Below are 57,032 nucleotides of genomic sequence, written 5' to 3'. Positions count from 1 at the left end.
GACGCACCTTGTGCTGCTCGGCATTGTAGCCCATTGCGCCAAGACGCCAGATCTTGCCCACCAGCGGACCAAATGCGGTGCCGATCTCGATCTGGTATTCGTCGCGCATACGGGCCCGCACACGTTCACCATCAATGCCTTCAGGGATATAGACCCCGGTGACATTGCTCATGCGATACGCGTCCTGACCATAGAGCGTCAGGCCAAGACCACGCAGTCCTTCAGACATCGCCTTGCCAGCGGCCACATGACGGGCGAAGCGGTTCTCCAGCCCCTCCTCAAGCACCAGACGGGCACATTCGCGTGCGGCGTAGAGCATCGACGTGGCTTCTGTATGGTGATTCAGGCGCTTTTCCGACCAGTAATCCATGACCATGGCGAGGTCGAAATAGTTCGAGCGGATGAACGGGCGCGTGCCATCGCTGATGTCATCACGACGAATCCCGCTCTCGACCTTGCGGCGTGAGAAAATGAACTCGGCTGCCCGGTCAGAGATCGTGATGGGTGCGCTGCCCGGCGGGCCGCCCATGCATTTCTGCAGGCCAGCCGAGACCACGTCGATCTGCCATTCATCGGTGCGGACCGGCATACCGCCGAGTGTCGCCGTGGCATCGACATAGGAAAGGGCACCATAGCGGCGGCAGAGTGCGCCGACGCCTTCAAGCGGCTGTGCCGTGGTGGTGGAGGTGTCGCCATGAATGGCGGCAAACACGGCGGGACGATGCTCGGCTAGTGCGGCCTCGATCTGATCGAGCGTGGCCACCTGACCCCATTCCAGATCGATCGTGGCAATCTCGGCACCAAGGCGCTCGGCAATCTCGCCCAGCAACATGCCAAAGCGCCCGGAACGGATGAGCAGAACCTTGGCGCCCGGCTCGATCAGTGAGGTCAGGGCGGCCTCGATACCGGCGCGGGCTGAGCCGTCGATGAGGAATGTCCAGCGGTTTTCGGTCATGAACACCCGACGATAAAGCGCCATCGTCTGGTTCATGTAATCGGTCATCTCGGGATCGAACTGGCCGAGCATGTCCGCTCCCATGGCCCGCAGCACGCGCGGATGCACATTGATGGGGCCCGGCCCCATCAGAAGGCGCTGCGGCGGGTTGATCTCACCGAAAAAACTGCTCACATCGTTTCTCCAAGTCGCGTGACGAAGGTCACCAGGGCCTGATGCGCCGCCTCGATATCGGCGTCATCGACAGATTCTGCTGGGTTGTGGCTGATCCCGCCCTTGCAGCGGATGAACAGCATGGTCATGGGGGCGAGATTGGCCATGATCATGGCATCATGCCCGGCCTGGCTGAGCAGCATGGGGGGCGTGTTGCCCTGCCGTTCTTCCACGGCGCGGCCAAGGAGGGATGTCAGGCGTTCATCGCAAAGCGCGCCAGCCAGATCCTGTATGCGCTCGATATCGAGACGGATGCGCCTGCGTGTGCAGATGGCCTGCAGCGTGTCACTGACTTCCTGGGCAGCGCTTTCACGCACACCGGGTGTCACCGCCCTGATATCGATAGTCAGAGCGACCTTGCCCGGCACGATATTAGGGGCGCCGTTCTCGACAGTCAGCCAGCCCACTGTCGTCACCAGATCGACCGGGTCCTGTGCGCCGATGTGCTCGATGGCCGAAATTGCCTCGGCGGCGGCGGCCAGGGCATCGCGACGTTCGTGCATGGCCGTTCCGGCGTGGTCGGCTTCGCCTGTCAGCGTGACGCGGAAGCGATATTGAGAGGCGATGCCTCGCACCAGACCGAGCGGCAGACTGGCGCGCTCCAGATGGGGGGCCTGCTCGATATGCGCTTCGATATAGGCGAAGACGTTCTGCCGTCTGGCGGTATGAAAGCGCGAGACATCCAGCCCCCAGTCCGCAAGGGCCTGACGCAGTGACACGCCATCGCGATCGGTGATGCTGTCATCGATCTGCTGCTTCATGCCGGCAGCAGAGCGCGAGCCCATCATATAGGTGGGAAAACGGGAGCCTTCCTCATCTCCAAAACCGATGACCTCAAGCGCAAAAGGCAGTCTGAGGCCGCGCTCGTTGAAATAGGCCACGGTCTCGATGCCGAGCAACACACCCAGCATGCCGTCATAGCGCCCACCATCACGCACACTGTCCACATGCGAGCCGATCAGCAGAACGGGTGCGTCGGGTGTCACACCCGCATAATGCCCGACGAGGTTTCCCACGGCATCGGTTTCAACACTCATGCCCGCCTGGTCCATCCACTGGGCCAGTCTGCCGATCGTGGCCCTGTGCGCCGGGCCGAGATAGGGGCGAAAGAGTCCGTCACTCTGGTCGCTATAAGGAGCGATACCGAGTTCGTCGCAACGCGCCCGGGCACGGGCGCCGCCTGCCTGAATGTCCATGATCTGGGTCATGTATACAAGCATGTCCCATGCGAAGCCGAAAAACAATGGAAAGCTGTCCCGCAGGAAAGATTCCGTTTCGTCGCGGCCCCATCGGCGCAGCGAGGCGCTTGAATATGGCGGCAATCATGGTGGGGTTATGAGCGCGCTCGACCTTGATGTGGCTTGCGGTCGCCTGAAATCAGATCGGTTCGATACCGTCTTGCTGAAGAGCGCTGGCAAGCCGCTTATCGCCGGTAGAACTGGTCTCCCTCCCGAACCGTATTGGCACGAGCAGGACGCGCCGTTGCCGCGTATCGCGATGGCTGGAACGGGTAGTTGCGAGACTGGGAGAAAAGCCTTCCCCTGCGTAGTGCATCCGACCGGAGAGGGGTAATGCGGCGCTCTGGCGCCAGACTACGAGCCAGAATGATCTGGCCGTAGGGAACCGAACCTGCCTTGCTGAAAAAGGGGCAGGTTCGGGACGTGTTCAGGCGCCCAGTTCGGCCTTGAGCTGGGGCAGGATCTCGAACAGATCGCCCACGAGGCCGTAATCGGCCACGTTGAAGATCGGGGCTTCGGGGTCCATGTTGATCGCCACGATTACCCGGCTGTCCTTCATGCCTGCCAGATGCTGGATGGCGCCTGAAAGACCGACAGCGATATAGAGATCAGGTGCCACGATCTTGCCGGTCTGACCGACCTGCATCTCGTTCGGGGCAAACCCGGCATCCACCGCCGCGCGCGACGCACCAATGGCAGCGCCAAGCTTGTCGGCCACAGGCTCGAGCAGCTTGAAATTGGCTGCATCCTTCAGGCCGCGCCCACCCGAGATCACCACACGAGCCGATTCCAGTTCGGGGCGGTCGGAATGAGTCAGCTCGATCCCGACATATTCGGCGTCCGGCACCTCGACCGCAGCAGAGACGGCTTCGATCGGCGCCGAAGCGTCGCCCAGCTTGGCGGCTTCGAAATTGGCGTTACGCACGGTCAGCACCTTGATCGCATCGCGCGACCGCACGGTGGAAAGTGCGCTACCGGCATAGATCGGACGCACGAAGGTATCGGCGTCGATGATCTCGACCACTTCAGTGATCGGCTGCACATCCAGCAGACCAGCCACGCGGGGCAGGGTGTTCTTGCCATAAGCCGTCGCGGCGGAAACGATATGATCGTAATCCTTGGCGCGATCGGCAATCAGGGCGGCAATGCACTCAGCCAGATGCGGTGTGGAGTCCGCATGAAGAACGCGGGTGATCCCCTCGATCTTCGCGGCTTCCTGGGCACCTTCTGCGCCGATCAGCAGCACATCGACAGCACCGAAATGGCGAGCTGCGGCAACGGCGGAAAGGCTTGCCTTCTTGATGGCGGTGCCTTCGGCTTCGATCAGAACCAGAGTTGTCATGATCAGATCACCTTCGCTTCGTCACGCAGCTTGCCAACCAGCTCGGCAACGCTCGATACCTTTATACCGGCCTGACGCACGGGCGGCTCGACCACCTTCACTGTTTCCAGACGCGGCGTGATGTCCACGCCCAGCGTATCGGCAGCGATGGTCTCGAGCGGCTTTTTCTTGGCCTTCATGATGTTGGGCATGGTGGCGTAGCGCGGCTCGTTTAGGCGCAGATCGGTGGTGACCACGGCCGGGAGTGCAAGACGCACTGTTTCGAGCCCGCCATCGGCCTCACGTACCACGGTGATGCGCCCGTCCTCGACGGCAACCGAACTGGCAAACGTGCCCTGCGGCCAGTTGAGGCGTGCTGCCAGGATCTGGCCGGTCGCATTCATGTCGTCATCAATGGCCTGCTTGCCCATGATGACCAGACCGGGATTTTCGCGATCGACGATGGCCTTGAGCAGCTTCGCGACAGCCAGCGGCTCCAGTTCGGCATCGGTCTGCACCAGAATGGCACGATCGGCACCCATGGCCATGGCCGTACGCAGAACGGGCTGCGCCTCGGCTACGCCGATGGTCACCACCACGATTTCGGAGGCAGCGCCTTTTTCGCGAAGCCTGACGGCTTCTTCGACAGCAATTTCATCGAAGGGATTCATCGACATCTTCACGCCTTGCGTGTCGACGCCGCTGTTATCGGCCTTGACGCGGGGCTTGATGTTGTAATCCACCACCCGCTTGACCGGGACCACTATCTTCATCTGTTTCTCGCCGATCCTGGAATTTGTCGTCAGGGTTCATACCTTATTGCGACTCAAAATCACATACCGACAGGATAATTCGGTCCACCGGCCCCTTCGGGCACACACCAGTCGATATTCTGCGTCGGATCCTTGATGTCGCAGGTCTTGCAGTGCACGCAGTTCTGCGCGTTGATCTGCAGGCGCATGGTGCTGTTTTCCTCTAGCGCCTCATACACACCGGCCGGGCAGTAGCGGCTTTCAGGTGAGCGGAAAATGCCCCAGTTGACCGGCAGCCATTTCGACGGGTCACGCAGTTTCAGGTGGACCGGCTGGTCCTCCTCATGATTGGTGCCCGACAGGAACACCGATGAGGTGAGATCGAAGGTCAGCGTGCCATCCGGCTTCGGATAGGCAATGGGCTTGCACTGCTCGGCAGGCTTGAGCGCTTCATGATCCGTATGACGGAAATGCAGCGTCCAGGGTGCGCGGCCACGGAAAATCAGGCTGTCGATTCCGGCATAGAGCGCGCCGAGGCGATTGCCCCAGCGGGCAAAGGCAGGGCGCACATTGCGGGCCTCGAACAACTCCTTGAACAGCCAGGAACTCTTGAAACGGCGTGTATAGCTTGTGGCCTCGCAGGGGCCTTCACCCCCCAGCGCCTCGGCCACGGCTTCGGCAGCCAGCATGCCGGATTTCATCGCCGTATGCGTGCCCTTGATCTTGGGCATGTTCAGGAAGCCTGCGGAATCACCGGCCAGAACACCACCCGGAAAGGACAGGCGCGGCAGGGATTGGAAGCCGCCTTCGGACAGCGCACGCGCGCCATAGATCAGACGGCGACCGCCTTCGAGATGCTTCGCAAATTCGGGATGGGTCTTGAGGCGCTGCATCTCCTGAAAGGGAGAGAGCCAGGTATTGCTGTAATCCAGCCCGGTGACAAAACCGTAGGAGACGAGGTTTTCGCCAAAATGATAGAGCCAGGCGCCGCCATAGGTGCCGTCATCCATCGGCCAGCCAAAGCTGTGCTGCACGAAGCCGGGCTTGTGCTTTTCAGCGGGGATTTCCCAGACTTCCTTGATGCCCAGCCCATAGGTCTGCGGGTCCACGCCCTGACGCAGATTGAACTGCTTCATCACGCGCTGGCTGATCGAGCCGCGCACGCCCTCGGTCAGGATGGTCTGTTTTGCCCGCAGGATCATGCCGGGTGCGAAGTTCGGCCCCTGCTCGCCCTCACGCGTGATGCCCATATCACCGGTGATGACACCGCACAGGCGGCCATCCTCGATATAGGGTTCGGCGGCGGCAAAGCCGGGATAGATCTCGACGCCCATCTCCTCGGCCTGGGCGCCGAGCCAGCGGCAGACCTCCCCCAGCGACACGACATAATTGCCGTGATTGGCCATGGCAGGCATGAGCTTGTCGATGAAGGGTATGGCGAAGCCGCGCTTTTCGGTCAGGAAAAGCACTTTTTCTTCCGTCACCGGGGTTTTCAGCGGTGCGCCGCGTTCCTGCCAGTCGGGGAAGAGTTCGGCCAGGGCGCGGGGTTCGATCACCGCACCCGAGACGATATGCGCCCCGATTTCGCTGCCTTTTTCAACAAGGCAGATCGTGGCTTCCGGCATGAGTTGACGCAGTCGGATGGCGGCGGAAAGGCCGGCGGGCCCTCCGCCGACGATCACCACGTCGAATTCCATTTCCTCGCGTTCGATTTGCGTGCTCATGCGGTGTTCCGATCCAACTCGGTATCAGGCACCGCGGCGCGTGAACGTCCAGTAGAACGGCACGCGGCCTTCGCGGTAGGCCTTGGCTTCATAGCGTGTGGGTGACCAGCCTTCGGGGCGCTCGCCTTTGGCAGGCGGGGGCGCATCGAACAGATCCTGCGCGCCCATGATCTCGAACACCCAGTCCTGATAGACGGGATGATCGCTCGCAACGCGCCAGACGGCGCCGGGCTTCAGCAGGCGGGCCAGTTCGCGAATATTCTCCGGATGGATGAAGCGACGCTTGGCATGGCGTGCCTTGGGCCACGGATCGGGGAACATCAGATAGGCGCGGTCGAGGCAGCCATCGGGCAGGGATTTCAGCAGCTGACGCGCATCATCGGGCCAGATACGGAAATGATCCGGCGGGGTGATCGTGTCCTCTTCGCCTTCCGGCACGATGCGGGACATGAGCGAGCACAGCCCGTTCTCGAAAACCTCGGCGGCAATATAGCCGACATCCGGATTGCGCTGTGACTGATCGAGCGCATGCTCGCCGCCGCCGAACCCGATTTCAAGCCAGACGCCCTGAACAGGAGCGCCAGTGAAGGCGGCCTGCGGAGCGGCGGCCTGATCGGGGTTCAGACGGAGCCTGGGCAGTGCCTCATCGAGGAGGCGCTGCTGGCGGGCGCGGAGCGGGTGCCCGCGCTGGCGGCCATAAAGCCGCTCAGGCTGGGACTTGAGAGGGGTGTCAGACAGTTGGGGACCTCAGCGGTTGAGGGCACCGCGCAGCGAGCTGACCAGATCGGTCTGCTCCCACGTGAAGTTGTCCAGCACCGGATCGGGCACGCGACCGAAATGGCCATAGGCCGAGGTCGGCACATAGATCGGACGGTTCAGGCGCAGATGCTTGCGGATACCGCGCGGCGAGAGATCGACCATTTCGTTCAGCAGCTTGCCGAGACGGGCTTCGTCGATATCCTTGCCCGTGCCATCGAGATCCACATAGACCGAGAGCGGCTTGGACACGCCAATGGCGTAGCTGAGCTGGATGGTGCAGCGATCGGAAAGACCGGCAGCAACCACGTTCTTGGCCAGGTAGCGCGCGGCATAGGCAGCCGAACGGTCAACCTTGGTGGGGTCCTTGCCCGAGAAGGCGCCGCCGCCATGGGGGGCTGCACCACCGTAGGTGTCGACAATGATCTTGCGACCCGTCAGGCCGGCATCGCCATCGGGACCACCGATCACGAAGTTGCCCGTCGGATTGACGTAGAATTCTTCTTCCGGGCACATCCAGCCTTCCGGCAGGACTTCACGAACCACTTCGCGCAGCATTTCGCGAATGGTGTTCTGGCGCATGCCCTCGATATGCTGCGTCGAGATCACGACCGACGTCGCGCCAACGGGCTTGCCATCGACATAACGCAGCGTGACCTGGCTCTTGGCATCCGGCAGCAGGCCGACGCCCAGAGCATGGCCGCTCTTGCGGTAGTCACGAACCTTCTCGAGGATCGACTGCGCGTAATAGAGCGGGGCCGGCATCAGGTGCTCGGTCTCGCGGGTGGCGAAGCCGAACATGATGCCCTGGTCGCCCGCGCCTTCATCCTTCTCGCCAGCGCTATCGACGCCAACAGCGATGTCGGCGGACTGCGCGTGCAGCAGGGAGGTGATTTCAGCGTTCTTCCAGGAGAAACCTTCCTGGTCGTAACCGATATCCTTGATGGCGTGACGGGCGCGCTCGATCAGCAATTCGCTGGTGATCGAAGCCGGACCACGAACTTCACCGGCCAGAACGACACGGTTGGTGGTGCAGAGGGTTTCACACGCAACGCGGGCTTCCGGGTCTGCTTCCAGATAAGCGTCCAGAACGGTATCGCTGATACGGTCAGAGACCTTGTCCGGATGACCTTCAGAAACGGATTCCGATGTGAAGAGAAATTCGCCGTAGTTACGCACTCAGGGACCTCGCAGGGAATGAGTGAAAGAAAGGAGTACGGACGTGCGACAACCTGCGCCCGACCCGCAAGAGAGGGCTGTCCTTAGAGGCATACAGCCGCAGGGGTCAAGCGTTTGTTATGTTTCAGACGCAAGGCAGGCCCGTTTCAGCCGCCGAATATTTCCGCCATCTCATATAACCCGGCAGGTTTACCTGCCACAAAGCGGGCAGCCTTTACAGCACCCTGGGCAAAGACCCGTCGGTCGAAGGCACGATGCGACAGGGTAATCTGTTCTGTGCCTGAAGTCAGGATCAGGCTGTGCTCGCCCACAATCTGCCCGGCCCGCAGAGAGGCAAAACCAATGGCCTCCTCACCCCGTACGCCTGAGCGATTGACTTCCATGACGTCGTTCAGCGCGACACCACGGCCCTCGGCAAGGCGCTCACCAATGGCGAGGGCTGTGCCGGACGGGGCATCACGCTTCTGACGGTGATGCGTTTCCAGAATTTCAGCATCATATTCATGGGCAGGCAGTCTGGCGCCGAGCTGACGCGCCAGATCGAGCAACATGGTCAGGCCGGGTGCGAAATTGGCAGCCCGTAGCACCGGGATCCGCGTTGCGGCTGCGCGAATGGCCAGTTCTTCCGCCGCGCCGAACCCTGTTGTTCCGATCACCCAGCCGCAGCCGGCCTGCGCAAAGGCTTCGGCGTTGGCCAGTATCGCAGCCGGGCTGCTGACATCGATCACAACATCGCTGCACGCCGCCAGCTGAGCCGGATCTGTCATGATGCGCTTCTGCGGATCGGCCTTGCGTGCCAGCCCACCGGACAGCTCAAGCCCGGATGCCGCCACTTCCTCGACGCAGAGCGCGCCGAGGCGACCGGTGATACCTGCAATGCCGATACGCATGGCTCTTACTTCCCTTCGAAGAAGTCCTTGACCTTGGCGAAGAACCCCGTGTGCTCGGGATTGGCCTTTTCCTGCTCCTGCGCCTCACCAGCCTCTGCCTCGAAAGCCTCGAGAAGTTCCTTCTGGCGGGCGTTGAGGTGATGCGGCGTCTCCACGGCAACCTGGATATACATATCACCCCGTGCGCTGGAACGCAGCACCGAGAAGCCCTTGCCACGCAGGCGGAAATTCTCGCCCGATTGCGTGCCGGCAGGGATTTTCACCTTGGCGCGGCTGCCATCGATGACAGGCACTTCGATTTCCGTACCGAGCGCCGCCTGCGTCATGCGAAGCGGCACGCGGCAATAGATGTTGGCTCCATCGCGTTGGAAGATATCGCTGCCACCCACTGCGACATGAACATAGAGATCGCCCGGCTGGATACCGCTGCCACCGGCTTCGCCCTCGCCCGTCAGGCGGATGCGTGTGCCATCTTCCACGCCGGCGGGAATGGGAACCTCGATCGAACGCGTCTGCTCGGTTGTGCCGCTTCCCTTGCAGCTTTTGCAGGGATTGCGCACGATCTTGCCCGAGCCCTTGCAGGTGGGGCAGGGACGCTCAACCAGAAAAAAGCCCTGCTGTGCACGCACGGCACCAGCGCCATGACAGGTCGGGCAGGTAACATCGCCGGGGTTGCTGTCAGCCGATCCCGTACCATGGCAGCTTTCGCAGGCGACGCGGGTACGGATTTCGACCGGCTTCTTGACGCCTTCATAGGCTTCGGAAAGCGAGATTTCGACCTGAACCTGAATGTCGTTGCCGGTGCGACGACGACCGCCACCACGACGGCCTCCCATCATGTCGCCAAACATCTCGAAGATGTCATCGAGGCCACCGCCGCCGAATCCGCCCCCGAAACCACCGCCGCCCATACCGCCATTTTCAAAGGCAGCATGACCGAAGCGGTCATAGGCAGCGCGCTTCTGTTCGTCTTTCAGAACATCATAGGCTTCGTTGATTTCCTTGAACTTGTGCTCGGCTGTTTCATCGCCCGGATTACGGTCGGGATGAAAGCGCATGGCCTGCTTGCGATAGGCCTTTTTAAGCTCATCGGCAGAGGCTGTGCGGGAGACTTCAAGAACAGCGTAGAAATCGATCTTGGTGGCCATGGGAGTCCTCGTCAGGAGATCCAGGGATCAGAATATGCGGCCTGTAATGACCAGCGGGGGCAATCAAAGCAACGCGGATAAAAACCGCGCTGGGCTGAACGGCGAAACGCCCGCCCTTCCCTCAGGAAGGACGGGCGTCAAAAGCATCGAGCCTCTGGAGGGGCGAACCCCTCCTCGGGGAGATCAGTGCTTCTTGCTGTCGTCCACGTCCTCGAAATCGGCATCGACGACGTTTTCGTCCTTGGCAGCATGGGCTTCGCCACCGGCGGCACCCTCTTCAGCCTGAGACTGGGCATAGACAGCCTGACCGATCTTCATGGCAGCCTGGGTCAGACGCTCAGTCGCCGACTTCAGGGCCTCAAGATCCGTGCCGTTCATGGCTTCGCGGGTCGCAGCCACTGCCGATTCAGCCTCAGCCTTGTCAGCTGCCGGCACCTTGTCGCCAGCTTCGGTCAGCGACTTTTCAGTCTGATGGATCAGGGCCTCGGCGCTGTTGCGCTGCTCGACCATCTCGCGCTTGGCCTTGTCTGCCGTGGCGTTGGCCTCGGCTTCCTTCACCATACGGTCGATATCGGCATCGTTCAGACCACCAGAAGCCTGGATCTTGATCTGCTGTTCCTTGTTGGTCGCCTTGTCCTTGGCCGACACGTTGACGATACCATTGGCATCGATGTCGAACGTGACTTCGATCTGCGGCACGCCACGCGGAGCAGGAGCAATTCCGGTGAGGTCGAAATTACCGAGCAGCTTGTTGTCTGCCGCCATTTCGCGCTCGCCCTGATAGACCTTGATGGTCACGGCGCTCTGGTTGTCATCAGCCGTCGAGAAGGTCTGGCTCTTCTTGGTCGGGATCGTCGTGTTGCGATCGATCAGACGGGTGAAGACACCGCCCAGCGTCTCGATACCCAGCGAAAGCGGGGTCACGTCGAGAAGCAGAACATCCTTCACGTCGCCCTTGAGCACGGCGCCCTGAACTGCGGCACCGATCGCCACCACTTCGTCAGGGTTGACGTTGCGGGCGGGTTCCTTGCCGAAGAACTGCTTAACCGTCTCGATGACCTTCGGCATACGCGTCATGCCACCGACGAGAATGACTTCGTCGATTTCAGCCGGGGTAACCGAGGCATCCTTGAGCGCGGCGCGGCACGGGCCGAGCGTACGCTGAACCAGATCCTCGACCAGGCTTTCCAGCTTGGCGCGGCTCAGCTTGACCACGAGATGCTTCGGGCCCGAGGCATCAGCCGTGATGAAGGGCAGGTTGATCTCGGTTTCCTTGGAGGAGGAAAGCTCGATCTTGGCCTTCTCGGCGGCTTCCTTCAGACGCTGCAGAGCCAGCTTGTCGCCGCGCAGGTCGATGCCCTGGTCGCGCTTGAACTCGTCTGCGAGGTAACCAATGATGCGGTTATCGAAGTCTTCACCACCAAGGAACGTGTCACCGTTGGTGGACTTCACTTCGATCACGCCATCGGAGATCTCGAGGATCGACACGTCGAACGTGCCACCACCAAGGTCATACACGGCCACCGTGCCGGAATCGCGCTTGCCAAGGCCATAAGCCAGAGCCGCAGCGGTCGGCTCGTTGATGATACGCAGCACTTCAAGACCGGCGATACGACCGGCATCGCGCGTTGCCTGACGCTGGGCGTCATTGAAGTAGGCCGGAACCGTGATGACGGCCTGGGAGACGGTCTCACCGAGATAAGCCTCGGCGGTTTCCTTCATCTTGCCCAGCACGAAAGCGGAGATCTGCGACGGGGCGTAGTTCTCGCCACGGGCGCGGACCCATGCATCGCCGTTATCGCCACGTACGATTTCGTACGGGACCATTTCCTTGTCCTTGGCGACGGTCGGGTCGTCATAGCGACGGCCGATCAGACGCTTGACGGCATACAGCGTATCGGAAGGGTTGGTGACAGCCTGGCGCTTGGCAGCCTGTCCAACCAGACGCTCACCGTTGGCGGTGAAAGCGACCATGGACGGCGTGGTGCGTGCGCCTTCGCTGTTCTCGATGACCTTGGTCTCATCGCCTTCGCGGATCGCGACGCAAGAGTTGGTGGTGCCAAGGTCAATACCAATGACTTTGCTCATATTTCAGTCCTCTCAGCGGCGTCATCCGGCCCATTCAGGCACCGGGCAACGCCCTTGTTTTCGTCTCCCTGCCTCGGCAGGGGCGGGTTACAGATAAAATCTAGGAGCGCATGACGAGGGTTTCAAGCCTCATTCTGCGGCTTTGTTGCCGCCCTTCGCCACAACGACCATGGCGGGCTTGAGCAGACGGCCATTAAGCGTCCAGGTGGGGGTCCAGGCCTGCATTACCGTACCATCCGCGTGTTCGTCGCTCGGCTGCTCTGCCATCGCCTGATGCAGATTGGCATCGAATACCTCGCCCACCGGATGCTGGCAGGTAATGCCATTGCGCTCCAGGATACCAAGGAAAGAGCGTTCCGTGCTCTCGAAGCCCTCACGGAGCTTGGCGACGAGCCCTTCTTCACCCTCGGCCTTGGGCGGCAGGGAGGCAAGGCCACGCTGCAGGTTTTCAGCCGCTTCGACCACGTCCTTGGCGAATTTCTGCACCGCATACTGGCGGGCATCTTCCACTTCGCGCTTCGCGCGGGTGCGGTAATTCTGCATTTCGGCTTCGGAGCGCATCCACTTGTCGCGGAATTCCTCAACCTGGGCTTCCAGCTCGGCAATACGGGATTCAGGCGTCTGGCCTGCCGTATCGGTGGTGGCCTCTGCCGCTTCGGCGGTCTCGGGTGCCGGGGCGTCGTTCTGCGCGTCGTGCAGCGTGTTCTCAGTCGTCATCGTGGTCGCAACCTCGAAAAATCGGGCCCGGTCAGGCCGGGCAGCAAAAGGTCGGCTTCAGCGTACTCCCCCGCAACGGGGCGAGCATGACCGCCAGAAGCCACGGAAACACTCGGGTCGACCATCCAGCGATGTCCGACCGTTTTCGGCAGCCCCGTCTTGGGCGCAGCCGCGTGGTAAGATATAGGTGGCTGTGACAAGCCATATGCCAACCCCCCTTGGATTGGCAACAGGCAGAAATTGAAGGCGGATACATCGCGCATGGAGACGACAAAGCACACCATCGCCCTGGTGGATGATGACCGTAACATCCTCACTTCGGTCCAGATGACGCTGGAGGCCGAAGGGTTTGTTGTGCACGCCTATACCGATGGCGAAGCCGCCCTGCAGGGCATATTGGCGCGCCCTGTCAGTCTGGCAGTGCTGGACATCAAGATGCCGCGCATGGATGGTATGGAGCTGCTGCAACGCCTGCGGGCGCGCTCATCCCTGCCGGTCATCTTCCTCTCCTCCAAGGATGAGGAACTGGACCAGCTCATGGGCCTGCGCCTTGGGGCGGATGACTACATCACCAAGCCTTTCTCGCAGCGCCTGCTGCTGGAGCGTATCCGCGCCCTGCTGCGCCGTCAGGATGCCAGCCGCGCCGAGGGCAGCGGTACGTCAGGCGCAGGCGCCGCCATCGTGCGTGGCAGCCTCACCCTTGATGAGACGCGCCATCAGTGCCTCTGGGCGGGGCAGGATATCATGCTGACCGTCACAGAATTCCTGCTGGTCAAGGCGCTGGCTCTTCGTCCGGGCATGGTGAAATCACGCGACCAGCTGATCGATGCGGCTTACGGTGAAAACATCTATGTGGATGACCGCACCATCGACAGCCACATCAAGCGTGTCCGCAAGAAGTTCAGGCAGATCGATGACAACTTCAACCAGATCGAGACCCTGTACGGCATAGGATATCGCTACAAGGAAGACTGAGCCAGAATGCCGCAGCGTGAATCATTCGGCAGGCGGTCGCGGCGCGGTGCGCCGGGCGGCATGTCACAGGCCTTCAAGCGCTTGCGTCGGCGCTCATTTCGCCATGGTGACACGCTGGCGCTGGAGGCCGGACGCGAGAGCCGTCGGACGACACGTCGCTTCCGTCTGCCGCGTTTCGCCTCGCCGCTCATGCGGCGCATCTTCCTGCTCAACACGCTGCCTCTGGCCATTCTGGCCGTCACGCTGCTTTTCCTGAACGACTTCCAGAACAGCCTGCTTGAAACCGATGTGAATGCCCTGCGCGAGCAGGCCCATATCTACGCTGCGGCCATGGGGCAGATTGCCGTGGTGCGCGACCCGGCCCGTCATCCCTTTCCCGGTGCCGAATTCATGCTCGACGGGGCGCAGGCGCGCCCCTTGTTGCTTCGGCTGACCGAACCCAGCCCCAATGTGCGCGCGCGCCTTGTCGGGCCGGATGGCACTCTGGTGGCCGACAGCCTGAACGAAGCCGCCCTTGTGCGCCGCGACCGCAAGGGGCAGTCGGGGGCGGGCGAGCCTGCGCCGCCGCCACGCTGGCAGCCACCACGCAATAACGGCATCGAAATTGCCTATGAATGGCTGCTTTCCCTGCTGCCGCTCTCCTCCCGCGAGGGGATTGTCATGCTGGAAACGCAGGACGCGCCGCCGCCTCTGCGCTCGGCAGGCGAATATCGGGGTGCCGAAGCCGCGCCCTATATCCGGCGCACCCCCGAGCATGAGCTGGTGATCACGGTGGCAGAGCCGGTCATCCATGACGGTCAGACCGTGGGGATCATCCAGCTTACGCGCCAGGCCCAGGAGGTCGATCGTTCGCTGTTTGCCGTCCGGTCCTCCATACTCTCGCTGTTTCTGGCGGCTATGGCCGTGACGGTCCTGCTGTCATGGTATCTCTCGATCACCATCGCCCGCCCGCTGCTGCGTCTTGCGGTGGCGTCGCATGACATGCGCGATGTGGCCGGGCGCGCTGACAGCGTGCCGGAATCCCTGCTGGTACGCCGTGACGAAATTGGCGTGCTTGCGCGAGCCCTGCGTGGCAGCGTGCTGGCACTATGGGCCCGCATGGACGCGATCGAGCGCTTTGCGGCCGATGTGAGCCATGAAATCAAGAACCCGCTTTCATCCATCCGCTCGGCCATCGAGACGTTGCCGCGTATCGAGAACCGTGAACGGCAGACGCGCCTGCTGGCGATCATCAACAACGATGTCCGCCGTCTGGACCGGCTGATTACCGACATTGCGGATGCAAGCCGTATCGACGCCGAGCTGTCACGAACACGCTCTGAGCCCGTGGCGGTCGGTATGCTGCTCTCCATCCTGACGGAGATGCATCAGACAACGCGCAAGCCTGAAGACGCGATCATCATTCTTGATGACTCTCACGACGATGCCAATCATCCGCTGCGTGTACTGGCTGTCGAGGACCGTCTTGTTCAGGTCCTGCGCAATCTCATTGGCAATGCCATTTCATTCTCTCCCCCGCGCGGGCACATAACGCTCTTCATGCGCCCCGAGGACAGGCAGATCCGTATAACGGTGAGTGATGAGGGGCCGGGTATTCCGCCTCTCAAACTCGAGGATATTTTTGACCGCTTCTATTCGGAGCGACCCCAGACCGAGAATTTCGGCCAGCATTCAGGCCTGGGGCTGGCGATCAGCCGCCAGATTATCGAGGCCCTTCACGGGACGCTCCATGCCGAGAACCGTTATGACGAAACGGGTCGGATCATAGGCGCCCGTTTCGTCATCCTGTTGCCACGCGCGCTGTAGCGCCTTTTCGCTCACGAGCGGGCCAGTCGCGTCTGGCCGGCCAGGGTGCGGCGGGCATAGATATTGCGCATCTGCTGTACGCCGTTTTCATAGGCGGCCTGCGTGCATTCCTCGATATCGGCTTCGCGGCGATCGCTGGCGCCTACCGTACGTTCACAGATATCGGCCGCCTTGACACGGATGGTATCGGCAACGCGATTCCAGTCGCGGTCAGATTTCAGGTTGGTGTTGGACACATCAATCTGAGCCGTCTGGTTTGCTGCAGCCTGGACGTTCTCGACTACGATGTCTTTCGCCAGGGCAGGCTGGGCAGCAAGAGCGACGAGGCTGGCAGCGGCGATGAAGGACTTGGTGAATGCGAACATGATTGAAATCCCTATGTGCCTCAGGCCCTTTGCCTGATGGTCTGATTTCTCTCTTGCAAGCATCGTGCCAAACTCGATTTACGGGCGTTATTCCGGAATTTTTTTGTTGTTATGCCGATTTGTGTGCGACAAATTATTACCTAATGGCGGCATGAATCATAATATGGTGAAAAACACCCATTATTCTTGCTACCGCGATTGGAAAATAAGATTCTCACCCGCCTAGGATGAAAATTCTCAGGATAGCGAACATAGACGGCGAGGTGCCAGATGCCTTAGCTCCGATGATCAGGGCGGGGATTGCAGGCGCAGGACCCGCTGCGGACAGAGGTTGGCGCTCTTCTTGCGTGGCCTCGGAACCGGACAATCTCCCGAGCCCTGCCAGCCTCTATCCGTTCCGACGGGGATTGGGCGTCTCAGGCGGAAACCGCTACCGGTTCATCGTGCCGCGTGCCAGCGCCGGGCCTGAAGCACGACGCTATAGCTGACAAGGATGAAAAGCAGCGCGGCAGCAATACCGCCAAGGACCGTCATCGAAACAGGCAGATGAAAGAGATAGGTCGGGTCATCGCAGGGTTTGGCGGGGCGAAGAGGCATACTGGCCATACGCTCGCGAAAGCTGGCACCTGCATGAAATACGGGTGCGTGACAGGCAGGGAGCGGGCTTTCCCACCATTTTTGCTCAACACCATTATGGAGCCCGGCCAGCATGACGGCTGCAGCGAGGGCTGGCAGACTCAGGACCGTGGCCCAGAACCCGACCATACCCGGGATGAGCAGGGCCAGAACGCCAAGAAAGGCGACGATGCGCCACGGCGCACGCTCGATAAGGCAAAGCTCGCACGGGGCATAGCCGAGCACGTGCTCGGCCCACCAGGCGACGCCAATTGCGGCCATACCGGCGAAAAACAGTAATCCACCGGTCAGTCGAGCAATCATTCCTGTCTTTCGGTCTCTCTGAGCATTTCAAGAAAACGATCGGCCCAGTTTGCTGCGGTATTCTGGGTGACGTCGTAATGTAGAGCCTGCCAGCGTCTTTGCCGCTCTTCAAGACTCATTGTGATCCCGGCATGGATCGCATCGGCAATGCCCTCGTGATCATACGGGTTCACCATAAGGGCCTGCTCCATTTCGGGCGCAGCACCGGCGAGCGATGACAGGATGAGGGCGCCCGGATCATCGGCGCTCTGCGCTGCGACAAATTCCTTGGCCACGAGATTCATGCCATCGCGCAACGGGGTGACAAGTGCCACATCGGCAATGCGGTGGAATCCGGCCAGAACCTCGCGCGGGACAGATTGGGTGAGGTAGCGAATGGGTGACCAGTCGAAGTTACCATGCATGGCATTGATATGCCCTGCCATCTCATCAAGCTCACGACGCAGCGCACGATAGCTGGCAACACCGGCGCGTGAGACGGGTGTGATCTGCAGAAGGACCGTCTCACCCTTATGCTCGGGGTAGCGGTTGAGAAAAGTCTCGTAGCCGTGGATGCGCTCCGGGATCCCCTTGGAGTAGTCGAGGCGATCCACGCCAAGGATGAGCTTGCGGCCACGAAGGGACGCCTGGAGGCGCTGAACCTCCTCGGCCATGACATTCTGTTCGGCCTGCTCGTTGAATTCGACCGGGTCGATGCCAATCGGGAAATGAACGGCGCGGTTGGGCAGATTATTGGCTTCGAAGCACCCGTTCATGTTGCGGGCATCTTCCTCGGTCTGCACACCGATGAGGTCATAGGCAGCCATCTCACGCAGCATTTCCTCAGCGCAGGGAAGCACGCGTGTCACGCTCCAGGGCGGGAATGGGATATGCAGGAAAAAGCCGATCTTGGCCTTTATGCCACGCCGACGCAGCTTCGCGCCCAGCGGGAAGAGATGGTAGTCATGGACCCAGAGCGTATCGTCCTCGCGCAAGAGCGGAACGAGCTGATCGGCAAAGAGGGCATTGACCTCGCGATAGACCTGATAATCGATCCGTTTGTAGTCGATGATCCCGATACGATAGTGGCAGAGCGGCCAAAGCAGCCCGTTGGAGAATTTCTCGTAGAAATGCTCGTACTCGCTGCGCGTCAGATCGATCGTGGCATAGGTGCAGCTCTCATGGGTGTCGAGCTTGGCCGTCTGCTCGCGGGATTGCGTGGTGTGGCGGCCTGACCAGCCAAACCAGAGGCTCTCCGTGCCACGCACGGCATCGCGTACGCCCACAGCCAGACCACCTGCAGGCTGGCTGCGTTCACGCGGGGCAGGGACACGATTGGAAACAACGACGAGGCGACCCATCAGGCAGTCTCCACATAACGGGCAAGCCATGCCCTGAATTCATGGGCGGTCGGGAAGTCATCAGGAATGAGATAACCGAACCCGCCAAGGGCCTTGGCGGCCCGAACGCCGTCCATGTCAGTCACATCGTCTCCGACAAAAACCGGCACGCGTCCGGCGAAAGGAGGCTGCGCCATCAGAGCCTCGACGGCATTGCCCTTGTGAATACCGGCGAGGCGGATTTCCCAGGCCATCTTGGACGGATGGATTTCAAAATCATCCTGACCCGCCAGCCATGCGATGATTTCCTGCTCGAAAAGGCTGCCAGCGTCGGGATTGCCGCGATAATGCAGCACGAGCCCCGCCTTCTTGCGTTCGAGCGCCGTATTGGGGAAACGCCCTGTCAGGGCTTCGGCACGGCTTTGCCATTCCGGGGGCAGGGGCGTTGTGACAACAGGTTCTTCCTGTCCATCGAGGCTGCGGCGCAGGGTAAGCCCATGCTCGCCTGCAACAGCGGTCGGGATACCGGGCAGAAAATGGTCGATCTGTTCGATCGGACGCCCGCTAACGATGGCAAGCGCACCGCCGCAACGGTCTCTGAGGCGCAGCAGCGTCTCGATCAGGCCGGGCTCGACCCGAACAGAAGCCGGTGTGGGGGCAATATCGACCAAAGTCCCGTCGAAATCGAGCAGAAAGGCTGCGTGATCCGCAGAGGGCGCGATTGGGCCAGATGACGGAGTCGCCGTGGGAGAGGGGGTTGTCATGGGTTTGATAACTTCCTCATTGATACGCGGTTGCACCGAAATACAGGCACAGCTGCGTTATCAGCCCCAAATCTGATCAGAATATGGTCGTCATGTCATTTTGTTGCTTTGCACCCGATCCGCGACACTGGATCGGTCCTGTCGGACGGCATGGCGACCGGGTGCCACGCCGTCGATGGGCAGGCCCGTGACGTTACTGTCCGTAGGGCTGGGGAGGCGGAAGGGGTTGGCCACTGCCATTCGATGGCGTGCCGTTTGATACCGGCCCGCCTGAAAGGGGCGCCAGTTGCATGGGACCACCCTGATCGGCGCTGGACGAAGGAGACTTGGGGGGGCGAGGGAGCGATTGTCCCTGGCTCGTCTCGTTGCGGGTGGGCTGACTGTAAGCCCCTCCCATGGGGCGTGAGCTGTTTGCAGGGTCACCGAGCGGCGTAAGGCGGGTCGGCCCGGCCGAAGCGCCACTGGCCGGGTTGCCACCATTTGCCGGAAGTGTGCCGGAGCGCACAGGCAACGCGGCGGAACCCTGCGACGGATCGTTCAGATCGCCCGGCTGGCTCTGGGCACTATCAGGCGTATTCGCGCCCAGAACAGGCACGACCGGCTGCGGCAGGGGGGCGAGTGTGGGGTCGGCCTTCGGGCCGGAGCATGCAACCACTGAAATGCCGTAGAGCGCGCTCTTATAGGTGCCGAGTGAAGGTTCCTGCGCCAGAATCCAGCCCGTGTAATGGGCACCGGGGTCCGTGTCGTCACTGGTGGTGATGAGGGCTGCCGCATTGCTCGGCAGGGTTTCGGGGCGTTCGACGCAGCGCGTGACGCCAAGATGCAGGCTGCGATATTGCGCCTGCCCGCCAACCGGAATGGTCATTGTCTCGATATGGGAGTCGGTCCGGTTGAGAACGCGGATCACGGCTTCACCGCGACCTTGCCACAAACCAGCCGGATACATCACCGGAGGCGCGACGGCTTCCGCCGCCAGAGCGGGCATGGAAGGGGCAGTCATCAGGGCAATGACAGCCAGAGGCGCAAGGTTGGACAAACGCAGGACGCGCTTGTGGCCCTGTGTCTGGACAAGAGCGTGTATCCCGGTGCGTTTCATAGGGCGCATTTCATGGATTGAGTTCTTCCAGCGCGTCGATCATGCCAGCCAGATGGCGGCGCATGACATCGGGGGCGACACCCATCAGCAGGGCATCCTCGAACACGTCCTGCAGCGTCTGGCGCAGCTCGGTGTCGTTTTCACGCAGGACCTTGAGTTTCTCCACGCAGGCAATCGGGGTGCCGTTGCGGTCGGTCCAGGGCGTCGCCTCGCTCATGGGGTGGCGGCCTTGCGGCTCTTGTCGAGCGAGTCCGTCACCGAGAAAATGAACTTGCTCAGAAGCTGTTCGAGGCTGATGGCCCCCTGGGTCTGCCCTACGACGGAGCCGGGTGTCAGGTTCTTTTCATCGCCGCCAGGGGAGAGAGCAATATACTTCCCTCCAAGCAGGCTGTCAGACGTCACGATGGCGGCGCTGTCGGTTGGCAGATTGATGCCATTGCGTACCGTGAAGCTGACCTGCGCACGATAGCTTTTCGGATCGACCTGCTCGGAGGTGACATGGCCCACCGTGATGCCGGCCAGACGGACATCCGACCCGACCGAAAGGCCATCGATCTGGTTGAAAACGGCCTTGAGCGTATAGCCGTCGCTGCCACCCTGATGACGGCCCAGAACGGCAAGGGCAAGCAGGGCCGCCAGGATCGCAAGAACCACGAAACCGGTCGTCAGTTCGAGAAGATCGCGACGGGGGCGCACGCCAGACAGTGAACTCATGGGATTTGGCAACTCGCAGGCTTGGACCCCAGAAAGGGTGCGCTGTTGAAAGACAACCCTGCCAGTCCTACAGGCTTCGCTCGCAAGCGTCCATCACCCTGCCCTGGCAGGGGGCGGGAATGTTATCCACCATATCCCCATTTTGCGGACCATTATCCCCTGTGGGCGGTGCCGAAACACCCTTTTCCCGGCCCGAGTCGATGCCTAGATTCAAGGGTATGACAACGCTTCTCCATTGGAACGGGGTGCGTATGCGCACAACGCATGTCGCTGCCGATCCGGACGATCTCGCCCTGCGCGCCGTAACCCTTCCTGCAAGCTGGGAAGACGAAGCGGCGATAGCGCTTTTGCAGCTTTCGGCATCGACTGGCGCCCTGCGCCTTTCGAGCGAGGCCGCACGCTGGCTCGACCGGCTGACCAGCCTGCCTGCGCTGCCGGGTGATTCAGTCGGCAGTGCCGGTCTTGGCGCTGCGCTGGCAGCCGCGTTGCTGGAACGACAGATGGCGCCGATGGCGCCACTCTGGCAGGGGCAGGTCGATCGTCGCAGCGGGTTCGTAGTCAATCTGGCGGCTTTTGTTCAGGAGGGTGATTTCAACGGCGAGGCCTTTGTCACGCTCATTCGCCTGGCCTGTAGCGCCCTGCGCCGCCTCCATGCGGTCAATGGCCCCATGCTCAACGGTGAATTGCCGCTTTTCGATGGTCCTGCCGCCGCGACACCCGAGCAGGAGGCTCAGGGTGGCCCCGCAGGGACGCTGCTTCTGACCAATCTGGATAGCTGTCTCGCCCTTATGGGGCTCGATTATGACAGTGAGACCGGGCGTGATGCCGCCTGCTATCTGTGCTGGCTTGCCACTTCCCTTGCGCGTCAGGGTGCAGGGCCGGTGCCGCTGCCTCCCGTCTCCTGCCCGATCCCGGGACTTGAAGTTACAGGGCGCCAGATACGCGACGAGATGGAGGACACGCTGCCCGATCTGCCCAACAGGGTGCTGATCGAGACCGGCTTTTCCCAGCCCGGCCCTGTCGATGCCCTGTTGGGTGTCGAGGCATGCGGGCTGGCTCCCATCTTCTCACCGTTGCGTGCCGATGGAACGCTGCGTGCAAGTGCCCTGTCACGGCTGGCTCATCGCGGGTTGACGCTGGAAGGCGCGTTCGCCCGTGCGGTACTGGGCGAAAACCCCCTGCCCCAGCCCGGACCCGATGCCCATCTGCTGATGCATCGCGCCCTGACCGGGTTTGTCGATCGTATGCCTGCACGCCCCGATCCGGCGTCGCCCCTGCCTTTGCGTGCGCGTCTGGAGCGCGGTGTGCGTCGCCCCCTGCCGGCACGTCACGGCGGGTTCACGCAGCGCAGTGCGATTGGCGGGCATCGGCTCTATCTGCGGACGGGTGAATATGAGGATGGCTCGCTAGGCGAGATCTCGCTTACGCCCGGTCGTGAGAGCGCGATGGTGCGTGGCCTGCTTGAAAGCGTCGGACAGGCTGTGACCATCGGCCTTCAGCACGGTGCTCCGCTGGCGGCGTATGTTGAGCAGTTTGCCCATACGCGCTTCGGGCCTGCCGGTACGGTCGAGGGCGATCCTGTGGCGGCTTATGCCTCATCGCTGCTTGATTATGCCTTCAGGGCGTTGTCAGATAGTTATCTGGGCAAGCGTCTGCCCGACAGCGCACCCGAAGATCCTCACGTGATCGAGGAGGATCCGATGTTGCCGCTCGATATTCCGGGTGATCTTCCGCCGCGTGAGCGTGGCAGGCTGCGACTGGTCAGCTGAGGGAGGTCCTCTCAGCCCCTCTGCAAGGAGACAAGCCGATGTCACAGACTCCTCACGAAACCCCCACCGCCCGTTTGGCCGCTCTTGGGCTTGAACTGCCCAAGGCCGCAGCCCCGGTGGCAACCTATGTGCCTGTGGCACGCACGGGCTCACTTTTGGTCGTTTCCGGGCAACTGCCGCTTTCAGGCGGTACGCTCAAGGCCACGGGCAAGCTGGGTGAGGATGTTGCGGCCGAGCTGGGGCGTGAATGTGCCGAACTCTGCTTTCTCAACATTCTCGCACAGGTGCAGGCCGAACTGGGCGATCTGGCCCGCGTAAAGCGCATTGTGCGTCTTGGTGGGTTCATTGCCTGCACGCCTGATTTCACGCAGCACGCCACCGTCATGAATGGCGCCTCCGATCTGGCGGTTGCCGTGTTCGGTGACGCCGGGCGCCATGCCCGTTCCACCATCGGCGTACCCTCCCTGCCGCTGGATGCGCCGGTCGAGGTTGAGGCGCTGATCGAAATCGCCTGATCACCCCCCAAAAAAGCCCTGTGGGCGTGGCATTTCTGCTGCCGCGCCTGACAGCGCTTTTCCGGACTGCCCTGCGCTGGTCAATCACCCCTGACAGGCGCGCAGGAAGCGCAACACCACGTTTTGCAGCCTGAAGATGCCGGGCAAGGTTGTTTTGCCTTCAGGCCCGGACCACATGCTGCCCATGACAGACTGGTCCCTGACGCTTCATGCGTCCATTGCCGAAATTGACGCCGCTCTCTGGGATCGCTGTGCCGGGGACGATAACCCCTTTCTGTCCCACGGTTTCTTCCTGACGCTTGAGGAAAGTGGCTCTGTCGGGGTCAGAACAGGGTGGCTGCCGCGTTATGCGGCGCTCAGGAACGGCGAGGCGCTGGTTGCCGTAGCCCCCCTGTTTCTCAAGGGTCACTCCAACGGCGAATATGTTTTCGACCAGAGCTGGGCGCGCGCTTATGAGCAGGCCGGGGGCGATTATTATCCCAAGCTTCAGATCGCCGTCCCGTTTTCTCCTGTCAGCGGGCCGCGTCTGCTCATCGATCCAGTCCGGCTGACCCATGATCACCTGACGGAAGGGACAGTACGCGGGGTCTTTGGCGATGCGCTGCGTCAGGCCTGTCAGGAGCTGGGTCTGTCCTCCATTCACATGACATTCTGCACCGGTCAGGAGCAGGAGGCTCTGGCCTCACATGGCTGGATGGAGCGGCTGGGCCTGCAATATCACTGGCATAACAATGGTTATCAGGATTTCGAGCAGTTTCTCGACGCCCTGGCCTCGCGCAAACGCAAGGCGATCCGTCGTGAGCGGCGTGATGCACAGGGATGCGGGCTGGAATTTCGCACCTTGCGCGGGCCGGAAATCACCGGCCGCGACTGGGATCGGTTCTACGGGTTCTATCAGGCGACTATCGACCGCAAATGGGGACAGGCCTATCTGACCCGCGCTTTCTTTTCGGGTCTGTCAGAGCGTCTGGGTGAGAAAATCGTGCTGATGCAGGCCCTGCACGAGGGCGAGCCCGTGGCAGCAGCGTTGAATCTGGCAGGGCGCGATACGCTCTATGGGCGCAACTGGGGATGCGAGGGCGAGTGGCCCTTCCTGCATTTCGAGCTGTGTTATTACCGTGCCATTGATTTTGCCATCACGCATGGCCTGTCTCGTGTCGAGGCAGGGGCGCAGGGTGAGCACAAGATCCAGCGTGGCTACCTGCCGAGCCTGACCTATTCATCCCACTTTATCCGAGATCCGGCTCTGGCGCGGGCTGTGCGGCCCTATCTTGCCGAGGAGAGACGGGCCATTCTCGAAGAGAAGGACGCACTCGCCGCTCTTTCGCCCTATCGCCATGAAAATAGTTGTTGAGAACGACTCTCACTATCATATAGACTGACCCTGTTTCCGGGGTAATGCGGTTTTTCCCATGCCCCTCCGGCGGATCGAAATCCCGGGAGAGAACCCCCGTGACGACAATCCTTCGGGCCGTTTTTTCCATGCGCCTTTGTCTGGCTGGGGGAAATGCTCCGGTCGGGGGCGCAGTCGCAAGGGTCAGACTGAATGATCAGATATCTTTCGACCGGCGCCGCCGATCTTGCCCGCTTGCTGGCGCAAAGCCATGGCAGCCGGGGCCACGGCCCACAGGGTGCCGCACCCCACGGCCATATGGCCCAATCCTCGCTCGTCTGGGCCGAGGCTCAGATGTTTTTCGGTTTCGACAGTGCTGAGCGCAGCGAGGCATCCGCCACGGGTGGCTCGACCCACTGGAGCGAGCGCACGGAAGGCCTCGCTATCTGAACGCGTTATTCTGGCAGGTACCGGGACGATCGGCCCTGCCAGAATGATGAATTCCCGTCCCTGACTTTCGCATTGGCCTGCCGAAAATCGGCAGTCTGTATTCAGGGACAGGGATGTCAGGGGTGAGCGGGTTCCTGCGGGGCGGTTGTCGTTGTCTGGGGTGACAGGCTCAGGCCGCTGCGATCGGGAATGGGCAGACCCTGATCAGGGTCGAGCGCAATCGTCTTGACTGCACCGTGATCGGGAAAGCTGAGGCTCAGCCGGTCATGAAGCGCCCAGGCCTCTGTCGGGATGAGACGCTCCTGATGCGACCCATCCTGCCAGGTTACACGCAGCAGCACAGGCAGAAGAAGCTTGCCCTCATTGCGCACGCCAATGGCGATGCTGCCGGGTTGCCCTTCCTTTGCGGGCTGGGTGGTCATGCCATCCAGACGGTATTGCGGCCACCAGTTCTCAAAATACCAGCCGCGCCAGAACCAGGTCAGATCCTCCCCCGCTGCGCTGGACATGAAGCGGAAGAAATCCGACGGCGTAGGGTGTTTGAAGGCCCAGGCCCGGATATAGGCCCTGAACGCCTCATCGAAGCGCTCTGGTCCGAGGATTTTTTCCCGAAGCAGCATCAGCCCGTAGGCACCTTTGAAATAGGTCACCTTGTGGCGGTATTTCTCTGGCACGAGTTCAGAGGGCATCATCAGGGTTGGCGCATCGGTGGCGGTGAGCACCGGCACGATGTCCTTCGCCGGGTCACCTGTTTCAGGGGCGAATTCCGGGTCTTTCTTGGGTGCGTATTCACCGTGGTTGAAATGCTGCGAAGCATAGGCGTCGATGAAGGTATTGAACCCCTCATCCATGAAGGCATGGCGGCGCTCATTGCTGCCGACGATCATCGGGAACCAGCCGTGGCCCAGCTCATGCGTGGTGATCCAGAACAGCACGTCGTTCCTGTCCTGCCAGCCATCGAACACGATGCCCGGATATTCCATTCCCGCGCCATGGCCGCCAAGATTGACGGCGTTGGGCCAGGGGTAGGGGTACCATTGCGACGAGAAATATTCGATCGCGTGTTTGACATATTCCGTCGAGCGGTCCCATGCCTGCGGCCCTGCGCCTTCGCGTGGATAGACGGACATGGCCAGACGCGGCTGCGGTTTCTGGCCTTTGGCTGCGGGCAGGGCAGGCAGGTCGAGTCTGGCAGCGTCCCAGATGAAAACAGGCGAGGCCGCAAAGGCCACGTCGCGCGTGTTTTCCATATGAAAGCGCCAGGTTTTCTCGCCCGAGCGGGCGAGGTGGCTGGCAGGGTCGAGCACATCCTGTGCCGTGCGGATGAGAACGCGCTTGTCGCATTTGGCGGCTTCAGCCAGACGCGCCCGCTCTGTCGGGGTCAGCACATCCTGCGGGTTGGTGAGTGCGCCTGAGCCGACAACCGTAAAATTCCACGGCACGGTCACGGCGTAGTCGATGGTGCCGTATTCCAGATAGAATTCCTGCCCCAGATAAGGAAGCGTGTCCCAGCCGCGCAGATCGTCATAAACGCTCATGCGCGGATACCATTGGGCAATCTCGTAAATCTTCCCGTCCTTGACCGGGGTGACGGCAGTGCGACCGCCCCACAGGCCGGGAATGGTGTGATGCCACGTGACATGCAGCCTGAGCTGCTTTCCGCCCGCGGCAAGAGGGGCAGGCAGGGTGATCTGCATGCGTGTGTCTGAAATACGAAAGGAGACCGGCTTCTCATGGCCGTTTTCCTCAATGGCAACATGCTCGATCACGAAGCCGTCCGAGCTGGCAGGATGCCAGTCCGGATAGGCCACCCATGAGCGGGAATCCTTGCGATACATGTTCTGGTCGAGTTGCAGCCACAACACGTCAAGGGCATCGGGGCTGTTATTCGTATAGGTGATGGTTTCCGCGCCGCTCAGGGTCCGGCTGGCCGTATCGATGCGTGAGTCGATGCGATAATCGGCGCGGTTCTGCCAGTAGCCGGGACCGGGATGACCGGAGCCGGTACGGTTCCACAAGCCCGGAGCATCGGGCAGGACCAGCGTATCGAAGACAGGTCGCATGGAGAGGGGCATGGACTGGCTTGGCGCAGGTCGCGCCGCCAGCGCGGTGCCCAGACAGGACGCCACGCCAATAAGAGGGATAAGCAAGCGCATCGGAAAGAGACCTTGTTGACTGGGGATACCTGTTCCTCCAATCGTTTCACTTCCGATCTCATTAGACAAGATGGTTTTATCTGGCCTTGTGCAGCCAGTAATGCCGTATGGGTTCTTGGCGCATCAGATACAGAAAGGGCGCTTTCTCAAACTATATGTCAGTACCAGAGGTGGGTACCGCCATACAGCCAGTGAAAGCGCCCCTCAGGAGTCAGATCAGACTGCCTGCCAGTGCGGGGTGTGGTGCTTGTAGGGGGTGTCGAATTCCTCGATCAGGCGGCTGAACACATGGTGGTCATGCACGCTGGTCGGTGCCAGAGGCGCGAGACCCGATACGTCGCGATGGATCAGGCGGTTCAGCGCACGGTTGAACACGCCCGGACCGGTCTTGTAGGCGATGAACAGGCCAGGATGGAGATAGCAGTTGCGGTAGATGTTCAGCAGGGCCTCGTTCAGCAGCGGGCTCTGGGCCACGGCGCCGAAGAAATCGTTATGAACAACGTTGTTATGTGTCAGGAACAGGACGTTCTGCTCGTGGCGGTCCAGCATGAATTGCAGGGCCTGCTCGTCACGGATGCGGATGTCGGCATCGAGCCACCAGCCGCCGAGTGCCTGAATGACATGGACGCGCAGGATATCGGCTGCTTCCGCCGGATGACGCGCACCGAGGAAAAGCGAACGGGCCTCGACACCATAGACGTCATAGAGCCACTGTTCGGCCTCTGGCTTGTCGAAAATCTTGACGTCGAGCCCGGAAATCTGGCGATGGAACTCGAAATTGCGCTGAATCTCCTCGGGTGGGTTCTTGTCCCAGTAGAGGAAAAGCTTGTTCGGGATGACGCGATGATCGGCGCATCCTTTGGCAAAGGGGAAGTTCGCCTGAAGCGCGAAGCCCAGATACAGGGAGTCGATTTCCTCACCTGTATGGAATTCCTCGAAGGCATTGGCCGTTAGACGCATGGCCCCTGTGGGGTCGCCTTCGCGCCAGGCCTTGTAGACACTCTCGATGAAATTGGCATGGGGAATGCACAGGGCGCGCAGTTCGGCCACTTCATGGGCGGGCAGATCGCTGCCGGATTTCAGCAGGCAGAGCAGTCGCGCCTGAAGCAGCGACTGGGCCAGAGGATATTCACCATGGCTTTTGGAATGCATATCGAACGCCACACGATAGAAGCGCGACGCTTCCTGCACGCGAAAGCTCGTATGCAGGATATTGGCCAGGGTGAAGGCATGCATGACGGTCTTGCAGCCATTCTGGTGGTAGAAACCGATGGCCTGCCCGTCATGAGCGAAGTCCTCATCGGTCAGTGCGTCCAACCCTGCCAGCGTGGCTGGTGTAGGGGCGCTGTGCATTTCGGCTTCGGCCACAGGGGTCTCCTCGGACCTGAGTTCATCCCAAGCGTCGATATCGGCCGATGCAGGGTCTGATCCCGGATTCTTGCTGTCCATTGCCCTTGAATTCCCGCTTCTGTGACAAATGCTTCAGCGACCTATCTCACATCTGTATCCATATGTCCATTCATAGATTTCGACAGTAATGGAACATATTATCAATTTATTTCTATCTTTATAATATATGTGTTTAACAATGATGCTGAAATATTGGGAAATGAACACCAGCCTTCTCGATATGAGACCGCCTGCGAATGGTTAATTGGCCTGATATATCCTTATCTTGTAAAGGCCAAATAAAGACACGATGTTTCATGTTCATTATCAGTATATTATTGCTCTTTGTCTTTGCCCCCGCAAGACGTGGGCATCCATGTGGCTTTTAAGCCCGTCGCTCGGCAATTCTGCAAGCGCCTATGGTCGGCGCAACATCAAGGCAGTGGGCAAAGCCCGACTGATCGCCTAGTGAGAGAAGTCATGGCATCTGCGCGGCAAAACAACAGGGTAAGGGCAGTTTTCTGGCTTCTGAGCCTGTTTGCCGTCGCAATGCGTCTTGTCGCCGGATCACCAGTCCCGGCCTTCACGCTCTCATCGGACGACCCTCAGGGTATGTTGAGCGCGCTGGAGGTCTTGTGCGACAGCACCGCGCCCGCCAGTTCTGCTGGAAAGCATCACGACACCGTGTGTGCCGATGACACGGCCTGTCTTGTCAGCGCGATGGAGTCCCATGCGCCCCTCCTGACTGCGCTTGTCCTTGCTTCTGTTCTGGCTGGACCGGGCTTGTTCCGTTGCTTCTGGTGCTTCCCACCGGTACGCGGGCCACCCTGCGACGGGTTTGTGACCCGCTCGGCCCAGGGGCCCCCCTCCATCACCTGACCCCTTTCGACTCATGATGCCCCGAGGCGCTGTTCCGCGCCCGATGACTCATGACCCCCGTCCCCTGTCAGGTTTATGGTCAATGTCCCTTATTCATCGCGCTGTCCTGCTCTGCGGCAGCACAGTTCCGGCCCTGTTTGCATGGGGCTGTGCACCCTCTTTCGCGTCCACCGTTCCGGCTACCAACCCGGAATGGCCGGCGCATCATCCGGTGCGCGCCCCGTCCGCACATACCCCTTCAGCCGGGTCGCCCCACAGACCTGACCGGCTGGCAGCCCCCCGATCTGTGAATCCGACCGCGCATGGGGAAACAAGACCCGCGCCTGAGTCCATCCTCGTCAGGGGACAGGCGCGCGGGCCTGTCACCCTCTCGCCTGTGGGCCAAACCACCTACAGCGCCGAGCGCAAGGATTTTGCCAGTCATGTGGCCCAGAACGTGGCGGACATGCTGGTGACGGTGCCGGGGGCGAGCTTCCTTCAGGGGAACGGCCCGCGTGATACCGTGGTCTCCATCCGCGGGTCAGGCGCCCGTCAATCCTACGGGCTGCGCAACCTGCAAGTGTCTGAGGACGGATTTCCCGTCACCCAGCCCGATGGCACGGCGCGTGCCGATCTGATCGATCCTCATGCCTATGAGGGGGTCGATGTGTTTCAGGGGCCGGCCTCCACGCTTTACGGAAACTACGCCATCAATGGCGCAATCAATTTCCGCACGCGCAGCGGCGCGTCGATCCACGGGCTCGAACTTGGCTCGGATTTCGGCAGCTTTGGCATGTTCAACAATTACGTGACGCTGGGCGCAGGCAATCGTGTCTATGACTTCATGCTTTTTGCCAGCGATGTGCGCAGCGACGGATTTATTGCCAACAGCCAGTATGCAACCTCGACCGAGAACATGCGCATGCGTGTATCGCTCTCCCCCAGCGACCGTCTTGTTCTGAAATTCATCAATAACGTGACCGATGCGTTCCTGCCGCTGCGGCTGTCGCTGAACCAGTATCGACTCAATCCCTATCAGCGGGGATGCGCTACGGCTTCCGGGGCCGCTGCCGGATGCGGCACGGTTTCGCTCTACCGCAACGGCGCCTATGGCGCACAGACCGCCGTGACACCGCAACAGGCCGCTCTAGGGCGCTTCGATAGGCGCAGTATCGTTGGGCTGCGATGGGAGCACGATTTCACGCCGCGCATGGTCTGGCGCACCCAGTTCACCTATGACCAGCGCCATGTCGAGCAGCCGACTTCGACCACAGCCTTTGTGGGGCCTTTCAACTCCTACAATGTCCAGACGGATCTCACCCGTCATGACACGCTCGGTAAAACGCCCCTTACCAGCTTTGTCGGGGCGAATTTCGACTACATGGATTACGGCTATCAGGTTTATGCCCTGTTGCCGCAGGCGGGGGCCACGCGGGGCAGCGAGACATCGACCTCTTATGGCCATCAGTGGAATATCGGTCTGCGTTTTGAGGAAGACTGGCAGTTTGCGCCCAGATGGCATGCGGTGATCGGGCTTGGTGGCACGCAGTCCGATATTGGAGCGGTGCAGACCGTCTACAGCCGCAGCGCCATCGCCACGCGGGCGCAATACATCACGGCCAACCGGCGCTTCTTCAACCTTGCCCCTGAGGCCTCGGTCGTCTTCACCCCCGACAAGGCCTGGACCTGGCATGCGCGGCTCGGCACGGCCTATGCCACGCCGGGCTATTCCAGCTTTTTCGTCACGCCGCAGGGCAATTATGGCAACAACACCCAGCTCAAGAGCCAGAGCAGCCTCGGGATCGATCTGGGCACGGCATGGCATCCGTCGCCGGATGTGGATATCCAGGCGACCGGATTTTATGAATTCTACAGAAACGAACTGGTCAGCCAGTCGGCTGGGGTGAATACCCAGGCAGGCAGCTACACCTTCAATGCGCCGGCCTCGCAGCATCGTGGCGTGGAACTCGCCGCTACATGGCAGGCCCTTCCGCACAGCCTGCCGGGGGCGAAGCTGCGCCTGTCCTATACCTATGACAACCAGATCTACACGAACTACACCGAGATCCTGTCAAACAGCACGCTGTCGCGCAGCTTTTCGCGCAACGGGAATCTGATCCCCGGGGTCATGCCGCATTTCCTGAATGGGCGTGTGCTCTATGACCAGCCTTCAGGGTCCTTTGAGGGGCTTGGCGGATTTGCCGAAGTGACATGGCGCAGCGCTTTTTTTATCGACAACGCCAATCTGCTCAAAGTCCCCGGATATGGTCTGCTCAATCTGGAGGTGCATTACGACCCACCCGCAAGGCTGGGTTGGGTGCATCGTCTGCACAGCTATGTCGAGGTGCAGAATGTCGCCAATACTGTCTATGCCGCAGGGGCGACGACCATCAGTGACAGCCTTCTCGCCAATGGGCAGCAGGCTGGAGCCTCCGTATTGGCTGCAAAGACAGGCTCGATTTATGCGGGTAGCCCACGCGCCTTTTTTGGCGGTGTGAGGGTACGGTTCTGAGGAATGACCATGACACAGAATTCCCGCACCCCTCGCTCTGTTTATTCCCGTCCGGTCTGGCCCGATCGGGCCATGCTCTGGCGCTGGCATTTCTTCGCCGGGCTGTTTTGCCTGCCCTTCGTGATCATGCTCTGCGTGACCGGATCGCTCTATCTGTTCAAACCCCAGATCGAGACCTGGCTCGACCGCCATATCGATCATGCCGTTACGCAAGGATCGCCGCAGACCGTGAGCGCCCAGCGTGACGCCGCACTGGCCGCCGTGCCGGGAGGGCATTTCCTCGCACTGGAGATGCCGTTCCGCAAAACTCAGGCCACACGTGTTCTAGTGGCTCATGGGGCAGATGTGGCGCGTGTCTATATCGACCCTGTCACGCTCAGGGTTCTGGCCCAGCGCGACGAGCAGACGCGTTTTGAACGGCTGGTGTTCCGGCTGCACGGGCAATTACTGATCGGCAACTGGGGTTCCGTCATCATGGAAATGGTCGCGTCCTGGACACTGGTTCTGATCGTGACCGGGCTCCTGCTCTGGTGGCCGCGTAGGGCGGGTGCAGGCGGTACCATCCTGCCGAGGCTGGGCGCGAAAGGTCGTCTGTTCTGGCGCGACCTCCATGCTGTCGGGGGGATGTGGATCTCGCTCGTTCTTGTGCTGTTTCTGGTGTCGGGTCTGCCCTGGTCCTTTGTCTGGGGCTCGGCCTTTGCTGCGGTCGAAAGCCGTATCGGCAGGCTGATTGCCGTTCAGGACTGGGAGATCGGGGCGGTACCCATCGCGGCGACCCTTTCAGGCCATGCCACCATGCCTGGCATGTCGGACGCCGAAATGGCGGGCATGGCAATGGATACCGCGCCTCAGCCCATGTCGCCGCAGGCGGGGCTGGACGCTGTGTATGAAACGGCGCGCCAGCTTGCTTTCCCTGCGCCAACCCTCATCACCCCGCCAGCCAGTGCCAAGGACGTATGGCACATACGCTCCGATGCCCAGAACCGCCCGAAGCGGGTCGAGGCCAGCGTGACAGCGCAAGGGGAGGTCACTCATGTCACCCGTTTTGCCGATAAAAGGCTGTCCGACCGGTTGATCGGCTATGGCGTCGCCTTCCACGAGGGGCATCTGTTCGGGGTCCTGAATCTGCTCCTGAACCTCATTGTCGCGCTCTTGCTCACCCTTGCCTCGGTGGCAGCGCTCATGCTCTGGCTCAGACGCCGCCGGCCGGGCCATCTCGATGCCCCGCAGAGTTCGCCGCGACCCATTGGCTGGGGTGCGTTGGCGGTCATGGGGGTTATGGGAATTCTTCTACCCGAGCTTGGGGCCTCGTTGCTGCTGCTGGCATTGGCGGGGCGGTTTCTGGGCAGGCGGTTTTCAGCGCTTCGCTAGATAGGGCGCGAGATTATGGGCCACCGTGGCGGGGCTCGAATCAGCTGGCAGGATGGCCTGCAGGTGATTCTGGCCATCCATCAGATAGAGCACGGAGGAATGGTCGATCCGGTAATCCCCCATTCCGTCATCGCCCCTGTCATGGCCTGCCATGGGGTCCACGGTCACATGGGACGTCACATGAAAGGCCTTGGCGACAGCATCGATCTGGGCGGCTGTGCCCGTCAGGCCGATGATCTCGGGTGAGAAGCGCCGCGTATAGACCCCGATATCCTCGGGGCGGTCGCGCTCCGGATCGAGTGTGATGAAAAGCGGGACGGGGCGCTGTGTTCCGGGCGGAAGCAGCGTATAGGCCTGCGCCACTGTTGCGAGCGTCAACGGGCAGACGTCGAGGCAGTGTGTATAGCCGAAATAGATGAGGGTCTGACGCCCGGCGAAACGCGCCTGGGTGGTTGGGTGATTGGCGCTGTCGATCAGGCTATAGGGCCCGCCAATTTGTGTTGTGTGCCGATGGGCGGTCAGGGCCTGCCACCCGATGGCCCCGGCAAACAGTCCGGCAATGATCAGCGTGGGCATGGCCCAGAGGCGTAATGCCGCCCGCCGGGAGCCAGGTTGTTTTGAGCGGGCAGGTCTGGGGGCTGAGCGTTTTCGGGTCATGCGCGTCTCCCTGATGGAAGAGGCGGGGCTCTGCCCCGCTCCCCGGAAAGGGGCGAAGCCCCTTTCATCCCTGCAAGAGGGGAACCAGAGGGCTCAGCCCTCCGGTGATTTGCAGGGCTCAGCCCTGCGTAACCCTCTTAGTAGCGGTATTCTTCGTGCTTGAACGGACCGGCAACCGGCACGCCGATGTAATCGGCCTGCTTGTCGCTCATCTTGCTCAGCTCGGCGCCGACCTTTGCGAGATGCAGCGCAGCCACCTTCTCGTCCAGCTTCTTCGGCAGAGTGTAGACCTTGACGTCGTACTGGCCTGGCTTGGCCGTCCAGAGTTCGATCTGTGCAAGCGTCTGGTTGGTGAAGGACGCCGACATCACGAAGGAGGGGTGACCCGTGGCATTGCCAAGGTTCACGAGGCGGCCTTCAGACAGCAGGATGATGCGCTTGCCGTCGGGGAACTCGATCTCGTCCACCTGCGGCTTGACGTTGTCCCACTTGTAGTTACGCAGGGCCTCGACCTGAATTTCGCTGTCGAAATGCCCGATATTGCACACGATGGCGCGGTGCTTCATCTCGCGCATATGCTCGACGGTGATGATGTCGACATTGCCTGTGCAGGTCACGAAGATATCGCCACGCGGTGCGGCGGCTTCCATCGTCACGACCTCATAGCCTTCCATCGCGGCCTGAAGGGCGCAGATCGGATCGACTTCGGTCACGAGCACGCGGCAGCCTGCATTGCGCAGCGAGGCGGCCGAGCCCTTGCCTACGTCGCCATAGCCGGCAACCACGGCAACCTTGCCCGCCATCATGACGTCGGTGCCACGGCGGATGGCGTCCACCAGGCTCTCGCGGCAGCCATAGAGATTGTCGAATTTCGACTTGGTGACGCTGTCATTCACGTTGATGGCCGGAACCTTCAGCGTGCCCTTCTTCGCCATTTCCCACAGGCGATGCACGCCCGTGGTCGTCTCTTCGGACAGGCCGCGCACGTCGTTCAGCATCTCGGGGTACTTGTCGTGCATGAGCACGGTCAGGTCGCCGCCGTCATCGAGAATCATGTTCGGTGTCCAGCCATCAGGACCCTTGATGGTCTGCTCGATGCACCACCAGAATTCTTCCTCGCTCAGGCCCTTCCAGGCGAAAACCGGCACGCCGGTCGCGGCGATGGCGGCAGCAGCCTGGTCCTGGGTCGAGAAGATGTTGCAGGACGACCAGCGCACGGTTGCGCCCAGAGCCGTCAGCGTCTCGATCAGCACGGCGGTCTGGATGGTCATGTGCAGACAGCCCGCAATGCGCGCGCCCTTGAGCGGCTGGCTGGCGCCGTATTCCTCGCGGAGCGCCATCAGGCCGGGCATTTCGCCCTCGGCAATGGAGATTTCCTTGCGGCCCCATTCGGCCAGGGCGATGTCGCGCACCTTGTAATCGGTCATTCTGAAACCCTTGTTTCTCTGGTGAGGGGCATTTGTATAGAGCGAGTTCCGGCTTTGGGCCAGCGCGCATGAAAAAAGGCGCCCGATCCGCTCAGGATCAGACGCCTTTTGCTGATGCGCCCACGGCAGGACCGTTGGGGACAAACCTTACTGCTGGGCCGATTTGTCTGACATCTTCATGCTTTTCATGCTGTGCTTGTGTTTGGAGGCCTTCTCATGCTGGGGCGATGAGATGGGCATTTTCTCCGAGGTCTGACCCGTCGGCGCTGCCGTACCCGTGGGCGCGCTCGGTGCCTTGGGGTCGGGCTGCTCGTTCATCTGGTTCTTGAACGTCTTGTTTTGCTCGGTCGGGTTGTGGATCTGGGTCGACTGGTTCTTGAGCGTTTCTGCCTTCTGGGCCGAAGGAGCCTGCTCGCTGTCAGTGGCCGTGGTGGCCTGCGCGAAAGCAGGGGCCGGGCTCAGAGCGGGGGCGGCAAGCAGGGTAGAGACGGCCAGAGCGGCTTTGAATACGTGTTTCATGACAGGCTCCTGTCGAAAAACGGGGTAACGATGTCAGGCTTGATTGTTCGTTTTGCGGGACATCTTGATGAACTGGTAACAAACCGGCGGCGTTCCGGTTTCCTTGCGGCTACATTAAGCTTTGAAAGCGGTTGCCTGGGCCCCTCACCCATGCGAGACAGCGAACAGCGTTCGCCCAGAACAAAGATTTCCTCAGGATGGAGGATGGCATGTCCAACACACGCTCACAGATGCCGTTCTCCGTTGTGGCGGGCCAGGATATGAAGCCGTCAGGCGCGCTGCCCCATGGCATTGCCAACGGGCTGGTATGGGCCGTCAGGGCCCGGCCGGGTGAGGACCCCTCGCCGCTTGAGCCGCATGAAATCGAGAGCCTGCTCAACGACCGCACGCCGCCTTCGAATTATCCCAAGCCCTCGGAAAGCTGGGCGTGGCTCCATTTCGATACGGTGCACAGCTCGGCCAGACAGCATGTGGCGACCCTGCCCTGCCTGCCCGAGGATGTCAGTGCCATGCTGGCCGAGACAGAATATGGCGTCATGCTGGAAGCCATGCCCGGCCTTGTCTGGGGGGCCTTGCCTGCGTTCGACGATGCCGTTTCAGAGGAAGACCGCGATATCTGCGCCTGGCGCTTTGCCATGCGTCCCGATCTTCTCATCACCACGCGGCGTAACCCCATCCCCGTGCTCGGTGCGGCTTTTCGCACCCTTCGTGCGGACTCCATTCCCCGCAGCCCTGCGGGTGTGATCGACCGCGCCCTTCGTGAGTTTACCGGCAGTGTGCGCCGCCAGATCGGCAAGCTGGATGACGAGCTGGACCGCGCCGAGGACGCGCTGCTGCTGATCGAGCGCCGCACCGATCTGGGTCATCTTGGCGGTATTGTGGGTAAGGGCCGACGCCGTGCCACTGAATTGCGTCGTGTGGTTACTCCTATCGATCGCGTATTGCGCGACGAGGATCTCGAACTGCCCGAATGGGCCGAGGACGAATTGCGTGACCGTACCGAGCGTCAGGTTCACGCTGCGCTCGATGACATGATCGCTCTTCTCGATCGTGCCCGCTCGTTGCAGGACGAGCTCGGGTCGTCACAGGCGGAAGAAACCAACAGGCGTCTTTATATCCTGACGGCGGCCACCATCCTCATGTTCCCGGCAACGCTGGTCACCGGGTTCTTTGGCATGAATACAGGCGGGATGTATCTCGCAGGCGGCGCCTATGGCACGCTCGAAGCCGGAGCCGTGTGCTTTATCGCCATGATCCTGACCTGGGTGTTCCTGAAACTCGCCCGCCTGCTCTGATAGCCTCGCCGCGCAATTCTGAAAGACGGCGTTACTACTGCGTCCTACTCTCGCAGACAGGTTTCCAAAGGACGACCGTCCTTTGGCGGGGTGTGGGGCGACGCCCCATACACACTATTCCGAGCGCCTGTTGATTACGGTGTTCCCCTACCCTTGAGCTCGCTCAGGCGCTGAAGCGTTGCCAGAAGAACGCGTGGTGCGCCGCGACAGCCGTCATGGCCCTCCTCACGTATGACGCTCGCCATAGCCTCCATCAGACGATAGGCGGCGCCGTCACCGTTGAAGATACTGGCCTCGATGGCCTCCAGATCCAGGGTGAGGGTTGTGCGCCCCTTGTCGCGTTCCTCGATGAAGCGGTCCAGGGCTTCGGTGAACCACGGATCGGAGGCCCAGTGATACCCGGATGGCTCGTCAATCATGATGATCTCCCTCAGGCGTTGTTCAGTCGAGTCAGGCATCACCGCCGATGTGATGGGTACCGCGGGCACGGGCAAGATCTTCCTGATGCTGGCGCGCAGCATAACGCGCGCGCTGTTCATCGGTACGTTCGGCCGCGCAGGCAGGACACTGGATTCCGTCAATGAACAGCGGTGATGTCTTGTCCTGAGCCGATACCGGACGGCGGCAGGCATGGCACAGATCATAGGCGCCGGGTTCCAGCCCGTGGCGCACGGTCACTCGCTGGTCGAACACGAAACACTCGCCTTCCCACAGGCTTTCAGCTTCGGGCACATCTTCCAGATATTTCAGGATGCCGCCCTTGAGGTGATAGACATCCTCAACCCCTTCGGAGAGGGCGAAGGCAGTCGATTTTTCGCAGCGTATGCCGCCTGTGCAGAACATGGCGATTTTAGGCTTGCGCCCTTCGGCTTCCAGCGCAGCGCGGCGGCCACGAAACCAGTCGGGAAATTCACGAAAGCTCTGGATGTCGGGATCGATGGCCCCCTTGAAGGTGCCTACCGCCACTTCATAGTTGTTTCGCGTATCGATGAGGATGGTATCGGGATCGGAAATCAGCGCGTTCCACTCGGCGGCAGGGACGTAGCGCCCCACACCGGCCAGAGGGTCGATATCGGGCTGACCCATTGTGACGATTTCGCGCTTGAGGCGTACCTTCATGCGGTTGAACGGCATGGCGTCGTCCCAGGAGAGTTTCCACTCCAGCGCATCGCAGCCGGGAAGACCGCGAATATGGGCCAGAATGGACTCGATGCCTTCGGCGCTGCCTGCAATGGTACCGTTTATCCCTTCGCGTGCCAGAAGCAGCGTCCCCCTGATGCCGTGCTGCAGGCAAGCCTCAAGCAGCGATGCCCGCAGAGCGGCGGGATCGGCAAAGGGGGTGAAGCGATAAAGGGCGGCGATGCAGACCGGCGGCTGCGACATGATGACTGTCCCTGAAACCTTGAAAATGACGTTGCCGGTTGCATAGCGCAGGTCAGGCCGCAACGCCTATCAAGAATGGCCGAGCCGGCCCGTCCAGGTCAGGCTTTGTGTCATGGCATGTCAATTCCATTGCATATGATTTGAGCAAGGCGTTAGAACCCACAATGTGGTTGCCCAGTCTGTTCTTGTGCGCGATCACAGGGAGACAGAGGCTGTGGCGACAACATCGGCAACCGTGTTGAAGGGTGGCGACTGGTCGGCAATCGATCGTGATGGTGTCACCTGGTATGTGAGCAATAGCGTTTCCGCTACCGGGGCTGTCGTACTGTCAGGCGTCAACAGCCTCACGATCTCCAATGGTGCTGTCGTGTCAGGCGCCATGCTCTCGGGGGGTATCCCCACGGTTTCGGTGCTGAGTGGCGGCGCCATGATTTCCTCCACCGAGGTCAACGGTTATCTGCGTGTCGCCAGTGGCGGCATTATTTCAGGAAACACGCTCAATTCGGATGAGGTCACCCTTTCTGCCGGGGCCAGTTCGGTGCGGGACGTGTTTCTTAACAGCGGTTCCGTGGCTGATGGCAATGCCTATGTCTATGTGTCCTCCGGCGCCAGTCTGCTAGAGGCGACCATGACCGATGGCGCTCAATCCGGATTAAGCGCCTTTGCCTATTCAGGAGCCACTGTATCAGGGCTTACGCTTGGTTCGGGTGCTGCGGCCTATCTCTCCTCCGGAGCGGTTGCAGCGGATATCGATGCGGGCAATGGCAGCGTACTCTCGATGGCAACAGCCTATGGTAGTGCAAACGCTTCCGTTGCGCCTTCTACGCAAGGTGCCACAGTGCTCACCGGGGGCACCTGGTCGGCGGTGCTGTCAAACAACACCACCTGGTATGTGAGCGGTGCTGTCTCAGCCAGCGGACGCGTCGTTCTGTCGGGTATATCGACCCTGACCATATCGAGCGGTGCTGTGGTTTCCGGGGCGACGATCAGTGGCAGTGTGGCGACTGTTTCGGTGATGAGCGGTGGCGTGATGCAGAACTCGCTGCTGCTCAATGGCTATGTCTCAGCCATGAACGGCGCCACCCTCTCGGCTAATGTTCTGAATTCTGATGTCGTCTATCTCTATTCGGGCGCACGCTCGGTCAGTGATACTTACCTCAATAGTGGCTCAGGCACGGACGGGTATTCCGATGCCTATGTCTATAGCGGGGGCAGTATCGAAGCGCCGTATATCGGGGCCGCCACAAATGGCGGTTTCACGGTATGGGTCTCGTCAGGCGCCTCGATCAGCGATCCGACGCTTGTTCGCAATGGCGGTCAGCTTTCGGTATCAGGCGGTACGTTCACCACCACTGAGCCTGCCCCCTGTTTTCTGGCCGGCACCCTGATCGAGACAGAAAACGGCTTGATACCGGTCGAGGATATCCGCATCGGCGATCACGTCATGGCGTATCAGGGTGAAAGCTGCACGCCGCGCAGGGTGATCTGGTCCGGGCGGACACGCGCAGTTGTCGATGCGGGAAAGCCCGATGATCTCTCCGGCTATCCGGTGCGCGTTGTCAGGGATGCGCTTGGTGAAGGCAAGCCGTTCAGGGATCTGATGATCACTGCAGAGCATTGCCTGTTTCTGGACGGGGCCTTTATTCCTGTGCGCATGCTCGTGAATGGCACATCCATCCACTACGACAAGACAGTCGCTGAGTATGAGTATTTTCATATCGAGACTGAAGACCACGCCATTCTCATGTCTGACGGGGCGCTGAGCGAGAGCTATCTGGACACCGGAGACAGACGACGTTTTCGTCAGGCTGGCACGATCCATGTGCTGGGTGGTCGCGTTTTGACATGGCAGAATTCTGCCGCAGCCCCTCTGGTGAACGAGCGCAGTTTTGTCGAGCCCATCCACGAGCGCCTGATGCGTCGGGCCGAAACCCTTTCGCTTGGGCAGGGAGGGGTATCGCAACGGCACGTCACCCATGATCCTGACCTGCATATCGTCACGGAGTCAGGCGAGTGGATTGCCGGCTGTCAGCGGCAGAACGGGCAATATGTCTTCACCGTGCCGGAAGAGGCGCAGGATATCCGTATCGTTTCGAACAGGAGCCGGCCGAGCGATGCAGTAGGCCCTTATGTAGATGACCGGCGCATGCTGGGCGTGCTGGTCAGCGACATAAGGATTTATGACAGCTGGGGGACAATCGAATTGCCGCATGTTCTGGCAGGCGGGATCGCCGAGGGCTGGAAGCCGATCGAGGCATGTGGGCGGCGCTGGACTGATGGCAATGCCAGCCTCTTCCTGCCTGAGAGGCGCGCTGGCGGTATCACGCTTCTCGCACTGCGCATCGATGTGGCTGGCCCCTATGTGACAACTGCCGACCCGGCAGCGATCAACGATAGGAGCAGGTCACACAACAGGAATTCAGCCCTCACGCATGAGGCGCATTCTGCGCGTCTCTACGCCTGATCTACAGCCCTAAACGTTCCGAGCCTGTGATACCGCCCTTCCAACGCCGGCCTGACATGGGAAGGGCTGAGACCTCACCGGATCAGTAGCTCATGCTGATCTGGCCAAGGAAGGAGCGGCCAGCCGATGGAGTGGCGCGGTTGGAAAACAGGCTCTGGTAGTTCAGGCGATTGGCCAGATTGTAGCCATTCAGCGCAATTTTCCAGTGCTGGCCCAGACGATGGGAAATCACGGCATCGAAGTCCAGATTGGCCGGGACCTTCAACGTGTTGGTCGTGTTGAGCCAGACATGCTGGCGCCATGTCATGCCGCCACCGAATGAGAGATTGTACGGCGTATTCGGGAAGGCCTCGTAGACCGACCAGAGAGTCGCCTGGTTATGGGGCACATACTGCACCTGCTTGCCCACTGCAGCAGACGTATCGGAAGCCAGGGTATCGCTGTCATAAAGGGCGTAAGTGGCTGAGATGTTCCAGTGGCGTGTGATCATGCCACCGACGGAAAGCTCAAGCCCCTGATTTCGCTGCCGGTCGCTCGATCCCTCAACCTGCCCGGTAACCGGGTCGGCGTTGATGGCATTGTTTTTCTCCAGTCGGAACAGTGAGGCCGTGAACCCCATGCGGTCATGAAAGGCGCTGTATTTCGCGCCGATTTCGTAGAGATTGGCTTTCTCCGGGCTGGCAAAGCTGTTTGTGCCGGGGCGTATCGGCACGGAGCCGTTGGTCACATACATGCCGCTTGGCGTGGTCGAGGTTGCCCAGGTGAAATAATAGGTTTGATGCGCATCGGGCGTCGCGACGAGGCTGACATTGGGGTTAAAGACGCTGCTGACCTGATGGTAATGAATATCAGGATTGGTCGCGACATTGCCGCCTGTCAGATTATAGCTGGTCTGCCAGCGGTCCCAGCGGAAGCCACCCTTCACCGACAGCCAGTTGGTGAACCAGATCTGGTCATAGAAGAACAGGCCGGTATCAAAGCCATAGCCGTTTGAATGTGATTTGGCCCCCAGAGCACCGAGGCTGACCAGCCCACCCGGATTCAGATCGCCAGGCACCAGAAGCAGATTGCCGACATAGGGGTTGGGGTTGACCAGTGAGGCATAGGGCTTTGCTTTGAGATAGGTCGATTGCGAGCGCACATCGTTGACGCGTTCGAGATCGAAACCTGTCACGATCTGATGCTTGAGAAAACCCGTATGAAAATCGGCCACCATCGAGCCGACATTCTGCACCGACCAGCTTGTCTGCTGATAGGGCAGGGGCGCCATGGTGGTACCTGGTCCCTTGCCGTTTCCGGCGCCGTTGGGACCTGAGCGGGCAACAAGCGCCGAACCGGCATGACCGAGGAAGTAATTGTTTACGCAGGTCGTGTCGCACGTAGCTTTGGAGGCAGCGAAAGTCCGGTAGAACTGGCCACCGCGCAGATCATCGAAGAACTTGATGTGGTCGTTGAGCTTGTACGAGAAACGCGCTGTTTCCATGTTGTCGTTGGTGGCGTTCTGATCGTTGTTCGTGCCGTAGAAATTGGTGCGGCGAATGCCGTATTCCGTGATCGGACCGCCGGTTTTCGCACCGGGTGGCGTGACGACAGGCACACCGAAATCCGGGATCGAGTTCTCCTGCTGGTGCATGTATTGCAGCACCAGTGTGGCCTTGCTTCCGAGCCCGAAGGCGATGGAGGGCGCAATGCCCCAGCGATGCGAATAGAGGAAATCGCGCCCGACAATATTGTTCTCGTTGCCCATGCCGGTGATGCGCAATGCCGTATGGTCATCCAGCTTCTTGTTCACGTCGAGGACGCCCCGATAATAGGAGCCCGACCCGCCATTGAACTCGGCGGCATAATGGTCGCGCAGGGTGGGGGTCTTGGTCACCATATTGATGGCGCCGCCCGTCGTCCCGTTGCCGAACACCTCGGATGAAGGGCCCTTGATGACCGAGATCGTCTCGAGATTGAACGCATCGCGGCTATAGACGCCAAAATCGCGCAGCCCGTCCTGATAGATATCGTTCTGCGCCTGAAAGCCGCGGATCAGGAACTGGTCGCCATTCATGCCGCCCGCGCCCTCGCCAATCGAGGAGGTCACACCCGGCACGTTCCGCAGGGCTTCATCTACCGATTTCACGTTCTGCTGCTTCATCAGTATCTGCGGTACGATATTGATCTGCTGCGGCGTATGAAGCGCGTCCTGCGGCATGCGTGACAGGCCGATCGGGTCTTTGAGTGTGTTGAAGCCGTTGCCGAGCACGGTGATATGCTCGTCTGTCTTCTCCTCAGTCGTTTGCTTTTCGAGCTTCCGCTGACGCTGCGGTTTCCTGTCCTTGCGGTCCGCCGAACTGTCGTCAGCGGCGTGGGTTTGAGTTGCACCGAGAATGATCCCGGTGAGCATCGGTAGCAGGGACAGGGATGTGCGCGAGAGGGATCGCATCGGGCGCGACGCTCCATTTCAGTTGCGAGGTTTTCGCAACTCCATAATGAAAGCGCGACTAAGTCTCAACTGAATTGTTGCGAAATATGTGTGGTTTTTTGCGAAATGTTTGAAATGTTCCGATGAAATATCGAAGCACCCCTTGTCAGGTCGTTCCGCCCATCGTCTGACAGGCTCCCATGTCGCGCACGGTGGGCTTACTTGCGACCTGGGCAGTTCGGGCCGGGGCAAAGCAAGTGATGCGCCAGCGGGTCAGACAGTATCTCCCCGGCCTTGACCTAGGTCGGGTTACCGCTCCCTCACGAAACAGTCTCTTGATCTGCGATGGTTTTTGGGGAAGGTCGTTGGACCTTTAGCCAGATCGCCTCTTGCCGGGTGATCGCTGCCGCAGGCCGGAAACAGGAGCGCGATGAGTGATGTCCGACAGCCATGTCTTCAGCAATGGGCGATTCAAGGCGCGCGTTGCTGCCCACGGTGCCGAGCTTTGTTCACTTTGTGATGAAACGGGGCGCGAGCTCATCTGGACCGGGGGCGCCTGGCCACGCCATTCTCCCGTCCTGTTCCCGATTGTAGGGCGTCTGCGTGACAATCATGCCCTGATCGATGGTCTCGACTATACCCTTACGCAGCATGGTTTTGCCCGTGACCGCGTCTTTCGCTGGGTCGAACGCCATGAGACGGGTTGCACGCTGGTGCTTGAGGATGATCCGACAAGCCGGGCGATCTTTCCTTTCGCCTTCCGGCTCACGCTGCAATACACGCTCGATGAAGATGGCCTGCACCTTGCCTATACGCTGGGCAATCCGGACAGCCGGAGCCTTCTCCATGCTTCGCTCGGGGCTCATCCGGCCTTCATCTGGCCGCTAGTGCCGGGAACAGCCAAGACGGACCACGTGCTCGAATTCGAGGCTCCCGAGCCAGAGCCTCTCGCCGTTCTTGAGGAAGGGCTGATTGCCCCGGGGGAGCGTCCCAACCCGGTCAAGGATGGAATTCTGCCGCTCGATGACAGCCTGTTCGACCATGACGCGCTGATCTTCCTGCATCCGGTGAGCCGCAAGCTGCGTTTTCATGCCCGTACGGGCGAGGCGCTGGTTTTCTCGTGGCATGGTTTCGAGCAGCTTGGCATCTGGATGAAGCCGGGCTCCGATTTCCTCTGCCTCGAACCCTGGATGGGATATTCCAGTCCGGCCGATTTCGACGGCGCTTTCGAGGAAAAGCCGGGATTGCTGCATCTCCAGCCCGGTGAAAGCTGGTCGGCTGGCTGGTCGGTTCGACTGGGCCCCTGATCGTCCGGGCGGCCAAACGAGGGCTTTCCGGGTGGTCCGTCACCCGCGCTGTCAGCAAGGGTGGAGAGACGCGGGTGTCATCATAACATCCCTTGCATCCTCGGTCCGGGAGTGAAACGGTAGTTGCACTTCCTGCTGCTTTCGTTTCCGAGGCCTCATGACACGTCGCTCGCTTTTCGCCCTCCCGGCACTGCTTTCCGTTGCCGCGCTGACCCTTGCCTCAAAACCTGCCCAGGCCTGGGGTCCCTATGGGCATGCCATCGTCGCTGATATCGCACAGAGCCGCCTTACGCCGCAGGCTGCCAGTGCCGTGACGCAGCTTCTTGCGCTTGAGCATCATCAGAGCCTCGACCAGGTGGCGTCATGGCCCGATACGATCGGGCATGTGCCGCCGGAAAAAGGCGGCCTGCCCCAGACGCTGCCGTGGCACTATGTCGATACCGACGCTGCCTTTGCGACCTATGATAAGGCACGCGATTGCGGCAACGATATCTGCGTCACCGAAAAACTGCCTGAAATGGAACACGTGCTGGCAGACCCGAATGCCACGCCCGAAGCGCGTCTTGCTGCCCTGAAATGGGTGGTGCATCTGGTGGGCGATTTGCATCAGCCCCTTCATGCTGCAGAGCGCGACCATGACAAGGGCGGCAACATGGTGAAGGTCTCGTATTTCGGTCAGGACCGGAACGGCCACGAGAACCTTCATTCATTGTGGGATGAGGGGATCATGGACCATGAGCGGCATCTGGTCGTGGGGCCGCATTATACGATCGATTTTGCCAAAGCCCGTGAGGAGGCCGACCGGCTGAACAGCCAGATCACCCCTGGCCAGGCTGCATTCTGGTCCGGCGCGCTTTCTCCCGACACCATGCATGAGGCTGTTGTGCAGTGGACCGATGAAAGCCACGGTCTGGCCCGTTCCATTGCCTATGGCGCGCTGCCCGGCGGCAACAGGAAGGATCTCGGCGCGGCCTACACGGACATTGCTTTTCCGGTGATCGAGACGCGCCTGCAGCAGGCGGGGGTGAGGCTTGCAGATGTCCTGAATACAGCCCTTTCTGCGCCTGTCAGCGCAATGGGTGCCCCTTCCTCCGCAACACCCTGATCGTTTTCAGGATCGAGGCGCGTTCTGCGATGCGCCTCGACCGGGCCGTATTCGTTCCTGTCAGGCGTTTTGCGATGATGCAAAGACCTGCTGGTAGTAGGCCAGTTCGCGCGTGAAGCTGTCCTGCAGGGTCTGTTGCTGACGAAAACCGTGACCCTCACCGGGGTAGATGTGCAGGGCGGACTGCCGCCCCCGTGCTACAAGCGCATCATGCATGGCCTGGGCCTGTGCCAGAGGCACGACCTTGTCCTGGTCTCCGTGCAGAAACAGTGTGGGAGATCTGATCGTCTCGACATGGCTGATCGGCGAGCGCTGCAGATAGAGAGCGGCCTGCTCGGGGTAGGGGCCAATCAGTCGATCGAGATAACGGGACTCGAATTTATGCGTCTCCTCTGCCAAGGCGCGCAGATCGGTCACACCGTAAAGCGAACAACCCGCTGCAAAGACATCGGACATCGCCAGCGCCATGAGCACGGTCAGCCCTCCTGCACTGCTGCCCCGTATGACGCAGCGTAAAGGATCGACCAGCCCCTGTGCGACGACATGGCGCACGGCTGCTATGCAATCCTGCACATCGACGACACCCCACTGCCCCTCAAGGGCTTCTCGGTAGGTGCGCCCGAACCCGGTCGATCCCCGGTAATTGACATCGAGTACGGCAAAGCCGCGACTGGTCCACCACTGCACCTTGAAGGAAAACGCTGTGCTGGCTCGCCCCGTGGGGCCACCATGCGCCATGACCACCAGAGGCGGCTTTTCGTTGTCAGCAAGACTGTGATGCCGGTTCACAGGGGCATAGAAAAGCGCGTGAGACAGGGTGCTCTCCCCGCCGGATGCATCAGCGTCGACTGGGAAAGCGATCGGTCGGGCTATCGCACAATCCTGTGCATCGATGCCCGGTGGAAAATCGAAAGCGCGTCTTATGATCCGTTGCGGGTGGCCAATGACAATGGCGGGGGGTGCATCGGGGGCAGTCTCGATCCAGGCAGGCTCGTCACCAAACCAGACGGGTACCTGAGCAGCATCGATATGCGGCCATGTCGTCCACACCCCATTTTCAAACAAGGCGGTACGGCTCAGACCCTCTGTAATGATTTGGGCCATGACACGCCCCTGACCGATGGGCGACAGGCTGCGCTGACCGAAAACCCAGTGTGGAAAGCCTGTCTCGCCTCCCGGATCTGGCAGATAGTCGGGGCCGATCGGTGTGTCTGTCTCATTCGGGATGAAAAAGCGGCAGGGCCGCCAGCTACCCTGTGCGTCCAGACTGACCAGAAGCGTGTCAGCGCTTTCCCAGACAGGATCGACACAACTGCACCGCATACCATCGCCTGCGAGTATGCGCGTTGCGCCGATATGCGGGCGCCGTGCTTGCCATGATAGCGGTGCGATGAGGAGTCTCGTGGCATCCCAGGGCATGTCGGGGTGGGACCAGCTTATCCATACCAGATGCCCGTTGCCGGGCGCGGGGCGCGGGGCGGCGTAGAAATCATCACCTTCGACCAGAACGATTTCGTCCTGCCTGTCGAGCCAGACAATGGCGGCTCGGGGTTCGCCTTCCCCGCGATGATCTTCCCGGACGCAGAAAACGCCGCTGCCAGTGGCATCGAAACTGAAATCTGCATAAGCGCAGCCCGCTGTGCAGGCCATGGGGGTGATGCTGCCATCGGGATGATAGAGCGAGACAGCCCCGGTCTTGCGATCGCTGAAAACGATTTTCTGACAGGACGACACCTCATAGGCGCCGCCACCATATTCATGGACATTCGTGCCGATCTGGTAATCGACGGGGAGCAAATCCCGTGGCGTTTCGCCGCGTTTGAGGCTGACAAGGGCCGTGCGCCCCCCTTCCTGCGGTCTGCCTTCGAGCCAGTATAATCTGTCTCCTTGTGCCTGAAGCTCGGAAAGGGACACGCTACGCCCTGCAACGAGGTCGGATGACACCCAGGAAGGCCAGGAACCGGAAGGGATCGAAGATGGATTCGTCATGGGATTCAGGATAATCTGGGAGAAACCATCTGACGAGTTTTCCTGGGAGCGGCTTTCAGGCATCAAGTCGACCTCTTTATCGCTACGCCTGCAAGGATCAGAGCCCTGCTGCATTATCTGGAACATCTGCTCAAGGAATATGGCTACGGCATTGTCGGCGTCGTCGTCATGCTCGAGAGCATGGGCCTGCCTCTACCTGCCGAGAGCCTGATTATCGGGGCGGCCCTCTATGCCGCGACCACGCATCATCTTGAAATCCGATGGGTTGCTGTTGCTGCCGTGACGGGTGCCATCATGGGTGATAATTTCGGCTATCTGATCGGACGTTCGATCGGGTTCAAGCTTCTGCAAAAGCATGGTGGCAAGGTTGGCCTGACCCACGAGCGGCTGCTGCTGGGTCGCTACCTGTTCAAGCGTCATGGCGGAACCGTTGTTTTTGTCGGGCGCTTTGTCGCGATTCTGCGCGTATTCGTGGCCCTGCTTGCCGGGGCGAACCATATGCCCTGGCGCTCCTTTCTCTGGCACAATGCGCTTGGTGGCGTGGTGTGGGCCGGTGGGTACGCCATCGCGACCTATTTCCTCGGCAAGGAAATCCTCAGTCTATCCGGGCCTCTGGCCATCGGTATCGGCTCACTCGTCGTGATCTTTCTTGGCGTCTGTCTCTATTTCCTCAAGAAGAACGAAAAGCGTCTGACCGATGAGGCCTTGAAGGAAGCCAAGGCCGAAGAACGCTCAGGAAAGGCCAGGGCATGAGTGACGCTTATCCTTCCTGCCGGGGTAAAACGGCAATTGTCACAGGTGCAACAGGCGGACTTGGCCTTGCGACGGCGCTTGGCCTGGCCCGCGCCGGTGCCGAAGTGATCGTGACAGGGCGCAATGCCGAAAAGGGACGCGCGGCGCTGGCGACGATCCAGGCAGTTCTCCCTGATGCCATCCTGCGGTTTGAGGGGCTCGACCTTGCCTCGTTGGCATCCATTGCACGCTTTGTCGAGCGTATGGCCGACCAGCCTGTGCATGTGCTCATCAACAATGCCGGTGTCATGGCACCTGCGCAACGACGCGCTACACAGGACGGATTCGAACTCCAGTTCGGCACCAACCATCTTGGGCACTTTGCGCTGACCGGCCGGCTTCTGCCTTCGCTCATTGCCGGTCAGGCCCATATTGTCACGGTGGCGTCTCTCGCTGCATGGCGGGGCGATATTCCACTCGATGATCTGAACGCCGCTGGGCGTTATCGCCGCTTCGACCGGTACAGCCAGAGCAAGCTGGCCAATCTGATGTTCAGCCTTGAGCTCAACCGGCGTGCTCACGAGGCGGGGGCGCCTTTGCATGTTCGCACCGCTCATCCTGGCTGGTCCACCAGCTCCATCATTTCCAACAGCGCCGCGCTGAGCGCGGCGCAGACGCCCATTTCACGCCTGCTGGCTTATGGGCAGGATCGTGCCGGCAACGCCCTGTTCCGCCTGCTGGGGCAGGATGTCACTGCGGGCGCCGAGCCCATTCTCCATGCGGCCCTGTCTCCCAAGGCGCGTGATGGGGGCTATTACGGGCCGCTCGGTCGTGGGGAACGACGCGGGCCACCGGGGCCTGCCGTTATCCCGCCCAGAGCCACGGGGCTTCCCCTTGCGTCCAAGCTCTGGCAGGCTTCCGAGAATATGACCGGAGTCCGGTATGACTGGGAGGTTGTCCGATGAGCATGACCCTGTCCGTATTCAAGGAAAGCCTGCAAGACGGTATTCCGCCCGATCCTGTGTCACCCGCGCTGCTTGCACTGTGGTGGGCCAAACGGGAGGACTGGGCGGCCGCCCATGAGATCGTGCAAGCCAATGAGCGTGACCCGGAATGTAACTGGGTTCATGGCTGGCTTCATCGCGTCGAGGGTGACACTGACAATGCCCGCTACTGGTACCGGCGCGCCGGTCACGCGATGGGCCATGGTGATCTGATGGAAGAATGGCAGGCTATCGTTATTCGCCTGCTGAGCGGTTCGGGCTATTAGAGCCCAGTCAGAGCCATCCTGACAGGAGGCGCTGCCCCATACCCCGCCGAAGGACAGTCGTCCTTCGCAAATCTGGTTAAGAGCCGAAACGGGGATCGAAGGGGAAATTCCCTCCGCGGGTGCAGGGCATAGCCCTGCATACCCCGGACATACAGATGTCTGTCCGGGGACGCCGATCAGCCTTCCTGCTTGGGCAGGTTCTCGGCAATATAGGGCGGCAGATTGAAGCTGCCGACATGGATTTCCGGAGTCCAGTAACGTGTCGTGCCCAGGATACCTGCGGCCTCTGCGCGAGTACGCACGTCCTCGACGGTCTGCTTTGTCGGGTTCACGCCCTTGGCGGCAACGCCGAGCGTCATGAAGCCACCGACATAAGTCGGCACGGCGGCAACATAGGCCGAGACATGCGGGAAGAAATTGGCGCGGCGCAGGCTGGTTTCACGCAGTTCATCCGCCTGCATGAATGGCACGCCGCACTGGTTCACGATCAGACCCTGAGCGGAGAGGATGCGGGCGCAATCCTTGTAGAAGGCATCGGTGAAGAGCACTTCGCCCACGCCGATCGGATCGGTCGAGTCGACGATGATGACATCGAACGAGCCGTCCGCTGCCTTGGCGACATAGTCGATACCATCGCCGACGATGACATCGGCGCGCGGGTCATTCCAGGCGTCACCAGCGATATTGGGGAGATGCTGCTTGGAAAGCTCGATAACCGCCCCGTCGATCTCGACCATGACGGCCTTTTCAACGGTCTTGTGCTGAAGCACGCGACGGAGCACGCCACCATCGCCTGCGCCGATGATCAGCACGCGCTTGGCATCGGGGTGGGTCAGAAGCGGGACATGCGTGAGCATTTCTTGATAGACGAATTCATCGCGCTCGGTGATCTGGATGACGCCATCGAGAACGAGCACGCGGCCGTGGAAGTCGCTTTCAAAGACGACGATGTCCTGAAAGTCGCTCTTGACGCGTGCGAGCTCGCGCGTGACGCGAAAACGCTGGCCCCAGTCGGGGTAGAGGGTTTCGTTGATCCAGGATTCAGACATGAGGCGGTCTCTCCCAATTTATCAAAAAAAAGGCCGGGCAACGGGCCCGGCCTTATCTGCTTTTGAGCGCAGCGTAACGCGCTCAGCCTGCAGGCGAGATCTTTTCACGACCACGACGCACTTCGTCAGAGACGACGCGACCGGCCTGGAAAAGACGCTGCATGACCGGAATCGTCAGATTCGGGTCGCAGGCGCCGCACATGAACACGTCAACGGCGGCAAAATTACGCTCGGGCCATGTGTGGATCGAGATGTGGCTTTCGGCCAGCACGATCACGCCCGACACGCCGCCATTGGGCGTGAAGTGATGGAAGTGGCTGTGCAGGATTGTTGCCCCTGCGGTAACCGCTGCCTCGCAAAGCGTGGCGTCGATCGCTGCGGGATCGTCCAGATTCGTGGCGTCCCAGAAATCGATCAGCAGGTGATGACCGGCGAAGCGTTCACCATCACGCTCAATGAAGTAATCCTTGCACACCTCTTCATGAGATGTGTTCGATGTGACAGTCTGGTTATCTCTCGGGAGTCCCGATACCATCCCCAGTTGAGCAAGTGCGTTCATCACGTACCTCTAAACCAGTAGACAGCCTGTTGGGCAACATGCCCCCTTGGGCCAAGGCCGCCCGATTAAAGGTCATGCCCCCCGGATGCAAGGACTTTCTGTCCGATTCATCCGATTTTCTTCATAGTGTTACTTGACCCGGCCAAGGCCGTGTCGCAGCGACAAGACGCAGGGCGGTTGTCTGCCCTGTAAGTCGGGAGATGGCTTCAGGCCGTTGTCACGACCTGAAATGCCCCGATGAAATGCCAGTCCTGAATCAGGGGCGAGCAGGCCTCATTGAGGGCTGCAAAGGCATCGGGATGGTCTTTCTGGAAATCCAGATAGGCCCTGTGCGACGTCCATTCATCAATAGCGATATAGTCGCCTGGCTTGTCGAGATCGGCAATGAGGCGCGTGCCGAGATAGTCGCGGACATTGCGGTAGAGCCGTACCCACGGGCCTTCCGGCCCGTAAGTGGATTCGAACAACGCGGTCTGGCTTGGCACGACGCTGAACGCCCTGACGATCTCGCAGGTCACGTCCTTCAGTCCCTGGTAGCGATGGATCTGCCTTTCGACCCGAGATCGGCAAATGCCTCCTCCAGACGGTCGACGATGCTCTTTTCACCAACGCGCAGCCATTTGCGCGGGTCATAGAACTTCTTGTAGGGGGCGTCGGTCTCGGGGTCGATCTGGTGCAGGAAGGCCTTGGAGTGATCGAGCACATATTGGCCAATGCCATTGGCAAACGCAAACTGCACATCGGTGTCGATGTTCATCTTGAACACACCATAGGACACGGCAGCGGTGATCTTGTCCTTTTCCGAACCCGATCCGCCATGAAAGACGAGGGCGAGCGGCTTGGGGCCAAGGCCGGTTTTTTCAGCGACGTGCTCCTGTGAATGGAGCAGGATCTCGGGCCGAAGCTGCACGTTGCCGGGCTTGTAGACACCATGCACATTGCCGAAGGACGCCGCCACCGTGACGTGACCGAGCGGCGAGAGACGGTTCCAGGCGGTCAGGACGTCCTCGGGCTGCGTATAGAGATGGGCATTGTCCTCATGATCTTCGAGATCATGGCCCACACCGTCTTCTTCACCACCCGTGACACCCAGTTCGATTTCCAGGCTGATCCCGAGCTTGGCCATGCGGGGCAGAAGGCGCGCACATTCGGCCAGGTTGTCCTCAAGCGGCTCGGCGGAGAGGTCGATCATATGCGAGGAGAAAAGAGGCGGGCGTCCGGCGGCAACCTCAGCCTCACTCAGATCGAGCAGACCTTCCACCCAGGGGATGAGCTTGCGATCGGCGTGGTCTGTGTGAAGGATCACGCAGATGCCGTATTCCTTGGCCAGAAGATGGACGTGGCGGGCCATCGAGGCAGCGCCCAGCACGCGGGCCCTGTGCTGATCAGCCAGACCCTCGCCGGCGTAGAAACGTGCACCGCCATTGGAGCACTGAACGATAACATCGGAATTGTTTTTCGCTGCGGCCTCGAGCACGGCATTGACACTGTCGGTGCCTACAACATTGACGGCAGGAAGAGCATATCCGCCCTGCTTGCAGGCCTCGATCAGGGTGAGATAGTCATCACCTGTGACAACTCCCGGGGGCAGGGCTCGGCTGGGGCGCGACGCATTCGGGTTTGTAGGGGTCATAAGGATCTCATGTCTCTGAAAACGGGTCGTCTCAACCAATTTATCGCGATCCGCAGGCGCAATGCCTAGACCTTTCATGGACACATTGAAGTCATTCTCGTTGCAGTTCTGAAGGATTGGCGCGCATCGGGCAGTTTTGGCTTGCGCTGATCGACCCGTTCGGTCAGTTCTGGGGGTCTGCCATCGGGCCGCCCTCAAGTTTTGCGCGTTGCCCACCGGCATCAGACCAATGCGTCAGACGGATGGACCGGTTGAACAAGAACGACACTATCGCCTCGCCCGACAATGAAGACCCCGCTCGGGACAGTGCGGCTTGCAACGCCAAGCGCCGCCAGATTCTCGATGGGGCTGAGGCGATCTTTCTCGAATCCGGCTATGAAGGGGCTTCCATGTCCCAGATCGCCTGTCGTGCCGGCGTGTCGAAAGGGACCCTCTACAACCATTTCGAGAACAAGGCAGCGCTGTTTGGCGCTGTCATCGAAGATCTGAGCCGGGGTAAACTCGCCCCCGCCATTTGTCAGAGTCACCTGACGGCCATGACGTGCGAGGAATCAGCCACCAAGCTGGCCGAGCGCTTTATCACCGTTCTGCTGCAGCCTGGTCCGCTGCGTCTCTATCGTATCATCGTGTCCGAAGCGCCGCATTTTCCGGTTCTGGCCGATACATTCTGGCGTCACGGCTTCGGACGCACGCTCAAGACCATGACGGACTGGATCGGGCATTGGGTCGAGCGGGGGGACATCGTCACCGATGACCCGCTTTTTGCCGCTGAGCAGTTCATGGCGCTGTGTCAGACACGCCTTGTCCAGCGCAAGCGTTTCGAGCTGCCGGTCGATTGCAGCGAGGAACAGATCCATGACGTCGCAAGGCGTGTGGGCAAGGCCTTCATGGCGATCAACGGTCGCCCGTCCTGAGATCGTCGTACCGGTTCTTCCGCCCTCTGGGTTGACCCCTCCTGCCCCGGTTCCGGATCGAGAGAGGGTGATTGTGGGAAAATGAGGGGCGGGCGTATAGCGTTCGGGTGAAACCGCCAGCGAAAAGCCCTCCCATGCGCCTGTTACTTGTCTGTATTGCCTCGTTTTCCGGTCTGGCAATGACAGCCTGTCTGTTCGCGCCTGCTGGCCTTGCCAGTCCGCCTGTCGAACCAGCGCAGATTATCGCCCGTTTTCCCCATGACCCTTCGGCGTTTACCGAGGGATTGTTCTATCGAGATGGTGCGCTGTTCGAAAGCACGGGCCTTTCAGGCCGATCGGTCATACGACGGGTCTCGCTGGAGACAGGCAAGACCCTCGCACAGGCTACTGTGCCGGATGGGCATTTCGGTGAGGGCATTGTGGACTGGCAGGATCGCCTGATCAGCGTCACATGGCGCAGTGGGAGTGGCTACATCTGGAGTTTCCCGTCACTGACGCTGCGGGGGCGATTCCATTATACGGGGGAAGGCTGGGGCCTGACCCATGATGACAAGACACTGATTCTCTCAGACGGAACACCTTGTCTGAAGCATCTTGACCCTGTGTCATTACATGTCATCAGGAAGTTGTGTGTAACCGCCGATGGTATTCCAGTAAACAGACTGAATGAACTCGAATATATTCATGGAGAAATCTGGGCGAATATATGGATGACTCCGGAAATCGCGAGGATCGATCCCGAAACGGGTCAAGTGAAGTCATGGGTCGATCTGACGAATCTCGAAGAAGAAGTTGGTCTGGATGATCCGGATGCTGTGCCCAATGGCATCGCCTACGATCACGAGAATGATAGATTATTCGTCACCGGAAAATACTGGCTAACACTTTACCAGATAAAGCTTCCTCCCTATAAACATTGATTTAAGAGAAAATCGGAACTGTCTTCGTCTTGATTACATAGATGTGACCAGAAAACGAAGATAAGTGTTTATTCGCCCGTGAATAACGCTATGAGATGCTTCTATGCCTCCCTTGCGGAGCAATAAAAAGTCTCAAAAGCGAACGAGAAGCCCTTTCAAAGTCCAAGGCACCGTTCAAAGAACATGGAGCGGCATGTGGCATATTCGGATAAAGACTGGCCCCAGGGTACCCAGACATTGGGGCGTGGCCTGTCGATCATTCTGGCCGTCAAGGCTGGCGTCGATACGCTTTCCGAATTGGCGCTGGAAATTGGCTGCACACGCAGCACAACCCAGCGCCTGACAGCAGCCCTGTTACAGCAGGGCTGGTTACGCCTGAAATCCATGGGGCGTTACGGTCTGGGTGAGAAACTGACCTCGCTCACCACGCAGGCACAGGCCGCCACGCCCCTGCTGGGGCTTGCCACCCCTCTGCTCCATACGCTCAATGAGACAACCGGTCGCATGGTCCATCTGGGCGTTCGTGCAGACAGCGCCGTGATCTATCTGATGCGTCTGGAAGGGCGTATGCCTCTTGAAGTCCGTAGCCGGACAGGCCAGCACCTCCCCCTTGCGCGCACGGGTACGGGGCGCGCGCTGATCCTGGATGAGTCGGAAACAGAATGGGCGCGTCTGTATCGCACCAGTTATCGTCATATGCCTGCCGGGCTGTCGAGCTGGATCAATCGCATGCGCTTCTATCGCTCGACCGATTGCGTGTTCGATCTGGAAGATGATGAGATTGGTATCCACTGCGTCGCATCGCCGGTGCGCGATGCTTCGGGCAGCATTGTGGCGTCGATCAGTGTGACGGGTGGGGCTGGCGAGATGCCACTTCTGCGTATGAAGGCTCTGGCCCCTCAGGTGCGCCACACGGCATCATTGCTGTCGGCCAAGCTCGGCTGGCACGAACTCAGTGACGTTGCCGACTAGGTTTGTCGCTCAATATTGGCCGGATCAGAATATCCGGCCAGTTTCCGGTTCGGGGAGGCTGGTCAGTCGACGATGGTCGGTCGTGACTGATACGCCCATCGGCTTGGCCAGCGATCGCGAGGCGCTCTGGCGATGCGCCTTAGAAACTGCCATGCAGTGAGGCAAAAACCAGTCGGTTGAGCACTGGCACGACAAGATACTGGAGCCCCAGCAGGACGGCGAGCGGGCTCAGATCAAGGGCTCCGAATTGCGGCAGGATCGAGCGTACGGGGTTCAGCACTGGTTCGACAATGCGCCCAAGAAAAATCACGACATTGTAAACGAAGCGGTTGCCTGGATCGAGAATCCGGAAACCCACCAGCATGCTCATCACGCAGTATAGCAGCAGCGCCCATGTGAAGAGCTGAATCAGCATCATGATGATGTTGTAAACGGTGATGATCAGCAAATCCGGTCTCTTTGAAAAACGATGGAATGCCTAGCTTAGCGTTTGGCAGGGCCATGAGACAACATGTGAGCTGCGCAAGCGCTCTGGCCGGTGGCGGGAGCGACCATAAAGCAGGCGAATCTTGACTTTGGGACAGGACCGTGTAGCTTCCGACGCGTTCCGTGGGGCTGTAGCTCAGATGGGAGAGCGCCTCGTTCGCAATGAGGAGGTCAGGGGTTCGATTCCCCTCAGCTCCACCACGGAACCCTCCCCGACTTCCAATATGTCGCGATGTGCAGCGGGTTAACGCACCCAGACCTGTCCGGCGCTGAACGAGATCCAGATATCATGCTGGGCAAACCAGTCGGCCCCCAGCAGCATGTCGGCATTGTCTCGCATGTCGGACACTGTCAGTACCGGGTCTTTCCACACCGGATTGCCGGTACCGGGCTTTTCTTCCTGCAGATGCAGTTCATGAAAATGATGCCAGTGATACCAGCGTGCATTGAGATCCACACCGCTTGTCACGCCGCCCTGATCCCGGCGCAGGATATCGTCACTAATGCCCATGCCGTGAGCAAAGCGCCGCGAAAGTATGTGAGAGCGTGCGCCGCTATCGAGCAAGGCAAGCCCCTCATGACCGTCCAGTGTGAAGGACAGCGCCAGACGGGCCCCTTCGCGCCTGGCC

General features: G+C 60.5%; 52 protein-coding genes and 1 tRNA gene (2 of these 53 running past the window's edge). 20 read left to right on the top strand and 33 right to left on the bottom strand.

Annotation, left to right across the window (positions count from 1 at the left end; translation table 11 throughout):
• The 11 genes from Asbog_RS14025 to Asbog_RS13970 all read right to left on the bottom strand — a co-directional run.
• Positions 1 to 1,084: the 5' portion of a pyridoxal-phosphate-dependent aminotransferase family protein gene (locus Asbog_RS14025; RefSeq protein WP_062166084.1), read on the bottom strand. The gene continues 44 nt to the left of window position 1, outside the view; only the first 1,084 of its 1,128 coding nucleotides appear in the window; its start codon is at positions 1,082 to 1,084; the stop codon falls past the left edge of the window.
• Between the two features lie 41 nt (positions 1,085 to 1,125).
• The gene (locus Asbog_RS14020; RefSeq protein WP_231944598.1) at positions 1,126 to 2,376 is read right to left on the bottom strand and encodes an allantoate amidohydrolase; all 1,251 of its coding nucleotides are present in this window, start codon (positions 2,374 to 2,376) and stop codon (positions 1,126 to 1,128) included.
• A 457-nt stretch (positions 2,377 to 2,833) separates the two neighbouring features.
• Positions 2,834 to 3,748 (bottom strand): FAD-binding protein, encoded by a 915-nt coding sequence (locus tag Asbog_RS14010; protein ID WP_062165573.1) that lies wholly within the window; start codon positions 3,746 to 3,748, stop codon positions 2,834 to 2,836.
• A gap of 2 nt (positions 3,749 to 3,750) precedes the next feature.
• Positions 3,751 to 4,500, bottom strand: a complete 750-nt coding sequence (locus tag Asbog_RS14005; RefSeq protein WP_062165572.1) for an electron transfer flavoprotein subunit beta/FixA family protein — start codon at positions 4,498 to 4,500, stop codon at positions 3,751 to 3,753.
• Positions 4,501 to 4,559: 59 nt separating this feature from the next.
• Entirely contained in the window at positions 4,560 to 6,203 is a 1,644-nt protein-coding gene (locus tag Asbog_RS14000; protein ID WP_171840715.1) for an electron transfer flavoprotein-ubiquinone oxidoreductase, read from the bottom strand.
• 24 nt (positions 6,204 to 6,227) lie between these two features.
• Positions 6,228 to 6,941, bottom strand: a complete 714-nt coding sequence (gene trmB / locus Asbog_RS13995; RefSeq protein ID WP_062165571.1) for a tRNA (guanine(46)-N(7))-methyltransferase TrmB — start codon at positions 6,939 to 6,941, stop codon at positions 6,228 to 6,230.
• Between the two features lie 9 nt (positions 6,942 to 6,950).
• A complete protein-coding gene (gene metK, locus Asbog_RS13990; RefSeq protein WP_062165570.1) occupies positions 6,951 to 8,138 on the bottom strand; it encodes a methionine adenosyltransferase in 1,188 nt (395 codons plus the stop codon).
• A 146-nt stretch (positions 8,139 to 8,284) separates the two neighbouring features.
• Positions 8,285 to 9,028: a 4-hydroxy-tetrahydrodipicolinate reductase gene (dapB, locus tag Asbog_RS13985; protein WP_062165569.1), complete on the bottom strand. Its 744-nt coding sequence runs from the start codon at positions 9,026 to 9,028 to the stop codon at positions 8,285 to 8,287.
• 5 nt (positions 9,029 to 9,033) lie between these two features.
• Positions 9,034 to 10,176, bottom strand: coding sequence for a molecular chaperone DnaJ (dnaJ, locus tag Asbog_RS13980; RefSeq protein ID WP_062165568.1), 1,143 nt, complete (start codon positions 10,174 to 10,176; stop codon positions 9,034 to 9,036).
• A 183-nt stretch (positions 10,177 to 10,359) separates the two neighbouring features.
• Entirely contained in the window at positions 10,360 to 12,264 is a 1,905-nt protein-coding gene (gene dnaK, locus Asbog_RS13975; protein ID WP_062165567.1) for a molecular chaperone DnaK, read from the bottom strand.
• A 129-nt stretch (positions 12,265 to 12,393) separates the two neighbouring features.
• Complete coding sequence (locus Asbog_RS13970) at positions 12,394 to 12,981, bottom strand: nucleotide exchange factor GrpE (protein ID WP_062165566.1); 588 nt, start codon at positions 12,979 to 12,981, stop codon at positions 12,394 to 12,396.
• A gap of 261 nt (positions 12,982 to 13,242) precedes the next feature.
• Between Asbog_RS13970 and Asbog_RS13965 the strand changes: the two genes are divergently transcribed.
• The gene (locus tag Asbog_RS13965; protein ID WP_023978270.1) at positions 13,243 to 13,956 is read left to right on the top strand and encodes a response regulator transcription factor; all 714 of its coding nucleotides are present in this window, start codon (positions 13,243 to 13,245) and stop codon (positions 13,954 to 13,956) included.
• Positions 13,957 to 13,962: 6 nt separating this feature from the next.
• Positions 13,963 to 15,762, top strand: coding sequence for an ATP-binding protein (locus Asbog_RS13960; RefSeq protein ID WP_255493461.1), 1,800 nt, complete (start codon positions 13,963 to 13,965; stop codon positions 15,760 to 15,762).
• An 11-nt stretch (positions 15,763 to 15,773) separates the two neighbouring features.
• Here the strand turns inward: Asbog_RS13960 and Asbog_RS13955 are convergent, their stop codons facing one another.
• From Asbog_RS13955 to mlaD, 7 genes are all read right to left on the bottom strand, one after another.
• A complete protein-coding gene (locus Asbog_RS13955; protein ID WP_122048581.1) occupies positions 15,774 to 16,127 on the bottom strand; it encodes a UrcA family protein in 354 nt (117 codons plus the stop codon).
• Positions 16,128 to 16,565: 438 nt separating this feature from the next.
• On the bottom strand, positions 16,566 to 17,066 hold the full coding sequence (locus Asbog_RS13950) for a disulfide bond formation protein B (protein WP_062165564.1): 501 nt from the start codon (positions 17,064 to 17,066) through the stop codon (positions 16,566 to 16,568).
• The gene (locus Asbog_RS13945) at positions 17,063 to 18,406 is read right to left on the bottom strand and encodes an alpha,alpha-trehalose-phosphate synthase (UDP-forming) (RefSeq protein ID WP_062165563.1); all 1,344 of its coding nucleotides are present in this window, start codon (positions 18,404 to 18,406) and stop codon (positions 17,063 to 17,065) included. The genes Asbog_RS13950 and Asbog_RS13945 overlap by 4 nt, the downstream gene beginning before the upstream one ends.
• Positions 18,406 to 19,149 carry a trehalose-phosphatase gene (gene otsB, locus Asbog_RS13940; protein ID WP_062165562.1) on the bottom strand — a complete coding sequence of 248 codons (744 nt, stop codon included), beginning with the start codon at positions 19,147 to 19,149 and terminating at the stop codon, positions 18,406 to 18,408. Before otsB ends, Asbog_RS13945 begins: the two co-directional genes overlap by 1 nt.
• Before the next feature lie 193 nt (positions 19,150 to 19,342).
• Positions 19,343 to 20,245 carry a DUF2155 domain-containing protein gene (locus Asbog_RS13935; RefSeq protein ID WP_171840714.1) on the bottom strand — a complete coding sequence of 301 codons (903 nt, stop codon included), beginning with the start codon at positions 20,243 to 20,245 and terminating at the stop codon, positions 19,343 to 19,345.
• 10 nt (positions 20,246 to 20,255) lie between these two features.
• A complete protein-coding gene (locus tag Asbog_RS13930; RefSeq protein WP_062165560.1) occupies positions 20,256 to 20,462 on the bottom strand; it encodes a hypothetical protein in 207 nt (68 codons plus the stop codon).
• Positions 20,459 to 20,959 (bottom strand): outer membrane lipid asymmetry maintenance protein MlaD, encoded by a 501-nt coding sequence (gene mlaD, locus Asbog_RS13925; protein ID WP_062165559.1) that lies wholly within the window; start codon positions 20,957 to 20,959, stop codon positions 20,459 to 20,461. Before mlaD ends, Asbog_RS13930 begins: the two co-directional genes overlap by 4 nt.
• Positions 20,960 to 21,177: 218 nt before the next feature.
• Between mlaD and Asbog_RS13920 the strand changes: the two genes are divergently transcribed.
• The 4 genes from Asbog_RS13920 to Asbog_RS13905 all read left to right on the top strand — a co-directional run bounded on the left by Asbog_RS13920 (position 21,178) and on the right by Asbog_RS13905 (position 25,026).
• Entirely contained in the window at positions 21,178 to 22,728 is a 1,551-nt protein-coding gene (locus Asbog_RS13920) for a TSCPD domain-containing protein (protein WP_062165558.1), read from the top strand.
• Between the two features lie 38 nt (positions 22,729 to 22,766).
• On the top strand, positions 22,767 to 23,243 hold the full coding sequence (locus Asbog_RS13915) for a RidA family protein (RefSeq protein ID WP_062165557.1): 477 nt from the start codon (positions 22,767 to 22,769) through the stop codon (positions 23,241 to 23,243).
• A 184-nt stretch (positions 23,244 to 23,427) separates the two neighbouring features.
• A complete protein-coding gene (locus Asbog_RS13910; RefSeq protein WP_062166078.1) occupies positions 23,428 to 24,597 on the top strand; it encodes a GNAT family N-acetyltransferase in 1,170 nt (389 codons plus the stop codon).
• A 192-nt stretch (positions 24,598 to 24,789) separates the two neighbouring features.
• Positions 24,790 to 25,026, top strand: coding sequence for a hypothetical protein (locus tag Asbog_RS13905; RefSeq protein ID WP_062165556.1), 237 nt, complete (start codon positions 24,790 to 24,792; stop codon positions 25,024 to 25,026).
• Between the two features lie 116 nt (positions 25,027 to 25,142).
• Here the strand turns inward: Asbog_RS13905 and Asbog_RS13900 are convergent, their stop codons facing one another.
• Positions 25,143 to 27,182: a M1 family metallopeptidase gene (locus Asbog_RS13900; RefSeq protein ID WP_062165555.1), complete on the bottom strand. Its 2,040-nt coding sequence runs from the start codon at positions 27,180 to 27,182 to the stop codon at positions 25,143 to 25,145.
• Between the two features lie 216 nt (positions 27,183 to 27,398).
• Entirely contained in the window at positions 27,399 to 28,631 is a 1,233-nt protein-coding gene (locus Asbog_RS13895; protein WP_231944597.1) for a glycosyltransferase family 32 protein, read from the bottom strand.
• Between the two features lie 420 nt (positions 28,632 to 29,051).
• On the opposite strand from Asbog_RS13895, the gene Asbog_RS13890 reads away from it, so the two are divergent.
• The 3 genes from Asbog_RS13890 (at position 29,052) to Asbog_RS13880 (ending at position 33,312) form a co-directional block, all read left to right on the top strand.
• On the top strand, positions 29,052 to 29,450 hold the full coding sequence (locus tag Asbog_RS13890) for a hypothetical protein (protein ID WP_062165554.1): 399 nt from the start codon (positions 29,052 to 29,054) through the stop codon (positions 29,448 to 29,450).
• Between the two features lie 82 nt (positions 29,451 to 29,532).
• Positions 29,533 to 31,941 carry a TonB-dependent receptor family protein gene (locus tag Asbog_RS13885; protein WP_083510899.1) on the top strand — a complete coding sequence of 803 codons (2,409 nt, stop codon included), beginning with the start codon at positions 29,533 to 29,535 and terminating at the stop codon, positions 31,939 to 31,941.
• A 9-nt stretch (positions 31,942 to 31,950) separates the two neighbouring features.
• Entirely contained in the window at positions 31,951 to 33,312 is a 1,362-nt protein-coding gene (locus Asbog_RS13880; protein ID WP_062166073.1) for a PepSY-associated TM helix domain-containing protein, read from the top strand.
• Here Asbog_RS13880 and Asbog_RS13875 read toward each other — a convergent pair.
• The 3 genes from Asbog_RS13875 to Asbog_RS13865 all read right to left on the bottom strand — a co-directional run bounded on the left by Asbog_RS13875 (position 33,298) and on the right by Asbog_RS13865 (position 35,915).
• Positions 33,298 to 33,969, bottom strand: a complete 672-nt coding sequence (locus Asbog_RS13875) for an SCO family protein (protein WP_062165553.1) — start codon at positions 33,967 to 33,969, stop codon at positions 33,298 to 33,300. The genes Asbog_RS13880 and Asbog_RS13875 overlap by 15 nt on opposite strands.
• Before the next feature lie 137 nt (positions 33,970 to 34,106).
• A complete protein-coding gene (gene ahcY / locus Asbog_RS13870) occupies positions 34,107 to 35,396 on the bottom strand; it encodes an adenosylhomocysteinase (RefSeq protein WP_062165552.1) in 1,290 nt (429 codons plus the stop codon).
• Between the two features lie 147 nt (positions 35,397 to 35,543).
• On the bottom strand, positions 35,544 to 35,915 hold the full coding sequence (locus Asbog_RS13865) for a hypothetical protein (protein ID WP_062165551.1): 372 nt from the start codon (positions 35,913 to 35,915) through the stop codon (positions 35,544 to 35,546).
• 209 nt (positions 35,916 to 36,124) lie between these two features.
• On the opposite strand from Asbog_RS13865, the gene Asbog_RS13860 reads away from it, so the two are divergent.
• Positions 36,125 to 37,210, top strand: coding sequence for a CorA family divalent cation transporter (locus Asbog_RS13860; RefSeq protein WP_035444349.1), 1,086 nt, complete (start codon positions 36,125 to 36,127; stop codon positions 37,208 to 37,210).
• 134 nt (positions 37,211 to 37,344) lie between these two features.
• Here Asbog_RS13860 and Asbog_RS13855 read toward each other — a convergent pair whose 3' ends face one another.
• The gene (locus Asbog_RS13855) at positions 37,345 to 37,629 is read right to left on the bottom strand and encodes a hypothetical protein (RefSeq protein ID WP_062166072.1); all 285 of its coding nucleotides are present in this window, start codon (positions 37,627 to 37,629) and stop codon (positions 37,345 to 37,347) included.
• Between the two features lie 31 nt (positions 37,630 to 37,660).
• Complete coding sequence (trhO, locus tag Asbog_RS13850) at positions 37,661 to 38,593, bottom strand: oxygen-dependent tRNA uridine(34) hydroxylase TrhO (protein ID WP_062166070.1); 933 nt, start codon at positions 38,591 to 38,593, stop codon at positions 37,661 to 37,663.
• A 166-nt stretch (positions 38,594 to 38,759) separates the two neighbouring features.
• Here trhO and Asbog_RS13845 point away from each other — a divergent pair, with 166 nt between their 5' ends.
• On the top strand, positions 38,760 to 41,057 hold the full coding sequence (locus tag Asbog_RS13845) for a Hint domain-containing protein (protein WP_062165550.1): 2,298 nt from the start codon (positions 38,760 to 38,762) through the stop codon (positions 41,055 to 41,057).
• 82 nt (positions 41,058 to 41,139) lie between these two features.
• On the opposite strand, the gene Asbog_RS13840 is transcribed toward Asbog_RS13845, so the two are convergent.
• Positions 41,140 to 43,488 carry a TonB-dependent receptor gene (locus Asbog_RS13840; protein WP_171840713.1) on the bottom strand — a complete coding sequence of 783 codons (2,349 nt, stop codon included), beginning with the start codon at positions 43,486 to 43,488 and terminating at the stop codon, positions 41,140 to 41,142.
• Positions 43,489 to 43,904: 416 nt separating this feature from the next.
• Here Asbog_RS13840 and Asbog_RS13835 point away from each other — a divergent pair, with 416 nt between their 5' ends.
• Complete coding sequence (locus Asbog_RS13835) at positions 43,905 to 44,774, top strand: aldose 1-epimerase family protein (protein WP_062165549.1); 870 nt, start codon at positions 43,905 to 43,907, stop codon at positions 44,772 to 44,774.
• A gap of 157 nt (positions 44,775 to 44,931) precedes the next feature.
• Positions 44,932 to 45,879, top strand: a complete 948-nt coding sequence (locus Asbog_RS13830; RefSeq protein WP_062165548.1) for a S1/P1 nuclease — start codon at positions 44,932 to 44,934, stop codon at positions 45,877 to 45,879.
• A gap of 60 nt (positions 45,880 to 45,939) precedes the next feature.
• On the opposite strand, the gene Asbog_RS13825 is transcribed toward Asbog_RS13830, so the two are convergent.
• Positions 45,940 to 47,868 (bottom strand): alpha/beta hydrolase family protein, encoded by a 1,929-nt coding sequence (locus tag Asbog_RS13825; protein ID WP_062166066.1) that lies wholly within the window; start codon positions 47,866 to 47,868, stop codon positions 45,940 to 45,942.
• Between the two features lie 168 nt (positions 47,869 to 48,036).
• Here Asbog_RS13825 and Asbog_RS13820 point away from each other — a divergent pair, with 168 nt between their 5' ends.
• From Asbog_RS13820 to Asbog_RS13810, 3 genes are read left to right on the top strand one after another with little or no spacing between them, the layout of a single operon-like run.
• Positions 48,037 to 48,621, top strand: a complete 585-nt coding sequence (locus tag Asbog_RS13820) for a DedA family protein (RefSeq protein WP_062165547.1) — start codon at positions 48,037 to 48,039, stop codon at positions 48,619 to 48,621.
• On the top strand, positions 48,618 to 49,565 hold the full coding sequence (locus Asbog_RS13815) for an SDR family oxidoreductase (protein ID WP_062165546.1): 948 nt from the start codon (positions 48,618 to 48,620) through the stop codon (positions 49,563 to 49,565). Before Asbog_RS13820 ends, Asbog_RS13815 begins: the two co-directional genes overlap by 4 nt.
• Positions 49,562 to 49,870, top strand: coding sequence for a hypothetical protein (locus tag Asbog_RS13810; protein ID WP_231944596.1), 309 nt, complete (start codon positions 49,562 to 49,564; stop codon positions 49,868 to 49,870). The genes Asbog_RS13815 and Asbog_RS13810 overlap by 4 nt, the downstream gene beginning before the upstream one ends.
• Before the next feature lie 176 nt (positions 49,871 to 50,046).
• Here Asbog_RS13810 and speE read toward each other — a convergent pair whose 3' ends face one another.
• The 4 genes from speE to fbaA all read right to left on the bottom strand — a co-directional run bounded on the left by speE (position 50,047) and on the right by fbaA (position 53,111).
• Positions 50,047 to 50,919 (bottom strand): polyamine aminopropyltransferase, encoded by an 873-nt coding sequence (gene speE / locus Asbog_RS13805; RefSeq protein WP_023978245.1) that lies wholly within the window; start codon positions 50,917 to 50,919, stop codon positions 50,047 to 50,049.
• Positions 50,920 to 51,001: 82 nt separating this feature from the next.
• Positions 51,002 to 51,478, bottom strand: coding sequence for an adenosylmethionine decarboxylase (speD, locus tag Asbog_RS13800; protein WP_023978244.1), 477 nt, complete (start codon positions 51,476 to 51,478; stop codon positions 51,002 to 51,004).
• Between the two features lie 206 nt (positions 51,479 to 51,684).
• Entirely contained in the window at positions 51,685 to 51,996 is a 312-nt protein-coding gene (locus tag Asbog_RS13795) for a hypothetical protein (protein ID WP_062165544.1), read from the bottom strand.
• A 5-nt stretch (positions 51,997 to 52,001) separates the two neighbouring features.
• Positions 52,002 to 53,111 carry a class II fructose-bisphosphate aldolase gene (gene fbaA, locus Asbog_RS13790; protein ID WP_031240430.1) on the bottom strand — a complete coding sequence of 370 codons (1,110 nt, stop codon included), beginning with the start codon at positions 53,109 to 53,111 and terminating at the stop codon, positions 52,002 to 52,004.
• Between the two features lie 251 nt (positions 53,112 to 53,362).
• Between fbaA and Asbog_RS13785 the strand changes: the two genes are divergently transcribed.
• From Asbog_RS13785 to Asbog_RS13775, 3 genes are all read left to right on the top strand, one after another.
• Positions 53,363 to 54,025 (top strand): TetR/AcrR family transcriptional regulator, encoded by a 663-nt coding sequence (locus tag Asbog_RS13785; RefSeq protein ID WP_171840712.1) that lies wholly within the window; start codon positions 53,363 to 53,365, stop codon positions 54,023 to 54,025.
• A 134-nt stretch (positions 54,026 to 54,159) separates the two neighbouring features.
• Positions 54,160 to 54,945: a glutaminyl-peptide cyclotransferase gene (locus tag Asbog_RS13780; RefSeq protein ID WP_146926682.1), complete on the top strand. Its 786-nt coding sequence runs from the start codon at positions 54,160 to 54,162 to the stop codon at positions 54,943 to 54,945.
• Between the two features lie 195 nt (positions 54,946 to 55,140).
• Positions 55,141 to 55,917: an IclR family transcriptional regulator gene (locus Asbog_RS13775; protein WP_171840711.1), complete on the top strand. Its 777-nt coding sequence runs from the start codon at positions 55,141 to 55,143 to the stop codon at positions 55,915 to 55,917.
• 139 nt (positions 55,918 to 56,056) lie between these two features.
• Here Asbog_RS13775 and Asbog_RS13770 read toward each other — a convergent pair whose 3' ends face one another.
• On the bottom strand, positions 56,057 to 56,365 hold the full coding sequence (locus Asbog_RS13770) for a YggT family protein (protein WP_307723612.1): 309 nt from the start codon (positions 56,363 to 56,365) through the stop codon (positions 56,057 to 56,059).
• Between the two features lie 163 nt (positions 56,366 to 56,528).
• Here Asbog_RS13770 and Asbog_RS13765 point away from each other — a divergent pair.
• Positions 56,529 to 56,604, top strand: a tRNA-Ala gene (locus Asbog_RS13765).
• A 43-nt stretch (positions 56,605 to 56,647) separates the two neighbouring features.
• Here the strand turns inward: Asbog_RS13765 and Asbog_RS13760 are convergent.
• Positions 56,648 to 57,032 carry the final stretch of a retroviral-like aspartic protease family protein gene (locus Asbog_RS13760; RefSeq protein WP_083510897.1) on the bottom strand. Its footprint extends 542 nt past the window's final position, so the window shows 385 of its 927 coding nt (coding positions 543-927); the start codon falls outside the window, past its right edge; it ends in the stop codon at positions 56,648 to 56,650.

This window comes from Asaia bogorensis NBRC 16594 (assembly GCF_001547995.1).
GTDB lineage: Bacteria > Pseudomonadota > Alphaproteobacteria > Acetobacterales > Acetobacteraceae > Asaia > Asaia bogorensis.
This window is presented reverse-complemented; position numbering and strand designations above follow the sequence as displayed.

Bases quoted from the DNA above. Each gene is read 5' to 3' on its own strand.
- Asbog_RS14020 (WP_231944598.1), bottom strand. From the start codon at position 2,376: ATGACCCAGATCATGGACATTCAGGCAGGCGGCGCCCGTGCCCGGGCG.
- dnaJ (WP_062165568.1), bottom strand. From the start codon at position 10,176: ATGGCCACCAAGATCGATTTCTACGCTGTTCTTGAAGTCTCCCGCACA.
- Asbog_RS13875 (WP_062165553.1), bottom strand. From the start codon at position 33,969: ATGACCCGAAAACGCTCAGCCCCCAGACCTGCCCGCTCAAAACAACCT.
- Asbog_RS13880 (WP_062166073.1), top strand. From the start codon at position 31,951: ATGACACAGAATTCCCGCACCCCTCGCTCTGTTTATTCCCGTCCGGTC.
- Asbog_RS13890 (WP_062165554.1), top strand. From the start codon at position 29,052: ATGGCATCTGCGCGGCAAAACAACAGGGTAAGGGCAGTTTTCTGGCTT.
- Asbog_RS13970 (WP_062165566.1), bottom strand. From the start codon at position 12,981: ATGACGACTGAGAACACGCTGCACGACGCGCAGAACGACGCCCCGGCA.
- Asbog_RS14005 (WP_062165572.1), bottom strand. From the start codon at position 4,500: ATGAAGATAGTGGTCCCGGTCAAGCGGGTGGTGGATTACAACATCAAG.
- fbaA (WP_031240430.1), bottom strand. From the start codon at position 53,111: ATGACCCCTACAAACCCGAATGCGTCGCGCCCCAGCCGAGCCCTGCCC.
- Asbog_RS13955 (WP_122048581.1), bottom strand. From the start codon at position 16,127: ATGTTCGCATTCACCAAGTCCTTCATCGCCGCTGCCAGCCTCGTCGCT.
- Asbog_RS13895 (WP_231944597.1), bottom strand. From the start codon at position 28,631: ATGGACAGCAAGAATCCGGGATCAGACCCTGCATCGGCCGATATCGAC.
- Asbog_RS13825 (WP_062166066.1), bottom strand. From the start codon at position 47,868: ATGACGAATCCATCTTCGATCCCTTCCGGTTCCTGGCCTTCCTGGGTG.
- Asbog_RS13905 (WP_062165556.1), top strand. From the start codon at position 24,790: ATGATCAGATATCTTTCGACCGGCGCCGCCGATCTTGCCCGCTTGCTG.
- Asbog_RS13835 (WP_062165549.1), top strand. From the start codon at position 43,905: ATGTCCGACAGCCATGTCTTCAGCAATGGGCGATTCAAGGCGCGCGTT.
- Asbog_RS13840 (WP_171840713.1), bottom strand. From the start codon at position 43,488: ATGCGATCCCTCTCGCGCACATCCCTGTCCCTGCTACCGATGCTCACC.
- Asbog_RS13910 (WP_062166078.1), top strand. From the start codon at position 23,428: ATGACAGACTGGTCCCTGACGCTTCATGCGTCCATTGCCGAAATTGAC.
- dapB (WP_062165569.1), bottom strand. From the start codon at position 9,028: ATGCGTATCGGCATTGCAGGTATCACCGGTCGCCTCGGCGCGCTCTGC.
- Asbog_RS13860 (WP_035444349.1), top strand. From the start codon at position 36,125: ATGTCCAACACACGCTCACAGATGCCGTTCTCCGTTGTGGCGGGCCAG.
- speD (WP_023978244.1), bottom strand. From the start codon at position 51,478: ATGAACGCACTTGCTCAACTGGGGATGGTATCGGGACTCCCGAGAGAT.
- Asbog_RS13865 (WP_062165551.1), bottom strand. From the start codon at position 35,915: ATGAAACACGTATTCAAAGCCGCTCTGGCCGTCTCTACCCTGCTTGCC.
- Asbog_RS13780 (WP_146926682.1), top strand. From the start codon at position 54,160: ATGCGCCTGTTACTTGTCTGTATTGCCTCGTTTTCCGGTCTGGCAATG.
- Asbog_RS13900 (WP_062165555.1), bottom strand. From the start codon at position 27,182: ATGCGCTTGCTTATCCCTCTTATTGGCGTGGCGTCCTGTCTGGGCACC.
- Asbog_RS13945 (WP_062165563.1), bottom strand. From the start codon at position 18,406: ATGGGTCGCCTCGTCGTTGTTTCCAATCGTGTCCCTGCCCCGCGTGAA.
- Asbog_RS13830 (WP_062165548.1), top strand. From the start codon at position 44,932: ATGACACGTCGCTCGCTTTTCGCCCTCCCGGCACTGCTTTCCGTTGCC.
- Asbog_RS13885 (WP_083510899.1), top strand. From the start codon at position 29,533: ATGTCCCTTATTCATCGCGCTGTCCTGCTCTGCGGCAGCACAGTTCCG.
- speE (WP_023978245.1), bottom strand. From the start codon at position 50,919: ATGTCTGAATCCTGGATCAACGAAACCCTCTACCCCGACTGGGGCCAG.
- mlaD (WP_062165559.1), bottom strand. From the start codon at position 20,959: ATGAGTTCACTGTCTGGCGTGCGCCCCCGTCGCGATCTTCTCGAACTG.
- Asbog_RS13965 (WP_023978270.1), top strand. From the start codon at position 13,243: ATGGAGACGACAAAGCACACCATCGCCCTGGTGGATGATGACCGTAAC.
- Asbog_RS13935 (WP_171840714.1), bottom strand. From the start codon at position 20,245: ATGAAACGCACCGGGATACACGCTCTTGTCCAGACACAGGGCCACAAG.
- Asbog_RS13810 (WP_231944596.1), top strand. From the start codon at position 49,562: ATGAGCATGACCCTGTCCGTATTCAAGGAAAGCCTGCAAGACGGTATT.
- Asbog_RS13855 (WP_062166072.1), bottom strand. From the start codon at position 37,629: ATGATTGACGAGCCATCCGGGTATCACTGGGCCTCCGATCCGTGGTTC.
- Asbog_RS13820 (WP_062165547.1), top strand. From the start codon at position 48,037: ATGCTCGAGAGCATGGGCCTGCCTCTACCTGCCGAGAGCCTGATTATC.
- trhO (WP_062166070.1), bottom strand. From the start codon at position 38,593: ATGTCGCAGCCGCCGGTCTGCATCGCCGCCCTTTATCGCTTCACCCCC.
- Asbog_RS14000 (WP_171840715.1), bottom strand. From the start codon at position 6,203: ATGAGCACGCAAATCGAACGCGAGGAAATGGAATTCGACGTGGTGATC.
- Asbog_RS13950 (WP_062165564.1), bottom strand. From the start codon at position 17,066: ATGATTGCTCGACTGACCGGTGGATTACTGTTTTTCGCCGGTATGGCC.
- Asbog_RS14010 (WP_062165573.1), bottom strand. From the start codon at position 3,748: ATGACAACTCTGGTTCTGATCGAAGCCGAAGGCACCGCCATCAAGAAG.
- Asbog_RS13930 (WP_062165560.1), bottom strand. From the start codon at position 20,462: ATGAGCGAGGCGACGCCCTGGACCGACCGCAACGGCACCCCGATTGCC.
- ahcY (WP_062165552.1), bottom strand. From the start codon at position 35,396: ATGACCGATTACAAGGTGCGCGACATCGCCCTGGCCGAATGGGGCCGC.
- dnaK (WP_062165567.1), bottom strand. From the start codon at position 12,264: ATGAGCAAAGTCATTGGTATTGACCTTGGCACCACCAACTCTTGCGTC.
- Asbog_RS13920 (WP_062165558.1), top strand. From the start codon at position 21,178: ATGACAACGCTTCTCCATTGGAACGGGGTGCGTATGCGCACAACGCAT.
- otsB (WP_062165562.1), bottom strand. From the start codon at position 19,149: ATGACAACCCCCTCTCCCACGGCGACTCCGTCATCTGGCCCAATCGCG.
- Asbog_RS13815 (WP_062165546.1), top strand. From the start codon at position 48,618: ATGAGTGACGCTTATCCTTCCTGCCGGGGTAAAACGGCAATTGTCACA.
- Asbog_RS13915 (WP_062165557.1), top strand. From the start codon at position 22,767: ATGTCACAGACTCCTCACGAAACCCCCACCGCCCGTTTGGCCGCTCTT.
- Asbog_RS13960 (WP_255493461.1), top strand. From the start codon at position 13,963: ATGCCGCAGCGTGAATCATTCGGCAGGCGGTCGCGGCGCGGTGCGCCG.